Genomic DNA, 42,427 nt, shown 5'->3' with positions numbered 1-42,427 from the left:
TCGGTTGTCACTTCCGAAGTGCCCCGTAGCGAGTAGGCGCTGGAGCTAGACAACTTGCCCGAAGGTGCCAATACTTATAAATTCTTATCTTTTAAGAAAAGCGCAAGCGCCTTTGGTCACGAGCGTAGGGCAGTGCCTCTTCCTCTACAAGCATCGCTCTGAAGTTTATCCATCCATCGGGCAGAACTCCACGTCCTGTGGCATGCCCGATATTAGGACGTCCTGTCCGTCCATCGGCAGAACGCCACGTCCTGTGGCAGCCCGAAGATGCGAAAACTTATACATGCTTATCTTTTGAAAAAGGAAAATTCCACTGATGTGAAACTTTCCTTCATCCTTATTTATTCTATCCATAAATTTTTCCGTACTCTAATGAACCGATCTTCCACTGCCCTCCAATTCACAATATGCCACCAGTTATTAACATACATTTTCCTCTCATTTTCGTATTGTAGATAATAGGCATGCTCCCATACATCAAGGGGAAGGAGTGGGATGACATCCCATTGTGTTAAATTCTGATGTTTTTCTGCAGTAAGAATTTCTAACCTCCCTGCCCGTGGAACCCAAACAAGGATAGCCCATCCACTTCCTTCCACATTAGTTGCCGCTTCTGTAAAATGTTCTTTAAAAGATGTGAAACTCCCAAAATCTAAATCCATATGTTCAGCAAGTAACCCCTTTGGTTTCCCCCCACCATCTGGAGACATTACTTGCCAAAATAAAGTATGCAAATAATGACCTGCACCATGAAATGCCAATTCCCGTTGCCAATGCTTAATTAAGTGATAATTATTCATTTTCCGTTGCTTCTGTAATTCTTTTTCCGCTCTGTTTAAGCCATCCACATATGATTGATGGTGTTTTTTATGATGTAGTTCCATAATACGTTTTTGGATATACGGTTCTAAGGCATCATAAGAATAAGGAAGTGCAGGAAGTTTGTGTTCTCCCCTCGGAACGCTCGTATTAAAAATCGTGTTTCTACTTGAATTTGAACATAAATCTAGGTAACTTGTGTAAATAGCCTCCACCTCTTTTTCAACATCGCGAACAGACGAATAGTTATCTGGATCCACATTGTCTATTCTTTCGATTATTGATTTCACTTCTTGAGATAAAGTCCTGAATTCCCTATTCTCATTGTCCCAATGCTTAAGATCTTTTTCTAATTTCTGAAACCATTTTAAAAGATCTGTCAAGTACTGTTTATTTATCGACAAGCCTTTTCCCTCCCTTTCGTTTATTCATCCTATGCACGTAAGTAAAAATGGACTCAATCAAAAGGAAAAGCGAGAAAACGAGAAAAAAGAAAGTGCCCAATGACAGGAACACTTTCTAAATAATTGATGACATAATTTCCTAATTTTTAAAACGACTAATCATTATCCCTTTGTCGTACCTTCGTACGGTAATCTGTTTCGTAATACTCTAATTCTTCTCGCACTTCTTGTAGTGGACCTTCAATAGATTTAACAAGATCCTTTAAATCTTCTGGAACAGTAACCCGGAATTTGATTGCATTTCTACCAGTATAAGCAGCCCTGCTATCTTCATACCATACATCTAACTTAGGTTGGAAAAATTCTTCTACACATTGATGAAAAATCCAATATAATGTTTTTTCTGCAGCACCTTTACGGAAAGCTTCACTTCTTAGTAGGAGGTTTCCTGATTCTTGTCCCTCATCAAAATAAACAAGAATACGTCGAAATTGATCCAATATATCCACATAATCCCCTTTTGATTTTTGGTCTCCTTGACTCATTAAATCCTGCAATGTTGTTTCATTTAGGAACTTTCTGATCTCTGTGGATGCCTTTTCTAATTTTACCATTGTGAATGTTAATTGTTGCTGTACCAAATCGTTTCCCATGAATAACTTCCTTCCCTTCTCTTTCTACATGTTGATTACTTTATTCTACTTCATTTGTTGGAATCATCTGCTCTTGGAATTTTGAAAAAAACAAGTCCACCTCTTCCTCCACATCTTCTTCGGTTACTGCATCAGGAAGAGGCGGAAGTTCTTCTATTGACCGCAAACCAAATTGCTCTAAAAAATCTTTAGTTGTTCCATAAAGTATTGCCCGGCCTGTAGTATCTACCCGCCCCACTTCTTTAATGAGACCTTTTGCAGCTAAGGTACGGATTGGTCGTTCTGATTTAACCCCACGTATATCTTCTATTTCCAACCTAGAAATTGGTTGTCTATAGGCCACAATTGCCAATGCCTCTAAAGAAGCCTGGGAAAGAGTAGTGGATGATGGAGCCTGAACTAATCGTTTAAAAAAAGAAGCGTGCTCCGGTTTCGTTGTCAACTGATATCCACCAGCAACTTCCACTAACTGTATTCCCCTCGCATCGGAAGAATATGTTTCCATTAATTCAGCCATATAAAATTTGACTGATTTCCGATCTAATTGTAAAACGTCCATAACTTGTTTTATGTCCAATCCCTCTTCACCTGAAACAAAAAGTAATCCTTCTATAACGGCTTTAATCTCATGACTTTTCAACGGTCAATGCCCCCTTTTGATAAATCATGATCTCATCAAAATTACTATCCTGATAACAAAAAACAGCGTTCGCTTTCATTAATTCAAGGAGAGCAAGAAAAGCAATGACCATGTGATTTTTATCCTCTTCACGATCGAATAACTCAGAGAATTTTCTCTTACCATCATGAAGATCTAATTCATTCATAATTTGTGTCATTTTTTCATCTATCGGAATGTCTTCCCGTTGTATTTTTGAAAAAACTGTTTCCCGTTTCCGATTTCTTTTCGAGATATTCTGAAAAGCTTGAAGCATATCGTAAATCGTAACATTATAATTTGCCTTTTCTTCCTCCTCCAGCGGTTCCGAAAGAAGGTTTGATAAATCAGACATTGGTTTTGAAAACAAATCACTTCGTGCCCGTTCACGTTCTTTTAAATCCCCGGCGGCTTCTTTAAACTTTTTATACTCAATTAGTCTTTGCATTAATTCTTCCCTTGGATCTCCCTCTTCATATTCAAAATCTTCATCATCTAATTCATTTTCCTGTGCTGGTAACAGCATTTGGGATTTCATATGTAATAAGGTTGCAGCCATTACTAAATATTCGCTCGCTATATCTAGCTGAAGCACTTGCATTGTATGAATATAGATCATGTATTGATCCGTGATTTCCTTTACTGGTATATCATACAAGTCTAAATCATTCTTTTGAATTAGATGTAACAACAGATCGAGAGGACCTTCAAACGATTGAAGTTTTACACTATACTGCATCGTCTCACCATTTCCCTATGTTCTCAATCGAATTATATCATAATTCATTAGCTTTTTTCGTATAATATGTAGATTAATTTCAACCCATTTTTATATTTTTATGTTACGCTTACTATAACTATTAATATTTCATGGGGGAAAAAGATGAGCAGATATCCGGAAGCTTATATTAATTACCTGATTGAATTTCATGGGACAAGGGATTATTTCGAATGTCACGAAATGATGGAAGAATATTGGAAAAAGTATAAAGAAAAGCACTGGCATACGTTAATTCAATTAGCAGTTGCTGTTTATCATGAACGTCAACAGAATTTTGATGGAAGTTTACGTTTATATCGAAAGGTACTTGCTTCTCTCCGGACAAATCACGAAGAGTTACAACGCATTTCTATTGATGTTGAAAGATTAGAAAGTATTGTAAAAAACCAGATCCTAAATATCCTCAATGAAGGTCCATACACTCCATTTAACATACCAATAACCGACCATGACCTAGTATCAAACTGCGTGGAAATATGCCAAAGGAAGAATTTGATTTGGTGTAATATAGAAGATTTAAGTAATATGGATTTAATTCACCGACATAAGCGGAGAGACCGAACCGATGTCATTCAAGAAAGATTAGAATCAAAAAAACACAAACAAAGAAAAAGGAAGGGTTAACAACCTTCCTCTCTCTTACAATATTCTAAAAACTCTTTCGTATGCTTCGTTCCCAATAAGCTAACATTTAACCGATTTTCCACAGAGTTGATCATTTCCGTGGCAATCCCTTCATTGCGGTGGGATGGATTAACACACAAATTTCTTAAAACAACCCCTTCTTCCGTTTTTTCCACTCCAATGACACCAATAAAGTCATTAACTTTTTTCTTCCAAAGAAACAAATGAAAATTAGGGTCCTTTTCGTACTGATCCATTGTTTGCTTCAACCTTTTTATCGTTTTTTCACTTGGCATAAATGATAAAAGACCCATCGCAATTTTTTCATACTCATGCTTATACGGAACAAGCACTAGACATCCCCCATTAATTAAAACTCTTTGTTAAATTGGCCATCTCAATGGCAGCTGCCGCAGCTTCCCAACCTTTATTTCCAGCCTTCGTACCAGCTCTCTCAACTGCCTGTTCAATGGTGTCTGTTGTCAATACACCAAAGATGACAGGTTTACCACTGGATAGAGCTAATGATGCTACTCCCTTGGACACTTCACTACACACATAATCAAAATGAGGCGTAGAGCCTCTAATAACAGTTCCTAACGTAATGATAGCATCATATTTACCAGAATCAACCATTTTCTTCGCAATTAATGGAATTTCATAAGCTCCAGGTACCCATGCCACATCCACATCATCTGCCTCTACCCCATGACGTTTGAGGGCATCCTCTGCTCCTCCCAAAAGTTTGCTTGTTATAAATTCATTAAATCTTCCCACAACAATTCCTACTCTTAATCCTGTTCCAATTAGATTCCCTTCAAAAACTTTTCCCATTTATACCGCCCCCTAAAAATGAAGTAAATGACCGAGTTTTTCCTTTTTTGTCTTTAAGTAATTTTCGTTATCTTTGGAATAAGGCAATTGCAAAGGTACTCGATCTACGACCTCCAGCTCATAACCTTTTAATCCTGTAATTTTACGGGGATTGTTGGTTAATAGTTTCATTTGCCGCACCCCTAAGTCACGGAGTATCTGGGCTCCGATACCATAATCCCTCAAATCCGGTGCAAATCCTAGCTTCTCATTTGCTTCTACCGTATCGTAACCTTCCTCTTGTAGTTTATAAGCTCTCATCTTATTTAACAAGCCAATGCCTCTACCTTCCTGCCTCATATAAAGGAGAATCCCTTCTCCAGCTTCCTCAATTTGATTTAAGGCGGCGTGTAATTGCGGACCACAATCGCATCGATGAGAACCAAATACATCTCCAGTTAAACATTCGGAATGAACTCTGACTAAGGTAGGTTTATCACTTGAGATTTCCCCCTTAACTAGTGCCACATGCTCTTTTCCATCAACTATATTACTGTATCCAATGGCACGGAACCCTCCGAAATCAGTCGGTAAATCGATCTCCACTTCCCTTTGGATCAGTTTATCCTTACGATTTCGATATTGAATAAGGTCCTTTATTGTAATCATTTTTAAATCGTGTTCTTCTGCTATTTTCTTTAGATCTGGCACTCTGGCCATTGAGCCGTCCTCATTTATGATCTCACAGATGACTGCGGCAGGTTTTGCCCCACACATTCGTGCCAAATCCACCGCTGCTTCTGTATGGCCTGCACGCCGTAAAACACCACCATCTTTCGCCACTAACGGAAAAATATGACCTGGTTTCTTAAAATCCGATGCCTTTGAAGTTTCGTCAATCATTGCTAGTACTGTCATAGAACGTTCATGAGCGGAAATGCCAGTTGTGGTATTTTTATGGTCAATACTAACAGTAAACGCTGTCCCATGGGGATCTGTATTCACATCCACCATCGGCAGTAGTTCCAGTTTTGTAGCTAATTCTGTTGTAATTGGGGCGCAAACAAGTCCTCTCCCGTGTGTGATCATAAAATTGATTACTTCTGGTGTTGACTTTTCCGCTAAAGCAATATAATCTCCCTCGTTTTCCCTATCCTCATCATCACATACAATAACGACTTTTCCTTGCATTAATTCGTATATGGCTTCTTCAATCGGATCAAACATCCTTTTTCCCCCTTCAGTGGTTTACATAAACCCATTTTGCTCCAGAAAACTTTCCGTTATCTTTCCTGATGTCCTGGTTTTTTGATTCGTACGTTGTAAAATTAACTCTTCTATATATTTTGCTAGCATATCGCATTCTACATTCACAATATCTCCCGGTCCTTTATCTCCAATAATAGTTTCCTGTATAGTATGCGGAATAATAGAGATGGTAAAAGTGTCTTCTGTTAATCCAAAGATCGTTAAACTGGTTCCGTCTACAGACACACTTCCCTTCATAACCATATATTTACGGAGAGCAGGAGCGACTTCAATATCATAATAAACAGCATTTTGTTCTGGGCGCTTAGCAACAATTGTTCCAACGCCGTCAACATGACCTGAAACGAAATGACCCCCAAAACGCCCACCTGCAGCCATCGCCCTTTCTAAGTTAACTTTTGAACCAGTACTTAAATCACGGAGACTAGTAGCTTTTACAGTTTCTGGCATCACATCTACTGTAAAGGACTTTTTATCATGGGATGTAACTGTTAAACATACACCATTCACGGAAATACTATCTCCTAAATGAACATCGGACAAGATTTTTTCTCCACTGATGGTCATGACAATAGCTTCCCCAGTTTGTTTCATTTGTCTTATCGTTCCCTTTTCTTCAATAATTCCAGTGAACATATTAGTCCCCCTTTGATAAAATCATTTTTATATCTTTTCCAATTGTCGTTATTGATTCAATGTTTAATTTAGGTGTATTTTTCAATTTTGCAATCCCCAATCCGGAAAAAGAGGAGAGAGCTTCCTTTCCTCCAATAATGGTAGGTGCTAAATAAACGATTACTTGCTGAAAATCACCTGATCGAAGAAAGGCATCATTTACCGTACCTCCCCCTTCCACCAACAATGATGATATTTCCCGCTGACCTAACATTATTAATAATTCGGAAATGTGTATTTCGTCGCTATCCATTTCAATTATTTCAACGCCTAACTCTTCCAGCTTTAGTTTTTTACCCTTTTCTGTCTGTCTCTTTGTCACGATCCATGTTGGAGATTTTTTATCAATGACAATGTTGGCATCTAAAGGAGTTCTCAACTGATGATCAAGTACAATCCGAATAGGGTTACTTCCCCCTTCACCTATACGTGTAGTCAAAGAAGGATTATCTAATAATACAGTATTAACTCCAACTAAAATGGCATCATGAGTATGACGGAGATGCTGCACATCTAACCTGGCTTCTTCCCCTGTAATCCATTGACTTTCACCTGACACTGTGGCTATTTTTCCATCTAGACTTGTTGCTGTTTTTAATGTAACAAATGGTTTTTTAGTTTTAATATAATGGAAAAATACTCGATTTAACTTCACTGCCTCTTTCTCCATTACACCTGTCTCCACTGTAATACCAGCGTCCATTAATTTTTGGATACCTCTACCTGCAACTCTTGGATTCAAATCTAATGATGCTACTACAACTTTTTTTATACCCGCCTCAATAACTGCATCTGCACATGGTGAAGTTCTACCATAGTGAGAACAAGGTTCTAATGTTACATACATGGTTGCTCCCTTTGCCTTATCCCCTGCCATTTTCAAGGCATGCCTCTCTGCATGCTCTTCTCCTGCTTTTAAGTGTGCTCCCATACCTACGATTTGATTATTTTTAACAATGACTGAACCCACCACTGGATTTGGTGTTGTTTGCCCTTGTGTTACCCTTGCCAATTCAATTGCAATGTTCATATAATGTTTGTCCATCATTCTCCCCATTCCAATTTAATAATCACACGATATTCATGAAAAAAACCTGAAGGAATATATTTATCCTCCAGGTTGGTATCATACAAAAGTGAAATGTTAAAGTTACTCGAGTACAAACTCAAATAAAGGTGTGTTTTTTATACTTTTTTAAACACGCCCACTTCAGGGAATAAATGTCGATATGATAAGAACTTCCTAAAAAAGGAATGCTTTCTTAAAATAGACAGACTCCCCCGTTGAAAAGAAACTTATTTTTTCACCGTCGTATCCTTCTCCCATCCAGACTATACTGTCGGCCCTGGTCTCACACCAGATCCACCGTCACTTAAAAGTGCCGGGTCACGGGCTTAGGAGTATAAACTCCATCACCGCCGGTTGGGAATTTCACCCTACCCCGAAGGACTTCGGTCAATAATATTTAATTATGTTTATTATATCACACAATTAAATTCATTGGAAAAATTATGTTTCAATGTTGTGAATTCTATACGGATGAATGGTCTTGTTGTCCTTCTTTATTAACTAAACCTTTCATTACTCCTAACCCACCAATTAGAAAAATGACAAACCTCATTTCCAAAAAGTGTTCCATAAATGCTAGTGGGAGGATTTCGGTAAAATAACCTAACCAAAACGTAAACGGGACCCATGCCAATAGAAATACTATAATTCCCGTGGATAAGGCAACCCAGTTAATTGAAATATTCTTTGAGATTAGCTGTAGTGTTTTTTGTGGCATTAATAAAAGACCGATGGAGAAAACGAGTAAGTGAGGAATAATTTCATATCCATAGGCAGGAGAAGAAACAGATCTAATCTGTTGTGCTTCTTGTAAAACAAATGGAACTAAAAAGATTAAAAGAACCACAATGATGACTTGGAACATGGTGATTGTTTTTATCTGATCCATCACAACACTCCTTTCATATTTTCCGTGTCACCTCTACTATATTCCAGTTGTCATTAAAAAGAATGAAAACGATGTATTGTAAAAGAAGTGTTAAAAAAGATTGTCCCCACAGAAACTATCTGAAGGGACAATCGAAAAAAAACATTTTTTACTCTTCGTCGTAAACCCGCACCTCTTGCATAACATCCCCTTGCTTAATTCGAAGAACAGCTTCCATTCCTTCTATAACTTGTCCAAAAACAGTGTGAACACCATCTAAATGCGGTTGAGGTTCGTGAACTAGAAAGAATTGGGATGAACCAGTATCCTTACCAGCATGAGCCATGGATAAAGAACCTTGAACATGCTTATGTGGATTTCCAGCTGTTTCGCACTTAATATTTTTCCCACTGCCACCTGTCCCAGTTCCGTGAGGGCATCCCCCTTGTGCCACAAATCCTGGGATTACTCGATGAAATGATAGTCCATTATAAAAGCCTTCATTAGCTAACTTTTCGAAGTTTTCAACAGTACCTGGAGCTTCATTTGGGAAAAATTCAATGTTAATTTTATCTCCACTATCCATTACAATTGTACCTTTTTTCATAATAAAAATCCTCCTGTTATATCCTTAATATGTAGAACTTCTTTTCTATTGTACACTAATCAAAAACAGAATGAAAATATGACGAAAAGAAAGTTCTTTTCGTCATATTTATATCAGATCAGAAAGAAATTATTAAACTGTCTTCGCTAAACGACCTTGAGTTTTATTCGATTGATAGTTTCGTTCATGACGTACTAAGTCCTCAAAAGTTTCTCTTTCAATGACACACTGATCTTTACCGTCCTCCACAAAAACAACTGCTGGCCGTAAGATCCGATTATAATTATTAGCCATTGAGTATCCATAGGCACCTGTCGATGAGACTGCAAGAACATCACCGATGTCCACATTTGGAACTTCTAAGTCCCAAATGAGCATGTCACCACTCTCACAGCATTTACCAGCAATGGAAACTGTTTCTTCTAATTTGTCATTCATTTTATTTGCAATCGAAGCTTCGTATTTCGCTTGGTATAGGGCTGGTCTAATATTATCTGTCATTCCACCATCAACAGATACATAGGACCTAACTCCTGGAATATCTTTTCTGGAACCTATCGTATAGAGGGTCGTTCCAGCTTCTCCAACGAGGGCACGACCAGGTTCAATCCAGATCTCCGGTAATTCCATTCCCGCCTCCAAGGATTTCTCTTTCACTGCCTCAACCATGGATTCCACATATTTCTCTAACGGTAAAGGAGTATCTTCCTTTGTATAGCGAATACCGAAACCTCCACCAAGGTTAAGGACTTTCAAATCGTAATTTAATGTTTTCTTCCACACCACCAGCACTTTATAGATCTCTTCGATCGCTGATGTAAATCCATTCGTCTCAAAAATTTGGGAGCCGATATGTGAATGAACCCCTTCCAAAATCAGAAATTCATGTGCCTCAATGGTTTCTATCGCTTTCCCTGCTTGCCCGCTCTGAATATCAAATCCAAACTTTGAATCTTCTTGACCAGTAGAGATATATTCGTGTGTGTGAGCTTCCACTCCAGGTGTTATTCGAATCAGAACTTTCATCTGTTTCCCAAGGGACTGGGTAATTCCCATTAACCATGTTAGTTCTGTGAAATTATCCACTACAATACATCCAATTCCTTCTCTTACAGCCATTTCAATTTCTTCTGGAGATTTATTATTTCCATGAAAATGAATTCGCTCCACCGGAAAACCTGCCTGTAATGCTGTATAGAGTTCTCCACCGGAGACCACATCTAAACTGAGGCCTAATTCCTCCACAAGCTGGATCATGGCGATACAACTAAAGGCTTTACTTGCGTATGCCACCTGATACTTCATTTGTTGCTTATCAAATGCCATTTTAAATTCTTGAGCTCTATTACAAATATCTTTCACATCATAGACAAATAAAGGAGTTCCATACTTTTCTGAAAGGGAAGTCGTATCCACTCCTCCTATTTCCAAATGACCTTTATTATTTATTTTACTTGTACCGTATAAACCCATTTATCTCTCCCCGTTCATCTTTTCTCGATGTGTGATGACGACCTTATCTTAGTAAGAAAAGCGCAAAACTATTGTTTTCAAGAATAACATATCTTCCATATATCTTCAAGGGAGAATGATAAAACAAGGCTCCATTAGGAGGAGCCTTGTTTTATTGGGTTTTTCGTTTGAACAATACTAGGTCTCTTCCGTTTAGATGGAACAGCTTGCCTAAATAAGATATCCATAAAGGCAATTGGATAGAACGGAATAAACGGCCATAAATACGGGACATTTAAAGATTTCTTTGATGCTAAGAACAACAGCAGGAGCGTTGTACCAATAATAAAACCAGGGGCCTTAAAGAAAAAGACAATAAACAGCAGCAATAGGCGAAAGATCTTCAAAGCTAGTGCTAATTCATAACTTGGTGTAGCAAACATTCCAATAGCCCCTATTGCCACATACAAAATAACCTCTGGTACAAGTAAACCAACCTCAATTGCAATTTCACCAATTAACAGAGCAGCAACTAAACCTAATGCAGTTGCTAAAGGAGATGGGGTATGAATAGCTGCCATTCTTAATAGTTCTATACCTAATTCACCAAATAACATTTGTATGAAAATAGGAATGTTCGTTGTTTCGTTCGGACCTAAAAAATCCAATTGCTCAGGAATTAAGTTAGGATTCATAACAAGTAATAACCAGAGGGGCAAAATAAACATGGAGAACATCATCCCTGAAAAGCGGACCCATCTTAAGAAAGTCCCTACCATGGGGGCCTGCCGAAATTCCTCTGCATGTTGCACATGGTGAAAAAAGGTTGTAGGGAATATGATTACACTTGGGGATGAGTCAACATAAACAATGACATGTCCCTCCAAAAGGTGAGTTGCTGCCACATCTGGTCTTTCCGTATATCTGACGATTGGAAATGGATTAAAGCCTTGCTTCACAACAAACTCTTCCACGACTTTATCCGCCATTGTCAAACCATCAATATCAATAGACTGTAATTCCTTCCGGATAACTTCCACTAAGTTCGGATCCGCAACTCCATCAATATAAGAAAGACTTATGTCCGTCTTTGATCTTCTACCAACTTGTAAAATTTCATTTCTCAAATTTTCATCACGGATTCTTCTCCGTGTTAGAGCAGTGTTTTCAATAATGTTTTCTGTAAACCCGTCACGACTACCACGGACAACCCTTTCCGTATCAGGTTCTTCAGGTCCCCTGCCAGGGTAACTTCGAACATCAACTATTAATGCTTCCTCTTCCCCATCAATTAATATAAAAATTAGTCCTGAAAGCATTTTAGTGATGGATTCATCAATTGTTTTTACCTTTTCCACCTGGACGTGAGTGAGGTGGTTCTCTATTTGGTCTTTTATATGCAGTTTCTTTCGCTCATTTGAATCCAAATACATTAACTCTTTTAATAACTCAATGATATATTGAATATCACATAGACCATTTACAAAATAGAATTGAATTTCTTTATCCAATATGTATAGCTTCCGTACTCCCACATCAAAACTTTTACCGATTCCGATGCGCTCTGATATAATCTTTTCATTCTCGCGTATTTCTTTTGAAATGACCTGGTTTTTATCCGTATTACGTACTGGATCCATTACCTCCACTCCTTTCCATAATTACTTCAATTGCAAGTTTTGTAATTGGTGCGCCCATTTCCAAGGAGTCTCGGCCCCCCATTTTACCAATATCACCTATCCCAACAATCAAAGGTATAGGCAACCTGTCAAGTGCGGAAACAGTGTCACCACGTATTCTTCCGATTTCCAGATCTTTAATGCCATCTTTATCTACTCCATACTCAGTTAACAATCCATTACGGTCAATGGAAATATCCACTTTTGTCCACTCATGGGAAAAGGATTGGGATGCCACTGCGACAGCCCCAATAACATCTATATCAGGTGAATTAACGACAGAAATAAATGCCCTTTCACCAGGTCCTTCCTCTGGAAAACCACAGTCATCAAATAAGACGAGGACAGGATCACTCTCTGTCTTTAGTATCAGTTTTATTAGTTCGTCTCCTGAAATTTTTGTAGGGTTGCCACCGGATTCGCCAATGAACGGATAACCAAGTTTCTCTGCAACAAGCTTCACTGCCGCTTTCGCTGATGAATCACCATCAGTGATTAATATAACCCGCTTCTTGGAATTCATGTAATCACTCCCCAATTTCTATTCCAAGGAATTCCTTCTTTAGTATGACGAAAAGTAGTCTAACGTATTCTCTTAAAAGAACAGTCTCTCGAAGCAATGAGCGCAGCCGTCGCAATCATAAGAAAAGCGCAAGCGCCTATGAACACGAGCGTAGGGCAGTGGAGGAATGACAACTAGAAGTCCGCTCTTTGACTTCGGTTGTCACTTCCGAAGTGCCCCGTAGCGAGTAGGCGCTGGAGCTAGACAATTTGCCCGAAGGTGCCAATACTTATAAATTCTTATCTTTTAAGAAAAGCGCAAGCGCCTATGAACACGAGTGTAGGGCAGTGGAGGAATGACAACTAGAAGTCCGCGTGTTAGGGGCTTTCACCCATTAGTTTGATGCGCTACCAAGCGCACAAAGCCTGATAGGAGCGTTTTTCTCCTATCAGGCAAGCGACAGAAATCATTGTCATACAAATAAAAGGCACTGAAAAAGTTGTAAGATACTTTTTCAGTGCCATCCGAATTATCCGAGCTGTTCTTTTAATTGCTTTAATATTTTCTTTTCTAAACGGGATACTTGTACTTGAGATATGCCCAAACGTTCTGCCACTTGAGACTGAGTCTGATCTTTATAATACCTTAAATAGACAATCAACTTTTCCCTCTCATCCAATTTTTCTATTTCATCCTTTAAAGCTATCTTATCAAACCACTTTAGGTCACCATCATCAGAGATTTGATCCAATAATGTAATTGGATCCCCGTCGTTTTCATAGACTGTTTCATGTATAGAAGTCAATTGTCTGCTTGCTTCTTGAGCAAACACCACTTCTTCCGGTGAAAGATCCAATTTTTCTGCAATCTCCTTCACAGTAGGAATTCTTCCAAGTGTTTTAGAAAGTTCTTCCTTTGTCTTCCTGATTTTATTGGCACTTTCTTTAATAGACCTACTCACCTTCACTGTCCCATCATCGCGGAGAAATCTTTGTATCTCTCCAATGATCATCGGAACCGCATACGTAGAGAACTTTACATCATAACTTAAATCAAACTTATCCACGGATTTAATTAATCCGATACAACCAATTTGGAATAAGTCATCCGCCTCATAGCCTCTATTTAAAAAACGTTGGACTACCGACCAAACTAATCTAGTATTTACATTAACAATATGATCTCTGGCTTCTTGATTTCCATCCTGGGCTTCTTTGATCAACCTTTTCACTTCTTTGTCATTTAAATACGTCTTTTTGGATTGTTTTACTTCTACATCCATCGTGGACCGCCTCAATTACAAAGAGCGCGTTGCTTTGAGAGTCGTTTTGTTAAACTGACTGTCGTGCCAACCATTGGCTCAGATTGTATTTCCACTTCATCCATAAAGTTTTCCATGATGGTGAAGCCCATTCCACTTCTTTCTAATTCTGGTTTTGAAGTAAATAAAGGTTGTCTTGCCTCATCAAGATTGTGAATTCCAATCCCCTTATCCCGAATCATTAATCGGACAACATCTTCTTCGAGCTCCACTTCCAAATAAATCATACCTTTAGTATCTTCGTTATATCCATGTATAATCGCATTGGTTACCGCTTCACTGACAACTGTTTTAATTTCCGTGAGTTCATCCATTGTTGGATCTAACTGGGCAACAAAAGCCCCAACGGTTACTCGGGCAAAGGATTCGTTTTGACTTAATGCAGAAAACGTTAATTCCATTCGATTCTTCATGATGCCACCCCCAACGTCAGTAAGGCATCCGCTTCATTAGAGGTCAGTCTGATAATTTTAAACATACCAGACATTTCAAACAGACGTTTTACTTGAGGAGAAATGGAGCATACAACCATTTCACCACCAAGGGCTTGGACTGTTTTATAGCGGCCAAGTATGACACCTAAACCAGAACTATCCATAAATGTTAAGTTTTCTAAATTTAATAAGATGTGTGTCAATCGCTGTTCCTTTATGGCCGTGTCGACACTTTCACGGAGTTCCATTGCTGTGTGGTGATCTAACTCACCTTCTAGTCTTACGCAGAGAACATTGTCTCTTTTTTCAAGATCAATGAGTAAACTCATTTCGTCACCCCTTAAGTAATGTTGATTTCACCAGTTCCCTCTCCCAGAGGAAAAATGGTTCCTCAAAGTTTTCTTTATACCTATGATAGTTTCCTTCATCAAAACAAAACTAGTGTCGATTCGTCAAAACAAGAAAAAATCCGATGATTTAAAACCCGTTTTTCCCAACGAGAATTGACGTAGTTCGTTTCATTAATGTCCACAGTGATGCTTTAGCCACATCTGATTCTGCAACTACTTTAGATTGCATCAGAACTTCTCCGTCTTTCTCAACAAACAGTGTCCCCAATGGATCTCCTTTTTTCACTGGTGCGGAAATCGATTGGTTAAGTTCTAATCGTTCTGTTATTCCTTCCGGTGACTCTCCTTTTTTGAGAAGGAGAGAGATATTTTCTTCTGTTTCCACAGGAACAGTAACAGTGGATCCTTTACTAACCTTCGCTTCTCCTAAAACATCCCCACGTTGATATCTTGGCTGAAGTTCATATTGACTATAAGCATAATCTAGCATCTCCGTGACTTGTCTATTTCGGTCTTTAGGTGTCGGTGCACCCATAACTACAGCTATGATCCTCATGCCATCTTTATTGGCACTGGCTGTTAAACAATATTTTGCTTCATTTGTAAATCCTGTTTTTAATCCATCAACTCCAGGATAAAACTTCACTAGTTTATTCGTATTGACAAGCCAGAATTTATCTTCTGTATCTTCCCGCAAATAATCCTCATACAGACTTGTATATTTAGTAATCTCTTCGTATTTCAGTAGTTCCTTAGCCATCAATGCTAAGTCTTCTGCTGAAGAATAATGATTTTCCGCAGGAAGTCCGTTCGAATTTAAAAATTTCGTGTTTTTCAACCCTAACTCTTTGGCTTTTTCATTCATCAAATTAACAAATTGTTCTTCAGAACCTGCTAAGTGTTCTGCCATGGCAACGGATGCATCATTTCCTGATGCTATTGCAATTCCCTTCATCATTTCTTCAACGGTCATTTCCTCACCTGGTTCAAGGAATATTTGTGATCCTCCCATCGAAGCAGCTCGTTCACTGGTCCGTACTTTATCACTCCACTTAATTTTCCCAGTATCAATGGCCTCCATAATTAATAACATTGTCATCACTTTTGTCATGCTAGCAGGAGGCAATTGTTCTTTACTGTTCTTTTCAAACAGCACTTCTCCAGTATCCCTTTCGATAAGAATAGCTGAAGTTGCCTGACTTGCAAGGTCTATTCCCGGTTCCTCTCCGTATGTTGTAATTCCCCCTCCAAATAACAGATATAATCCTACTAAAAAAACAATGAATGATTTTTTCAATCCAATCCCTCCATTCTTTTTCTTTACCATTCTGCCCCATTGAAGTTGGAATATACCAAATATAAAAAAACCCAAAAGGCAATATTGCCTTTTGAGTATTCTATACAAGTACCTTGAAAAGAAAATTAGTTGATAATTTCATAAATTAACGTCGGAGGAGTTACTTTTTCTTCTGTAATGGTGTATGCACTTTTTATTTTTTCCGTAACTTCGTCCACCAGGTTATTGTTTGAATGAACAGTCACCAGCGAATCTCCTTTTTTTACAAAATCACCAATTTTCTTCCTTAATTCTAGCCCAACAGCCATATCAATTTCAGATGTTTTCGTAGCCCGTCCTGCTCCAAGCATCATTGCTGCGATGCCAAGTTGATCCGCAACGATATCGGCAATATATCCTTCTTTATCCGTTTTTACGTCTAATTTATACTTAGATTCGGGAAGTTTTTCCGGATTATCTATTATAGAAGGATCTCCGTTTTGTGCCTTTATGAATGTCTTAAAATGTTCTAGTGCTTTTCCGGAGTGAATCGATTCCATTAACAGTTCTCTTGCTTCTTCAAGGGTATTTGCCTGTCTCCCCAATACTACCATATGGCTGCCCAATTCTATACACAACTCCTGTAGATCTTTAGGCCCCTGTCCTTTTAAAGTCATGATGGCTTCTTTCACTTCCAGAGCATTTCCTATGGCAAAACCAAGTGGTTGACTCATATCCGATATAATCGCAGAAGTGTTTCTTCCTAAATTCCGTCCGATTCTCACCATTGCTTCTGCCAATTCTTTTGCTCCTGATAATTCTTTCATAAACGCCCCTGCTCCTGTTTTCACATCTAAAACAATAGCATCTGCACCAGAGGCAATTTTTTTGCTCATAATCGAACTGGCTATTAAGGGAATGGAATCCACCGTCGCAGTAACATCCCGTAAACCATACAATTTTTTGTCTGCAGGCGTTAAATTCTGAGTCTGACCAATTACAGCCACTTTATTTTGATTTACTAATTGAATAAACTTTTCATTGGTTATTTCAACACTAAATCCTTGAATGGATTCCAGTTTATCGATGGTTCCCCCAGTATGACCTAACCCTCTTCCACTCATTTTGGCAACGGGAACACCTACACTTGCAACAAGGGGTGCCAGTACTAAAGTTGTTGTATCCCCTACCCCACCTGTACTATGCTTATCCACTTTCACGCCATTGATTTCAGATAAATCGATCGTGTCTCCAGAATGAACCATTGCGTCTGTTAATGCTGCACGCTCCTTTTCATCCATCCCTTGAAAAAAAACAGCCATGGCCCATGCACTGAGTTGGTAATCAGGAATTTCATCGTTCGTATACCCTTGAATGATAAAATCCAGTTCCTCTTTTGTGTGAGTTTTTCCGTTTCTTTTCTTTTCAATCAGGTCAACCATTCTCATTTAACTATCCCTCCATCGTACTCCTTTAAAATGTTTCTTATGAGAGTAATAAATCGAGGTTTAGTTTTCGCCGCAACTTCCATTACTTCTTCGTGAGTGATCCCTTCGATGGTCTCCCCAATGGCCATATCCGTAATACACGATATTCCCAGTACAAACATATCCATATGGCGAGCAACAATCACTTCAGGTACAGTGGACATTCCTACAACGTCTCCCCCTAACTTCCTTAACATAATTAACTCCGCAGCAGACATGTACGTAGGACCACTCACTGCCGCATAAACTCCTTGCTGTAATTCTATGCCATTCTGTTCTGCTACTCTTAAGGCATGATCTCTCCATTTTGGAGTATAGGCGTGGCTCATGTCCGGGAATCGAGGGCCTAATTCATCCAAGTTAGAACCAATAAGGGGATTAGCTCCAGTGAAGTTAATATGATCCTCAATCAACATCAAGTCTCCTGGTTTAAACTTTTCATTCATTCCCCCGCAAGCATTGGTCACAATGATTGATTCACAGCCCAATAATTTCATAACCCTTACAGGAAAAGTGACTTCCTGCATGGAGTAGCCTTCATAAAAGTGGAATCTCCCTTGCATGGCAACAACCTGTTTCCCTTCTAGTTCACCGATCACCAATTGGCCTTTGTGCCCCTCCACTGTGGACGTTGGAAAATGTGGAATATCATTATAGGAGATAGCCACTGGACTGGAAATTTCTTCTGCAAGATCCCCGAGGCCTGAACCGAGAATTAGTCCAATGGTTGGCTCCTTCTCTATTTTACTTTGGATGAATGATACAGCTTCTTTCATGTAAGTTACACTCATTTTGAATCTCTCCCATCCATTTGATGGATAATATTTTTTACAAACAGCAAGAAATTTCCTTTTACTTTTTCCGTCGTTTCAATTACTTCATCATGTGTAAGCGGTTGATCTAAAATTCCTGCAGCCATATTAGATATGCACGTGATCCCTAACACTTCCATCTCGCTATGTCTTGCAACAATGACTTCTGGAACGGTTGACATTCCAACAGCATCTCCACCAAGTGTGCGAATCATTTTTACTTCTGCTGGTGTTTCATAGCAAGGGCCTGTATTACCAGCATAAATCCCTTCTTTTACCGTTAGTCCCAGTTTCTCTGCTATTCTTTTCGCTAATAGAATAAGTGATTTCGAATAGGCTTTTGACATATCTGGAAAACGGACGCCAAGATCATTATCATTCGGTCCAATAAGAGGATTGTCCCCAGTTAAATTAAGGTGGTCTTGAATCAACATTAAATCTCCAGGTTCAAAGGATTTATTCACTCCACCAGCAGCGTTAGTAACAATTAATTGTCTTACTCCAAGAGCCTTCATTACTCTCACTGGTAACGTCACTTGTTCCATACTGTATCCCTCATAATAATGGAATCTTCCTTGCATTGCGATAACCTGTTTTCCCTGTAATTCCCCAATTACAAACTGTCCCTCATGTCCTGCAACTGTGGATGTGGGGAATCCTGGAATATCACCATATGGTATCCGAATACTTTTCTCAATTTCCTCAGCTAATACCCCCAAACCAGATCCAAGAATTAATCCAATTTCTGGAGACAGATTCACTCTGCCATTAATCATTTCAACGATGCTGTTTATTTTTTCATTACCCATACTTATTCTCTCCTATTTATTCAATTCCGCTAAGAAACTCGTACCATGTTTAGGTAAAGTCACACCAAAATTCTCAGCGATGGTAGCCCCAACATCGGCAAAAGTTTTCCTTATTCCGATGGATTTCCCACCAACCATTTTTTTTGAGTAAACAAGAAGGGGAACATACTCCCTTGTGTGATCAGTACCTTTAAATGTAGGATCATTTCCATGATCGGCAGTGATAATTAGTAAGTCATTCTCCTGTAACCTTTCAAACACTTCCTCTAGTCGCACATCAAATTCTTCCAATGCTTTCCCATATCCTAAAGGATCTCTCCGGTGCCCAAAGACAGCATCGAAATCAACTAGATTTAAAAAACTAAGACCGGTAAAGTCCATCTCTAATGATTCATTTAACTTATCCATGCCATCCATATTGGAAGTTGTACGTAATGACTTAGTGATTCCTTCCCCATCATAAATATCCGATATCTTACCAATTGCGATGGAATCGAAACCAGAGTCTTTTAGTTCATTCATTACCGTCCTGCTGAATGGTTTTAAGGCATAATCATGACGATTTGTCGTCCGCTTCCATGCCCCTGAACTCCCAAGAAAAGGTCTAGCAATGACACGGCCAACCATATACTTTTCATCCAATGTTAATTCCCTAGCCACTTTACAAATATCGTAAAGTTCTTCAATTGGTACCACCTCTTCGTGAGCGGCAATTTGTAATACAGAATCGGCTGAAGTATAAACTATAATAGCCCCGGAATTCACATGTTCCTCACCAAGTTCATCTAAAATTTCTGTTCCAGAAGCGGGTTTATTGCCAATAATCTTGCGGCCTGTCCTTGTTTCCAATTCACGAAGAAGTTCTACAGGAAATCCGTTTGGAAACGTTCGAAAAGGCTGATCAATATGCAGCCCCATTATTTCCCAATGACCTGTCATTGTATCTTTCCCTACAGACGCTTCAGCCATTTTCCCATAAAAACCTAACGCTTTTTCCGGTTTGGAACCACCTCTATACTCTTTTATATGTGATAATCCTAACAAATCCAAATTAGGTAGTTTTAATCCATTCATCTCCTCCCCAATATGCCCTAATGTATCCGCTCCTTCATCATCAAACGCTTTCGCATCTGGGGCTTCCCCAATCCCAACAGAATCCATTACAACTAAGAAAACTCGATTAAAGGAATACTTATCCATTTTCCATTTACCTCCTGCCTGTTATTTAAATCCAAAGTTACCTATGTATTATAAAAACGCAAGTAAAATGTTTAGTCATCTTATCTTACCAAAAAAACACACATGTTACATTATGCACGTGGGTGATACTTGGAATACTCATCCTTCATTCGTGTTTTAGTAACATGTGTATATATTTGTGTGGTCGAGATATCTGCATGTCCAAGCATTTCCTGAACCGCTCTTATATCTGCCCCATTTTCCAGTAAGTGACTGGCGAATGAATGTCTTAATGTATGAGGTGTAAGCTCTGTTTTAATATCCGCTTCCTTTGCTAATTGTTTGATGACTTTCCAAAAGCCCTGTCTGGACATTTGATTTCCATGATGATTAACAAATAGGATTTGGTGCTGTTTTCCCTTTTTCATCAATACAGGTCTACCTTCCCGGAGGTATTTTCGAAGTGCATTTGAAGCGATTTCACCAACTGGAATATTCCGCTCTCTTTTTCCATTTCCAAGGCAGCGAATGTATCCCATATGGAGATGGAGGTCATCTATATTTAAGTTACATAGTTCACTCACTCGAATACCTGTGGCGTATAATAATTCAAGCATCGCTTTATTCCTGCTATCCAGATGAGGTTTTTTTACTGTAGCCTCCAGAAGAGCCTCCACTTCACTAAGTGTCAGGATACTTGGCAACCTTCGCTCGTCTTTTGGCCTTTCCATATGTACAGTAGGATCTTCATGATGGTAGGATTCCCTCAATAAAAATTGATGGTAGGATTTTAGGGCCGAATAATTCCTTGCCAATGTGGAACCTGCTTTCCCTTCTTTTTTTAGGTAATGAAAGTAGTGTAAAACTTTTAATCGGGTAATTTCCTTAATATTATTAATTCCTTCCACTTCTTTCATATAGAAAAGATACTTTGTTAAATCACGTTTATATGCTTCTACCGTATTTTGAGATACTCTCTTTTCTTCCATCAAATAATGAATAAAAGGTTTTATTTTCAGATCCAATCTCATCCCCACCTTTACTTATGAGGCTTATTCTCCATGATTTAAAAACAAATGTAAACGCCAAACTGGTAGATTAGCAAATTCCGCATCATTCAGTTGAAATACTTTGACTGATCTGCCCTTCGGTTCATCATAGCGATGATACTGGTTATACTCCTCACTTACCCATAGAATACCACAATAAAAAATGAGAGTGCACCCCATGAATAATAAAAATACCCATAACGCTTCAAAGAAGGTCTTTATACCATTCATCACAAACTTCCTTTCATCTATCCTGGTTATAGTACGTTATATGACGGACAGGACAAGTTCTATACCCATAACTAAGAAAAATAAAAGAAAAGTTTAGAGATATATTTCAGGCAAAGAAAAAAGCAGCACCTCTGCTACTTTCTTGAGTGTTGTATATTAAATTTAATTTGTGGAATCGGAAACTTGATCGTGGCACCGATGACAAATTCCATGAAACGTTAATCTGTGGTCCTTGATAAGAAAGTTCCAGTCCCTTTCCACCACTTTTTCCACATCTTCCAATAAATCCTCTTGAATTTCATCAACTGAACCACATTCAATACATACTAGATGATGATGGAAATGTGCTGCTCCCTCTTTCCGAAGGTCATATCGGGACACTCCATCACCAAAATTAATTTTATCAACCACTTTTAATTCTGTTAACAATTCTAATGTTCGATAGACAGTGGCTAAACCAATCTCAGGAGACTTTTCTTTCACAAGCATATATACATCTTCAGCACTTAAATGATCTTCTTCATTTTCTAATAGGACACGAACTGTTGCTTCCCTTTGTGGCGTCAGTTTATAACTTTGAGAATGTAATTGTTTCTTTATTCTCTCGATTCTCTGTTCCATGATATCCCCCCAAAAAGCCATCTACTGACATTATACTCTTTGAGAAAATTACGTGTCAAACAAGAATCGTTACAAACTAAAGATTATATTAATTGTTAAATAATAATTATTATAATAAGAATTACTTAGCTAATTAATTGAAGTACTGTTTTCATAATTGTTGGGGATACATAAGCCTCGTAAGCCGCTACAACAGCAATAAATGCCCCAATAAATAAGAGAAAAAGGGAATAGGACAAGAAATATTGAAAAATTGGTTCATGCCCCCGTCTTGTTACCTGCCTCCATATTTTCATCGAAAAAGATGTGGCTACAGTAGTAACAATAATAAAAATCGGAATAAGTAATACATTTTGCGGAAAAATTGACGCAAAGGATAGAACAAATCCATCCATCCCCATTTGACTAACTAAAAAGCCCACAGTAAAACCAATAACGAGTCCTTTTATAAAAAGAAGGACAAAGATGATTGGTAAGCCGATTACAGACAAACCTAAAAACCACATTAGTCCAATTAATTTACTGTAATGGGCAAAACTTTGGGTAAACATAGCGGACGAAGAAGCAAACTCTCCATCTTCCACTTGTCCAAAAAAGAGAGATAGATAGGCGTATAGATCATTTTTCTGAGAAAAGCTCAAACTATTTACAATTATAGCTCCAAATATAACTCCCATAGATAAGAGAACAATCGAAAATATATAGATTGGAAGATGCTCGTCCAAATGATCGATAATTGACCTTTTTACATAGCCCATACGCTTCATTGATAATTCGCCTCATTTCATAAATGATTCTCCTTCTATCAAAGCCTATGAAACTATGAGGAAAACTATGACAGAGTTCATAGATTTCCTTATTTTATTTTTCCGTAATGACCTGCTCCACCTTCGTGAATAGTTAGTCTTCCGTTTCTTCCTCTGATAATATACTCTGCAATTTTCTCTGGTATCACTTGTTTTAAAGTATTAAACGGTATTTCATGAATGACTTTCATCTCTGTTTGAAAATTATCCAATAATTTTTGGCGTGTTTTCGGACCACAACCAGGAATAAACTCGAGGGGAACTTGATGGATGTAGGCAGGTCTGTCCCGTTCTACTATTTCCAGTCCCTTTTTCATCCATTCTTCCTTTTGAAGTCTAACCAATTCCACAATCCTTTCTGACACTCCCCGAATAATCCCTTTATGCCCTATTGGGCACTTTCCATTTTCGCACGGAATCCCGCATACTTTACAGATGGAAAGATAGTATTTTCCTAACCGGGGATCTAATCCAATGTTTTTACTGATACTCCGTCCACCCTTTGCTTTAAGGGCTTTAGCAATTTCTCGAAAGGTTGGGACTTCCATATGTACTATTTGATGTTCCCTTGCAATTTTACCTGTGGAATGGGCATCAGAATTTGTGAGGAATGTGAATTGGTTTAATTCCATTAATTCCTTAGCCATTAAAGTATCAGAACTTAATCCCAATTCTACCCCGTCAATTAATTGTGGATCTAATATCTCCTCTAATGAAACCTTTACACCTTTTCCATATAAACTTTTAAACGGGGTAAAAATATGGGCAGGGATAAACAAACCGTCTAAGGAACGTATTTTTTTCTGAAGTTCCTTTCCATTAACATAGATTCGTTGGGAACTGAGATGAATATTCTTCATGCGTTCCTTACACCAATCAGAAAATACTTTCATTTGCTCTATAGTTGGCAGGAAACAAAGGACATGGACAGGTCCGTAAGAATTTTCATCGTAAATCTCTAGTTCACTCCCTAGGAGTAACGTTATTTTTTCTCTATATCTAACTCCACCTTCGGGAATCTCCGATGCATAGCCAGTGTCTATTAATTCGATCACTTCCCCTAAAACTTCTGGAGATTGGGCATCAATTACTCCAATAACATCCAAGCCTTTTCGAAATAGGGATTCTTCTAGAATACTTGTTAACGTTAACTGATTCGATGCTGTTATTTTTACTGGACGTCCTGTCTTAGTTCGCCCAATATGAATATGTAAATCCATGTAATATGGCTTTAATAAAGCTGATGACACGTGTTTCATCCTAACTTTTTCTGTAATTTACGTAACTGAAGATATTGTATTGCATATACCGTTTTTGCATCATGAATTTTTTGTGATTCAATCAATTTCACTGCGTCTTCCACAGTGACCTTATAACTTTCCACAAATTCATCTTCATCTAAATTCACATTGCCTCCAGATAAGTCTTCTGCAAGAAAAAGGTAAATCAGTTCATCAGCAAATCCGGGACTAGTGTAAAAGGAACCTAGAGCGGTCCAAGTCGCTGCTACTAAACCTGTTTCTTCTTCTAATTCTCTTTTTGCACACTCTAATGGGTCTTCTCCCTGTTCCAACTTACCTGCTGGTATTTCTGCAATCGTCTTTTCAAGGGGTTTACGATATTGATCAACCAGAACTATGTTTTCTTCTTCATCCATTGCAATGATTGCCACTGCTCCAGGGTGGGTAACAATTTCCCGCTTACTTTCTTTTCCATTAGGTAATTTTACATCATGTACCGCTAAGTCAATAATTTTCCCTTCAAATATAATTTCTTTTTTTATTGTTTTTTCTGTAAATGAATCCATTTATCATCATCCTATTCTGTTCTGTCCTTTATATCTTTTACATATCCTTTAGCATATCAAAGAAAAAGGGGAAAATAAATATGCTCATCTATCACCGAAAAAAGGGAATCATACTAGCTGGAAAAGCATGGGAAATTAGGGAATACCTTAAACAACAAAGAAAGAATTATGACACTGTAGAAGAATGGTCAGATACCGTTTTTAAAAAACAACATACTGCAGCGGCAATACCTAAAAAGTACAAAGGATCTTTATCTATTGTCCTTCCCATTGTTTTCAATGGAAATGGGGATAAGGATTGAACATCTTCCATCAGTGGAAGGAGGACGGACTCATCCAATCTCTTTACGGAAATATGAGAATACCCTTTTAAAGTATCTATTTGAGGAGTAATCCACCGATTACTATATTCACCTTCAGGTAAAGGTAATATACTAGGGACGAAGGTAAACTCCTTTAATGGTGTTAATGTATGGTGACTTATTCCTTGATGCCGTGTCCTGCTTTCAAACGATGACAGCCTGGGAATCCAAATGGGAATACCCCCAAGTGCTCCAATATAATTTGCCCAACTAGCCTGAGACAAGCCACTGAACCCATATTGTGTATTGGAACCGACTACACCTGGACCTAATGTTATTAGAATCGGTGTATCAGGATGACATTGATTAACGAAATGTTGTAAACCTGTTACCACATTGATTGATTCTCCTTTACCTCCAAATGCCTGGCCTGCTGTAATAGAGTGAAAATCTGGCTGTTGATGGAGATATTCCATGTGTCTGCTCATCATCAATGGCAACGATGCTTCATCACTTACCACTACTGCTAGAGGCTGAGGAGTATCTCCACTCAATCGTTGAAACAAAAACCACACGACAGGTAACATGCTGTGTAATTCCCCTAAAAAAATTAATCTATTGTTTAATTTCAGTTTTTTCTGAAAGGATTCATGGTGCTTACTTTCTGGAGCTTCCACTGCCAAAACACTGTGTTGTTCACTTAAATACCTAGCTTTCATAATATGTCCATCATTCACCTTAACTTGTGTCTGATTTCTTGACTGTTTATTTATAACCGTTCTTACAATATCCCATCCACCTGTTCCAAGGTTTAGCCTTCCCGCTGTAGTATTTACAATAACTGTATCTCCCACTTCCGTGTCAGGAGAAAGTCTTCTGTACAAAATTGCCCTTCCATGGCCACCTTTAGTTTTTATTCGAATGACTTCTTCCGTTTTATCGATAATTTCCATTACTTCCACTCTCTCCTCGGTGATCATCCAAACCCCTCCCATCTTTCCAATGTATTCTGAGGTTTTAAATTTAATAACATTCTTGTTCTTATGTTAAAAGCTTGTTACTATCAAACTACACACGAAAACGAGGTGGTTAAATGAAGAAAAACCAATTAGGAAACTCAGATCTTTTTGTGTCGGAAATAGGTTTTGGGTGTATGTCCTTAACCAAAGACCCATCAGAAACTGAAAAAATACTTCATCAGGCAATCGACGGGGGAATCAATTTCTTTGATACGGCAGACTTATATCAGCAAGGGATGAATGAAGAGGCTATTGGTAAAGCATTACATAAGCACCGGAATTCCATAATCTTAGCTTCAAAAGGGGGAAATGAATGGGGGGAAGGAATAGACGGTTGGCGTTGGAATCCATCAAAAAAATATATAAAAAGAGCTCTAAAGGCTTCCCTAAAACGGCTGAATACAGACTATCTTGATCTTTATCAGCTTCACGGTGGAACAATGGAAGATCCCATCGAGGAAACTATTGAAGCGTTTGAAGAACTGGTACAGGAGGGGACTGTCCGATATTATGGTATTTCATCCATCCGTCCAAATGTAATAAAAACGTTTTTAGAAAAATCAAGTATCGTCAGTATCATGATGCAGTATAGTCTCTTTGACCGCCGTCCGGAGGAATGGCTTTCACTTATAAAAGAACATAATGTTTCTGTAATTGCGAGGGGACCTGTTGCAAAAGGACTACTAACAGATGGGTTTGAGAGAAAATTATCTCCTGATGGGTACCTTACTTACTCCAAGCAAGAATTAGAGGATACTATTGGGAAACTGAACCTCCTTGCCAAACGGGAAAACCTATCATTACAACAACTGGCTTTACGGTATGTAATTGACCATCCTACTGTAGCAACCGCTATTCCAGGTGCGAGTACTATGGACCAACTCATGGATAACCTGACTGCTGCATCTCTTCCACCTCTGAAAAGTGAAATAACTGAAAAACTGAGAACTGATACAAAGACCACATACTACGAACAACATCGTTAAAATAGAAAAGCGCAAGCGCCTAAGAACACGAGCGTAGGGCAGTGCAAGAATGACAACAGAAGTCCGCCCTTTGACTTCGGTTGTCACTTCCGAAGTGCCCCGCAGCGAGTAGGCGCTGGAGCTAGACAACTTGCCCGAAGGTGCAAAAATAATAAACTCTTACCTTTCAAGAAAAGCGCAAGCGCCTATGGTCACGAGCGTAGGGCAGTGGAGGAATGACAACTAGAAGTCCGCTCTTTGACTTCGGTTGTCACTTCCGAAGTGCCCCGCAGTAATTAAGAAGCAACTGAAAAAGTTTAAAACCACTTTTTCAGTTCCTTTTATTTGTATGGCAATGGCTGCGCTCATCGCTCGCCTGATAGGAGAAAACCACTCCTATCAAGCTTTTTAAAGATTGCGACGGCTACGCTCATTGCTTAGTGGGACTGTAAAAGTGGAAAAGCACCACTTTTGCAGTTCCCATGCGAGTAGGCGCTGGAGCTAGACAACTTGCCCGAAGGTGCAAAAATAATAAACTCTTACCTTTCAAGAAAAGCGCAAGTGCCTATGGTCACGAGCGTAGGGCAGTGCCTCTTCCTCTACAAGCGTCACTCTGTTGTTTATCCGTCGATCGGACAAAACGCCACTTCCTGTGAGCTTTTAAAAAAAGGGATTCATTATGTTTTCATAATGAATCCCTTCCCATAATAGGGACTTTTATTTTATTGCTGATAACTAGTTTTATACCTTTCCACTGCTGTTTCATAATGATCCACTAATATTTCATAATTTACATATCCTCGTATAATATTGGCCACATTTCCATCTGGATCAATAATATAAGTTATCGGAATGTACATTACTTGATAATTATTATATACATCACCATTTACATCCATTAAAACTGGATATGGAATATTAAAATCTTCAATGAATCGTGAAATTGCCGTTTCATTTGTATCCACTGTAGTCATATTTATTCCAAGCAACTGAACGTTCTCTTCTTCGAATTCCTCATGAAATTTCAGGAAATGTGGCATCTCGTCTCGGCATGGGGGACACCAGGATGCCCACATATTTACCATAAGAAATTCCCCCTCAAACTGAGATAACCCCATCTGGCCTTCTTCGGAATATAGTGGTAGTGTAAAATCAATTGCTTTTACTCCAACTTCAATGGATTGTTCTGACGAAGGCAATGTTTCTATTCCTTCGTTCTCAAGATACTGCTCCAGTTGTGAATCATTTCCCCTTTGTGCTACATGGTCATCATAAATAACATAAATACCAATGGCAATGGCTGCTAGGAAAATGATAATAGTAGTTAATTGCTTTCCTTTCATTAGTTCAATCCCCCATTCATACACTTATAGTATAATGGTTACTTACTCATAAATAAAAGTTTTTCGTTTAATGTCACCATTTTCTCATCACCTTATCTTCATAAAGACTTAGTCCTATCATACAATTATACAATCATAGAATTGTTTCTAACTTTTCCATCAAAAATATATGTTATAGTTCATATATTTTTGTTAGAATGAAGCGAAATGAATTATCCTTAAGTTGAAAACTGTTGGCCATTCATTTGCCACAGAAACAGAAAGGAAGATACATGTGACATTATTTGAAGCAATAGTTTTTGGAATTGTTCAAGGGATTACTGAATTTTTGCCCATATCCAGTACTGCCCACATTGTAATTACTCAAATGGTATTTGGTTACACATTCCCTGGGCTTGCCTTTGAAATCTTTCTACACTTAGCCTCAGTACTTGCTGTAATAATTTATTTCTGGAAGGATCTATGGAGAGTTATCCAAGGGTTTTTCAGATTTATAACCAAAAGACAAAAGGAAGATAAAACAGAGTTTTACTTTGGTGTTTATATTTTAGTTGCTACATGCATCACAGGTGTTCTCGGGAAAATTCTATCAGATGTAACAGCCGATGTTATGAAAACACCACCATTTATTGCTGGTGCATTACTTTTTACCGGTTTTGCCCTTATTTTTATTGAAAGGTACCATAAAACGGGAAATAAAACAGAAGAGACAATGACATTTTGGGATTCGGTTTTGATTGGTTTAGGACAAACTTTAGCTGTTTTTCCTGGGATATCTAGATCCGGAGCAACTCTCGTTGTATCCCTTCTTGCCGGTCTAAACCGGGATACAGCCGTAAGGTATTCGTTCCTATTAGCCATTCCTGTAATACTAGGATCCACGGTTCTTGCAATTGATGACTTATCTGAATCGATGATAGCTTATATTGGACCATTAAACTTAATTGTTTCTTTTGTCGTAACATTTATTTTCTCCTTATTAGGAATTATTTGGTTAATTTCATTTTTGAAACAAAGCAAATTAATTTATTTCGCAGTGTATTGCTTTGTCGTAGCGATTCTCGTTTATGTATTTCTAGACGCATCCATGATCATGGAAGTTTAACATTTCCTTACTTGGTCACAAGAGGTAATCCCTTTGTGACTTTTTTTTCATTCCTGTAACATTTCCAATAGAATGATTTACCCGAGGTCGCTTATTTGTTAAAATGTGATAATGTAATTCAGATAGTGATGAATAGATTAATAGTTTAATGTCAAGACTAGTAGGAGACCAAAATGAATACATCTAATGGAAAAACCTTCGGTAAAGACCTTCTTGGTTTAGTACTATTATTTATATTTTTGATTCTTTTTCTAATGAGTGATCGTTTAAATGATAGTGAGATGATTTCTAATCTCCCTAACGCCTGGGTGAATGTTAATACGATTTTTTTAAGTATTGTCATTGAAGCTATACCATTCATCTTATTAGGAGTATTTGTCTCCTCTTTAATTCAAATCTATGTTTCTGAAGAAACTATCCAACGATTTTTGCCGAAAAGTGCTTTGATGGCCCTCGTACCGGCAGCGATGCTCGGAGCAATACTTCCACTATGTGAATGTGCCATTGTTCCGGTTGTTAGGCGATTAATCAAAAAGGGGATGCCTCTGCATGTCGGGGTTGTTTTCCTTGTTGCAGCACCAATCTTAAATCCAATTGTATTTGCTTCCACTTACTTTGCTTTTCGCAGTGAGCAAACAAATACGATTCTTTATTCCAGAATGGGACTGGCATTTGTTTTATCTATTATCATAGGTGCGATTCTTTATGGAATCTTTAAAAATTCCCATCAATTACGAGGGGAAAATATATCACTACATGTTCACGGGCATCATCACCATCATCCCGGTGACGGAAGTTCAACCTTCTTCTCTAAAATAAAGGACACAATGTACCATGCCGTTGATGAATTTTTCATGATGGGGAAGTATTTAATCATCGGGGCTTTTATTGCAGCTATGTTTCAAACGTTCCTTGATCGTGCCGTACTTACAGCCATCGGACAAAATGACTTTTCATCCACGATGGTTATGATGATCTTTGCATATCTCCTGTCCCTTTGTTCAGAGGCCGATGCCTTTGTTGCATCGTCGTTTGGTAGTCAATTTACAGATATGTCGTTAGTTGCTTTCTTAGTATATGGTCCCATGTTAGACTTAAAGAATACCTTTATGTTATTCGCTTTCTTTAAAGCCAGGTTTGTAATTGTATTTATGATTACGGTAACTATCATTGTGTTCGCCTCTGTTATGGTTTTATTCGGAGTTATTCTTTAGGAAAGGAAATTGGGTGATAAAATGAAAAAATATGATCATTCGTTCCATGCATACATTCAAGGAATTATTTTAATCGGCTTTGCTTTGTTAATTTTAGGATTAATCATGACAGGAAATATCGTCTATTATATTGCTCCATCCATGATGCCCTTCATTTATTTTGCTTTAGGAACATTCTTTCTTCTTGGGATTATGCAAGTTTTCCGCAGTACAAAAAAAGATTCCCACCAAGATAGTTGTTCATGTGAAGCCGATCATCAAATAAAGGGACCATTTCCTGTAAAGTTGTTAATATACAGCATTTTTATTTTGCCTATCTTATTTGGGTTTATATTACCAGACAGGGCTTTGGACAGTTCCGTAGCCGCAAACCGGGGGATTCAGTACGGATCTGGATTAGGAATAAATCAAGTGAGTGGGGAAGGAGAATCTAGTCTGTCAAGGGCGGAAGCGTATTTAGACGACCCTGAGGGATATATTAATAGTTTGTCTGAAAACAATGGAGAAACAGATGATATTGAGCACTTTCAATTGGAAGACTTCTATGATCAAGACTGGTATGATGACTACTACTCAGAGTTAGCTGATGAATTCGCAGTAGAAGACACCATTACCGTAACAGAGCAAAACTACCTTGATGTAATGACTGTTCTTGATATTTACTTGGATAGATTTATTGGAAAAGAAATTGAAATTCTTGGCTTTGCCTACCGAGAAGAAGATTTCGAAGATCATCAAATTGTTATAGCACGCTTTTCCATGACATGTTGTACTGCAGATGCAGGAGTTTATGGGACACTCGTAGAATCACAGGAAGCAAAAGATTTTGAAGAGGATACATGGCTCTTTGCAAGGGGAACCATTAAAAAAGGACAGTATAATGATTTCATTATCCCAATCATTGAAGATGCTTATTTGGTGGAAGTGGAACAACCAGCAACTCCTTATGTTTACCCTAACTTTAATAGATAAATTAATGTGCATTCGCCTAAGATCAGGAGACTCACCAGTGGCACGTGGAAAAATATAAATCCGAACGAATTAATGGTATCGACCATCAATTCGTTCGGATTTCTTGATAGATAAGAATGTATAAGTTTTTGCACCTTCGGGCATTGTCTATCCTCACCGCCCTACGCTCGTGAGCATAGGCGCTTGCGCTTTTCATTGTCTAGCTCCACCGCCTACTCGCTGCGGGGCACTTCGGAAGTGACAACTGAAGTCAAAGAGCGGACTTCTAGTTGTCATTCCTCCACTGCCCTACGCTCGTGAGCATAGGCGCTTGCGCTTTTCTTATTTAAAGCACTATTGTCACGCCTCTACTTCCATTACTGTTCTAATGTTCATAAATCATTTTCTTTGTCATCCCACCATCAACCACAATATTTTCCCCAGTTACAAAATCATTATCTTGATCCGCCAAGTAAAAACAGGCTCGGACAATATCCTCAGGTTTACCTACCCGCTTCGAAAAATGTTGTTCGTGATCTTTTTCTCTCAACGTTTCATAGTCACCCGTTTCAATCCATCCTGGACTAATGGAATTTACTCGTATGTTTCTGTTGCTTAAACTGGAAGCTAACGCATGTGTTAATGAAACCACTCCCCCTTTTGATGCTGCATATACTTCTGAATTCTCTTCCGACATCAAAGCACGTGTGGACGCTATATTAATAATTGATCCACCCTTTTTTATCATGTCAATTCCATACTTCGAGAACAAAAATACACTGCTTAAATTTGTATGTAAAACCCGTTCCCATTCAAGAAAAGTGAGTTCTTCCAAGGAAACAAATTTAGAGATTCCAGCATTATTGATTATACAATTAATACTTGCAGTATGTTTTTTAATTTCTTCAAATACTTGTAATACCTCTACCTCCTTCCCCACGTCCCCCCTAATAAAAATAACATGTCTCCCTCTTGAACGTAGGTCCTCCATAACTGCCTTTCCATTTGTTTCGTCATTATCCACCATAAATACAGTAGAACCTTTTTCAGAAAATCCTTCCGTTATTGCTTTTCCAATGCCGTTGGCAGCACCAGTGACAATGACATATTTTCCTAAGTAGTTGTTTTCCATCCCATAGCTCCTTCACAAAAATGTTATTTTATTGTACAAATATTGTACAAATAGTATAATACAGAAAATGGAGGGAATAAAATGTCACCAACAATTGATCAATTGATTTTCCGTTTTTTTCTATTTTGGTATGTATGTGGTACCGTACTATTAACATTCGATATACTTCCTCAGTGGCTGGAATGGGCCAATATTGTCTTTTTAGTTACCACTGGCCTCCTTGCCATACTTTATTTTACTCGTCAGAGCAATTATCCAACCAATATTATCATTATAGGCTCCGTTTTTTTCCTTACCATGTTCATGGAAGGGGTAGGTGTTAAAACTGGTTTGTTTTTTGGTGAATATGATTATAAATCAGATTTCGGTCCGAAACTATTTGGAGTTCCCATAACAATAGGTTTTGCTTGGATGATGGTAATTGCCACATCTCAAGTTTTGGCAAGTCCACTTCTTTCATTATTACATACATCAAAAATTAAAGGTCTATTATTCTCTTTGTACGGTGCATTTATTGCTACCAGTCTCGACTTAATCATTGATCCTGTTGCATTTCACGTCAAAGAATATTGGATTTGGCACGAATCAGGTTTTTATTATGATATCCCCCTATCTAATTTTAGTGGTTGGTTTATTCTCTCTTTTATACTACACTATTTTATTTACATCTTACTGCCAATGGATGCCTTGAGTAAACCGCCAGTAAAAAGAAGTTATTGGAGACAATACATGGTATATCTTTATGGAATGATTATGCTGATGTTTATTTTAATAGCAATGATGAACCAACTGTATATAGCATCTACTATAAGTAGCTTTGCTTTATTACTAGTTTACTATAGTTATTATTCCTTAGAAAAATGGACGGTGAAGAAAAATGATAACACCGAAAAAGCACCTTTTATTTGAACGTCTTTTTTTCTTTTATACAAAAAAATTATTACGAAGGCATTTTCATCGTATTGTTGTTACAAATTTATCCGTATTGCCTAAGAAGACAACTCCAGCCATTTAATTAATCAATCACAGTTCATGGTGGGATTCTATCATTTTATTTTACTTAAATAAGACGTTACTAAAAGTAGATGGAATAGGAATGATGTCATTGGAAGGCTTAACACGATTCCCCTTTTTTCGAAAAATCGGTGCCTTCTCCGTGGACCGCTCCTCCATACGTTCCATGATTCATTCTCTCCAATATGCATCAAAAGAACTGACAAATGGGAAACACCTATTCCTTTTTCCTCAAGGAGAAGAATTGCATATAGAAACAAGACCTCTTCGATTTTTGAGTGGTGCTTCCTATTTACATGAGAAAAATAAAAATATCCCAATAATTCCAATTACTTTTTATCACAGTTTAGTCCATCATCAACTTCCGGAATGGTATATACATATAGGTGATAAAATGTCCATTCCAACCACTACCCGAAAAGAAACAACTTCTCTTATGGAAAGCATCATGGAAAAAAATCTAGATTGGCTACGTGAAAAAGCGATTAACGAACATCCGGGAACTTTTAAGCTTCTGCTTAAAGGGAAAGAAAGTTTCGCAGACAAGCTAGATTTAAAAAGAAGATTGAGGAGAAAGTAGGTAAGGCTCGTGATATGGTATATTAACATACTGGTTTTGTTTAATTTATGGATAATTGTCAATCAAAAGTCGCTTCCAGCATTAAAAGGCAATGTAGATATCTCAAATAGGACGGACAGAGAAACGAGGGGACTTGTCTCTATTATTGTTCCCTTACGAAATGAAGTAAGGAACATCCCATCTTTAATCTCCAACTTAAAGGAGTTAACCTATCCATTCATAGAATTTATTTTGGTGGACGACCGTTCTGAGGACAACACCCTTGCAAAATTAAGGAAACAAGTTGGAGATGACAACCGATTTCAAATCATCTCTGGATTACCTTTACCAGATGGTTGGGTAGGAAAACCTTTCGCATGTCATCAAGGAGCAGTGATGGCAACGGGAGATTACTATTTGTTTATTGATGCAGATGTACGGCTTGCCCCTCATACTCTCGAAAAAACATTAACCCATTTTGATATGGATATGGGGCTTCTCACTGGGTTCCCACGATTTCCACTAACTAGTTTTTTTAGTCATTTATTAGTCCCGATGCAGCATTTTATTGTTCATTTTCACCTTCCTATTTGGGGAGCTAACAAAACTTTAAACCAAAGTTTTTCTGCTGCACACGGAGCTTTTATGATGTTTAAAGGGGAGGTCTATCATCAATCTGGAGGACATGAGACCGTGAAAAACTCGTTGGTAGAAGATATTCACCTTGCTAGAGAAGTTAAAAGGAAAAGAAGATTTGTAAAGTTAATGAATATTACAGATTTGGTTACTTGTCATATGTATGAAACCAATAGGGAAGTCTGGAATGGATTTTCTAAAAATATTTTCCCCGGTTTAGGAAAGCATGTATTATTAGCCATTTTCCTTGCGTTATTTTATGTCACATTTTTTATTTTTCCAATTATTTTAGTTGGTATCAGTATTAATCAATCATCCTTTCTATTTATTCTGCCTTATCTTTTAATCACAATGATGAAATGGAGTATTGATAGGAATACAAATCAAAAATGGTGGCTTTGTTTTTTATTTCCCTTTTCTGTTTTATTAACCTTAATTGTACTTGGATATTCAACCTACTTAGGCCTTTCAAATAAAGGGTTTAGCTGGAAGGGGCGAACTTATCAATGAAAAAAAGAAAACATGTCATTATTATTGGTGGAGGTCTCGGGGGTCTGTCTTCTGCCATCTTGTTACAATTAGCCGGATGGCAGTCAACGATTATTGAAAAGAATTCCCATCTCGGAGGAAAACTCCATCAAATTAAATTTCAAACACATCATTTTGATTTCGGACCAAACACAATTACAATGCCAGAGGTTTTTCAATCCATCCCTTTGAGTGCAGGAGAAAATCCAGATGATTACTTCCAGTTTCAAAAGCTCATCAAACATACAAAAAACAGCTTTTCAGATGGGGCTCACCTCTATTTTTCATCAGATCATAAGGAAATGAGAGAAGAACTGGGAAGATTACATGGACCTTCCGGGAAGAATTTCGACTCTTACTTAATGGAAGTTGAAAAACTAATTCTTTTAGCTCAAAATTACTTTTTGAACCGCACATTTTCATCATGGAGAGACTTTATTTCCCTTCCACTGATGAAAGCTATGATTTCTGCCAAACCCTTACAATCCCTTGATCAGTTTCATAAACAGTACTTTTCGGATCAACGTATACGTAACGCCTTTAACCGTTATGCTACTTACATTGGCTCTTCCCCTTATTCTGCCCCTGCCACTTTTGGATTGATCGGGCATTTAGAATTTAGTGATGGGGTTTATTTTACGAAAGGGGGTAATTATCAAATTGCACGCACAAGGGATGGAGCAACTGGCAAAAAAGATTGGTGTTACGATTCATATAAACGAAGAAGTTCAGAAGGCTTATGTGATGGATAGAAAAGTGACTGCTGTGGAAACGACTAAAAGACAATTAGAAGGGGATGTCTTCCTCTTTAACGGAGATTTATTAACGCAATATCCAAGACTAATTAAAGAAGAACACCGACCATCATTCTCAAATAAACATGTTTCAAAAATAAAACCCTCTGTTTCAGCTTTTGTTATTCTGGCAGCTTCAAATAAGAGACACGCCCTACATCATCATCATGTCTTTTTTGGAGAAAACTATGAGGAAGAGTTTCATCAACTTTTTTATCAGGGAAGATACGGAAAAGATCCAACTATTTATATTTGTACTTCATCGAAAACTGATCCAACCATTTCCCCAGATGGGGATAATTTATTTATCCTTGTGAATGCTCCCCCTTTGAAGGCAGATGGTTCTTCGGAGATTGATAAAGGGTTTATGAAAGATTTCATTTTTGAAAAACTTGAGAATCGGGGTCTACACTTGAGGGATGGATTAGTCGAGACAAAAATAGTTGACCCTTTGATGATTGCCCAGACCTTTCATGCTTTCCGAGGTTCCCTATATGGTATGGCATCAAACCGGAAAAAAGATACTTTTTTACGTCCATTTAATCGATCTGGAGATTTAGAAAATATTTATTTTGTAGGAGGAAGCACCCACCCAGGAGGCGGTTCTCCGATGGTAGTTCTGAGCGGCAGGAACGTAGCAGAACAAATAATAAAAGATTATAGGCTATGAATAAGAGAATCGCATGCGCCTAAGCTCACGAGGGTAGGGCAGTGCCTCTTCCTCTACAAGCATCGCTCTGAAGAGTATCCGTCCATCGGGCAGAACGTGGCAAAACGCCACGTCCTGTGGCATGCCCGATGGTGCAAAAACTTATAAATTCTTATCTATTAAAAGAATCACGGAACCGACTTAGAGTTACGTGACCTTTTTCCATTCACGAAGTCATTCCTTCCATTAGATGCTCAGTTCTTTACTAGTTTCAATAGTACTCATAATAAGCCTTTTTTGTTGAGGAGAAACAAATGCTCTCTTTGAAAACACATCATACTGATTATCACGAACGGACTGAAGTATACCTCTGTAAAACAGAGTAGCGGCTTTAACCGGGATTTGTGACCTTACAGGATATAAATAAACGGTTTCTAAACTGGTAGAGTAATAATAATCTGCAATTTCCGCCAGAATATTCCCACATCTTAATAAACTGATAATTAATTTCACGCTTTTGCATCATTTCATCCGTATAGCCAAATTTTTGACGATATTCTTTCGGAATGTAAATACGGTTCCTCTCGTAATCCTCCCCAATATCCCTTAATATATTTGTAATTTGCATCGCAATACCAAGGCGAATGGCACTTAACCGAAGTGTGGCCTGTTTTTTCGGAGCAAGTACAGGTAAAAGCATGAGACCAACCGTACTTGCAACATGATAGCAGTATTCCTGGAGTTCGGAATACGTATCGTAATGTGTTTTAACCAAGTCCGTTTTCTGTCCTTTTACCATGTCATAATAAGGCTTAGTAATACAGTTAAATTTCGCAAATGTATCTCTAAGGGCAATCCATAGGAACGTTTGTTCAGGAATACCCCCTTGAGAGAAAATATCTAGCTTTTCTTCAAACATTAGGATTTCTTTCTCAGGATTTTTTCCTTCATCAATGATATCATCGACAGTTCTGCAAAAAGCGTAAATAGCCCATACAGCCTGCTTTTTTTCCTTTGGTAAATACTGAAATGCCTTTGAGAATGTTTTTGAATGATGGTCAATAACTTCTTTACAACGTTCATACGCTTCTTCTCTGTTCATGTTCACTCTCCCCTTCCCTTTCTGATCGAATCACATTTGCGAGAATTTTTGCCCCTTGCATTACGATAGGAACCCCGCCACCAGGATGAACGGAAGCTCCAACTGCATAAACATTATCTAAAGGAAATGGCTTGACTTGCGGTCTAAAAACACCAGACTGAAACAATGTGGGGGCGATTCCAAAGCTTCCAACTCCGAACAATCCTTCCTGCTGGGCATCCAGTGGGGTTCTAAATTTTTTCCATATTATCTTTTTATCTAGGTCAAGATCTAGTTGTTTTGTTAATCTCACAAGCACCTTTTCTGCAAGAGATTCATAGTCCCTCTGAGATATGGTGGATGAGGATGGAACTGGAATCAATACATAGGCAACGCTTTTTCCAGCAGGGGCTAAACTTTCATCAATAAGAGACGGATGAAATACATAAAAGGAAGGGTCTAGTGGCAGGGATTTTTCTACAAATACTTCCTTCATCAACCCTTCCAAGTCATCGCCCATAAAAAATTGATGAACATGGTTTGTATTCAGGCGCCCATTTAAACCAAGGTATATTACAACTGTTCCAGAGGAGGGGATATACTTACGAGATTTTTTCTCTTTTGGATAAAGTAACTTTTCACTTAATGGAAAATCCCCATTTAAAATAAACCGTTCATATGGATGTATCTTTCCATTACACTCTAATGCTGTTGCGCGATCCTTTTCTTTATAGACTTTTGTAACAGAGCTATTATAGTTAATCACAATGTTTCGTTTCTCAAGTTCCTTTGTCAATATCTCTGCTAGACGAGCATATCCACCTTTTAAATACCACACTCCATGTTCATGCTCACTGTAGGGAACAAGGGAATATAAGGCAGGAGTGGTTGAGGGGGATCCACCTATGTATAGTGTTTGTAAGGAAAAAGCTTCTCTTAAACACTTTGATTGAAAATAACTCTCCACTTGCTTCTTCACCGTTTGATACGCCTTAAGTCTGTATAAAGTTAAGACATTTTCTTTCTTCCAAAAAGAGCGTTTTTGAATAAAACTATGATCCAAGAATGCTTTTTTTCCCTCCATAAACCTCTCTTCCATTTCGTTCATATATCTTTCAAACGCCACCTCTTCCCCAGGAAAACACCGATTTATTTCCTCCTTTTGCCGTTCCTTATCTCTCCACTTCAAAAACACCTTACCATCAGGAAAGTGAATGGGATAAAGTGGATCAATAGAAACCATCTCCAATTCTTTTAGTTCCACAGAAAGTTCCTTAAGGATACCTTTTATTATTTCTGGTAATAAAATAATGGTAGGACCTTCATCGATTTTAAAACCAGCTTCATTGACATACGCCAACCTGCCACCTAAACGGTCTTGCCGCTCATGAATAGTAACTTCTTCCCCTTCCAAGCTTAAATATAAAGCAGTAATCATTCCTCCTATCCCCCCACCAATAATGGCTGTCTTCATTATCTCTCCCCCATTCTAGAATACGATGAAACTAGTAAATTTGTTGTTATTCTTGCCGACTCAAAAATAGTTGGAAGTCCACTGCCCGGATGAGTTCCACCCCCCACTAGCCATAAACCGGCAATGTCCTTCATCCGGTTATGGGGACGGAAATACATCATTTGACCTAATCGGTGTGATAGATTAAAAGTTGCCCCCTGAAAGACAAATTTTTGTCTCTCCCAATCAAGAGGCGTTAGTATCGTTTCCTCTTCCAAGTGGCTCCTCAAGGAAATACCTGATCGACGTTCTAATTGGTCCCAAATTAAATCTCTAAAACTACTTTTTTCTCTCTCCCAATCCACTCCACTTAAATTATTTGGAACCGGTGCTAGAATATAAAGAGCAGATTTCCCGACAGGTGCTAGCGTAGGATCTGTTACAGAACCATTTTGAATGTAAATAGATGGGTCTTCGGATAGTTCAAAAGTTTTGGTTATCTGCTCCACATTTTTTTTATAGTCTTTAGAAAAATAGATTGTATGATGATCTAAATTTACCGTTTTCTTTACCCCTGCATAGATCATAAATGTGGAACAGGAATAATCTTTTTTTATAAGCTCCGCGTTTTTATATTTTTTCCTTTTCGTATCGTCAAGTAACGTGGTCATCCCATAAGCAAAGTCTGCATTCATCACAACATGGTCTGCTTCGATAATTTCCCCATCCTCTAATTCCACACCAATGACTTTATTTCCGTTTAAAACCAGCTTCCTGACCCCATTATTTTTATGAATTTGGCCACCGTGTTCTTCCACCACTTTCGCCAATGCTTTTGTTATTTGATTAACTCCACCAATGGGGTGGTATACTCCATATTCATGCTCCATAAACGACAGAATACTGAATGCACCGGGACACTCCCATGGAGACATTCCTAAATATTTTGATTGGAAAGTAAAAGATAGTTTAAGTCTGTCATCATCAAAGTATCGTGAAAGAACATCATATAAGCTCTTTCCAAACTCTAAAGACGGGAGCGCCTTAATACTCTTCCGCCTTAAATAATCAAACAGGGAATCGTATTTGCTTTGGAGAATAGGCAGGAGCATATTCATTTTAGCCCTAGTTTCTTTCATAAATAGATCATACTTTTGACCGTATCCTGGAAAATGATTTTCTATATGCTCCCTCATTTTTCTTTGATCACTAGTGGCCTGAAGCGAAAATTCATCAAAGGATAAGGTATACATTGGATCTAATTTCTTTAACGTCATATAATTTGCTAATTTTCGATCTGATTCCTCAAATATTTCTTCTAATATATACGGCATACTAAAGAAAGTTGGGCCTAGATCAAAGGTGTACTCACCACTTGAAAAGGAAGATGTTCTCCCTCCTATATATGACTGTTTTTCTAAAACCCTTACGTTAAATCCTTTGGCAGACAAGAGCATTGCTGCAGCTAATCCACCGGGTCCACTTCCGATGATCACCACTTTATCCTTTGTCATTTCCCCATCCCCACTAACTGTATTATAGTTATACAAATTTTATATTTTAGTTATACAAAATGCAATTGATATGCTTAAAATTTTGCAGTTTGTGTAAAGAGAAAGAGACTGGATCAAAAGTATTTAAATTCTTTTGTCCCAGCCTCGTAAAATTATTTACTTATGAACATTTGTGTCCAGTGATGACCATTCTGATCGTATCCGACTCCGAGATGAGTAAAATCACTACTAAGAATGTTCTTCCGATGACCTTCGCTATTCATCCAGGATTGCACGACTTGTTCCGGCGTCTGTTGTCCTTGAGCAATATTCTCCCCTGCCGTCTTATAAGAAACTCCAAAATCTCTCATCATATCAAATGGTGAACCATATGTTGGACTTGTGTGTGAAAAATAGTTATTTTCCTGCATATCTTTTGACTTTGCTCTAGCAACACTGCTTAACTGTGCATCTGCTTCAAAGTCTGGAAGACCATTGTTGCGTCTTTCCACGTTTGTCAATTCAATTACTTTTCTTTCGTAATCACTAATGCCTGCCTCCCCTTGAGGACTGGTTTGCTGATCCGTTTCCTGTTGTGGGGTGGTTTCGACTTGCTGCTCCTCTTGTGGTGGTGCTTCTTGTTCTGTAGGAGCTTGTTCTTGCTGTGAACCTTGTTCAGGAGAAGTTCCTTGTTGCTCTTTAGTACCTCCCCCCCATTTGTTCTTCAAATGTTGTTTCCAATTAGAATTTTGTTGTCCATCCACTACAAATTTATATTTTGCTTCCTGAATTTTTACTGCCTTTGTCTCTGGATATTGTTCACTTGGTATTGCAGTACTGTCACTGGAAATGGAATCATCATCATTATCCATCCCTACAGCGTTCCAATTACCTCCATCCTGGTCCCCTTCACCTAATGGGGGATGGTATAATTCCCTCCAGTTTTGTGCTTCTAAATTATCTGATCCCATATCAAAAGCATTTTCATTCTCATTACACCCAACTACGAATAGCAATAACATCAATAAAGTAATACAATTTTTTTTCATTTCATTACTCCTCTTTTATTTTCTATGATTTTATTTTTTTCATAAAAAATAAAAGTATTTATGGGAATTTCAGATAAAAATATCC

The 42,427-nt window shown here is 38.1% G+C and carries 46 protein-coding genes, 1 pseudogene and 1 riboswitch; of the genes and pseudogenes, 11 read left to right on the top strand and 36 right to left on the bottom strand.

The features are described 5' to 3' along the window. Nucleotides 1-165 precede the first annotated feature (165 nt). From KS419_RS23850 to KS419_RS23830, 5 genes are all read right to left on the bottom strand, one after another. Nucleotides 166-354, bottom strand: coding sequence for a hypothetical protein (locus KS419_RS23850; RefSeq protein ID WP_217069601.1), 189 nt, complete (start codon nucleotides 352-354; stop codon nucleotides 166-168). Beyond that, a complete protein-coding gene (locus KS419_RS23845) occupies nucleotides 342-1,223 on the bottom strand; it encodes a Fe-Mn family superoxide dismutase (RefSeq protein WP_217069600.1) in 882 nt (293 codons plus the stop codon). The genes KS419_RS23850 and KS419_RS23845 overlap by 13 nt, the downstream gene beginning before the upstream one ends. A gap of 155 nt (nucleotides 1,224-1,378) precedes the next feature. Further along, on the bottom strand, nucleotides 1,379-1,876 hold the full coding sequence (locus tag KS419_RS23840) for a YpuI family protein (protein ID WP_217069599.1): 498 nt from the start codon (nucleotides 1,874-1,876) through the stop codon (nucleotides 1,379-1,381). A 40-nt stretch (nucleotides 1,877-1,916) separates the two neighbouring features. Continuing rightward, nucleotides 1,917-2,516: an SMC-Scp complex subunit ScpB gene (scpB, locus tag KS419_RS23835; RefSeq protein WP_217069598.1), complete on the bottom strand. Its 600-nt coding sequence runs from the start codon at nucleotides 2,514-2,516 to the stop codon at nucleotides 1,917-1,919. Beyond that, complete coding sequence (locus KS419_RS23830; protein WP_217069597.1) at nucleotides 2,503-3,273, bottom strand: segregation/condensation protein A; 771 nt, start codon at nucleotides 3,271-3,273, stop codon at nucleotides 2,503-2,505. The genes scpB and KS419_RS23830 overlap by 14 nt, the downstream gene beginning before the upstream one ends. 144 nt (nucleotides 3,274-3,417) lie before the next feature. Between KS419_RS23830 and KS419_RS23825 the strand changes: the two genes are divergently transcribed. Then, the gene (locus KS419_RS23825) at nucleotides 3,418-3,939 is read left to right on the top strand and encodes a DUF309 domain-containing protein (RefSeq protein WP_217069596.1); all 522 of its coding nucleotides are present in this window, start codon (nucleotides 3,418-3,420) and stop codon (nucleotides 3,937-3,939) included. Here the strand turns inward: KS419_RS23825 and KS419_RS23820 are convergent. The 24 genes from KS419_RS23820 to KS419_RS23705 form a co-directional block, all read right to left on the bottom strand. Beyond that, on the bottom strand, nucleotides 3,936-4,292 hold the full coding sequence (locus tag KS419_RS23820; protein ID WP_217069595.1) for a GNAT family N-acetyltransferase: 357 nt from the start codon (nucleotides 4,290-4,292) through the stop codon (nucleotides 3,936-3,938). The two genes, KS419_RS23825 and KS419_RS23820, sit on opposite strands and share 4 nt — an antisense overlap. A 13-nt stretch (nucleotides 4,293-4,305) precedes the next feature. Beyond that, nucleotides 4,306-4,773 carry a 6,7-dimethyl-8-ribityllumazine synthase gene (gene ribH, locus KS419_RS23815; RefSeq protein WP_217069594.1) on the bottom strand — a complete coding sequence of 156 codons (468 nt, stop codon included), beginning with the start codon at nucleotides 4,771-4,773 and terminating at the stop codon, nucleotides 4,306-4,308. A 12-nt stretch (nucleotides 4,774-4,785) separates the two neighbouring features. After that, a complete protein-coding gene (locus KS419_RS23810) occupies nucleotides 4,786-5,979 on the bottom strand; it encodes a bifunctional 3,4-dihydroxy-2-butanone-4-phosphate synthase/GTP cyclohydrolase II (protein ID WP_217069593.1) in 1,194 nt (397 codons plus the stop codon). Between the two features lie 21 nt (nucleotides 5,980-6,000). Next, nucleotides 6,001-6,657: a riboflavin synthase gene (gene ribE, locus KS419_RS23805; protein ID WP_217069592.1), complete on the bottom strand. Its 657-nt coding sequence runs from the start codon at nucleotides 6,655-6,657 to the stop codon at nucleotides 6,001-6,003. A 1-nt stretch (nucleotide 6,658) separates the two neighbouring features. Further along, nucleotides 6,659-7,744, bottom strand: a complete 1,086-nt coding sequence (gene ribD, locus KS419_RS23800) for a bifunctional diaminohydroxyphosphoribosylaminopyrimidine deaminase/5-amino-6-(5-phosphoribosylamino)uracil reductase RibD (protein ID WP_217069591.1) — start codon at nucleotides 7,742-7,744, stop codon at nucleotides 6,659-6,661. Nucleotides 7,745-8,007: 263 nt separating this feature from the next. Beyond that, a riboswitch (FMN riboswitch) is annotated at nucleotides 8,008-8,150 on the bottom strand. A 78-nt stretch (nucleotides 8,151-8,228) separates the two neighbouring features. After that, nucleotides 8,229-8,654, bottom strand: coding sequence for a hypothetical protein (locus tag KS419_RS23795; RefSeq protein WP_217069590.1), 426 nt, complete (start codon nucleotides 8,652-8,654; stop codon nucleotides 8,229-8,231). Nucleotides 8,655-8,802: 148 nt separating this feature from the next. Next, nucleotides 8,803-9,240: a peptidylprolyl isomerase gene (locus KS419_RS23790; protein WP_217069589.1), complete on the bottom strand. Its 438-nt coding sequence runs from the start codon at nucleotides 9,238-9,240 to the stop codon at nucleotides 8,803-8,805. 132 nt (nucleotides 9,241-9,372) lie between these two features. Continuing rightward, entirely contained in the window at nucleotides 9,373-10,713 is a 1,341-nt protein-coding gene (lysA, locus tag KS419_RS23785; RefSeq protein WP_217069588.1) for a diaminopimelate decarboxylase, read from the bottom strand. Nucleotides 10,714-10,847: 134 nt separating this feature from the next. Further along, nucleotides 10,848-12,332, bottom strand: coding sequence for a spore germination protein (locus KS419_RS23780; protein ID WP_217069587.1), 1,485 nt, complete (start codon nucleotides 12,330-12,332; stop codon nucleotides 10,848-10,850). Further along, complete coding sequence (gene spoVAEA, locus KS419_RS23775; protein ID WP_217069586.1) at nucleotides 12,316-12,894, bottom strand: stage V sporulation protein SpoVABEA; 579 nt, start codon at nucleotides 12,892-12,894, stop codon at nucleotides 12,316-12,318. Before spoVAEA ends, KS419_RS23780 begins: the two co-directional genes overlap by 17 nt. A 508-nt stretch (nucleotides 12,895-13,402) precedes the next feature. Further along, a complete protein-coding gene (sigF, locus tag KS419_RS23770; protein ID WP_217069585.1) occupies nucleotides 13,403-14,155 on the bottom strand; it encodes an RNA polymerase sporulation sigma factor SigF in 753 nt (250 codons plus the stop codon). A gap of 11 nt (nucleotides 14,156-14,166) precedes the next feature. Next, nucleotides 14,167-14,607, bottom strand: a complete 441-nt coding sequence (gene spoIIAB / locus KS419_RS23765) for an anti-sigma F factor (RefSeq protein WP_217069584.1) — start codon at nucleotides 14,605-14,607, stop codon at nucleotides 14,167-14,169. Beyond that, a complete protein-coding gene (gene spoIIAA, locus KS419_RS23760) occupies nucleotides 14,604-14,957 on the bottom strand; it encodes an anti-sigma F factor antagonist (protein WP_217069583.1) in 354 nt (117 codons plus the stop codon). Before spoIIAA ends, spoIIAB begins: the two co-directional genes overlap by 4 nt. 148 nt (nucleotides 14,958-15,105) lie before the next feature. Beyond that, on the bottom strand, nucleotides 15,106-16,236 hold the full coding sequence (locus KS419_RS23755; protein WP_246594760.1) for a D-alanyl-D-alanine carboxypeptidase family protein: 1,131 nt from the start codon (nucleotides 16,234-16,236) through the stop codon (nucleotides 15,106-15,108). Nucleotides 16,237-16,400: 164 nt separating this feature from the next. Next, complete coding sequence (locus KS419_RS23750) at nucleotides 16,401-17,702, bottom strand: pyrimidine-nucleoside phosphorylase (RefSeq protein ID WP_217069581.1); 1,302 nt, start codon at nucleotides 17,700-17,702, stop codon at nucleotides 16,401-16,403. Beyond that, nucleotides 17,699-18,532, bottom strand: a complete 834-nt coding sequence (locus KS419_RS23745; RefSeq protein WP_217069580.1) for a purine-nucleoside phosphorylase — start codon at nucleotides 18,530-18,532, stop codon at nucleotides 17,699-17,701. Before KS419_RS23745 ends, KS419_RS23750 begins: the two co-directional genes overlap by 4 nt. Then, nucleotides 18,529-19,362 carry a purine-nucleoside phosphorylase gene (locus tag KS419_RS23740; protein WP_217069579.1) on the bottom strand — a complete coding sequence of 278 codons (834 nt, stop codon included), beginning with the start codon at nucleotides 19,360-19,362 and terminating at the stop codon, nucleotides 18,529-18,531. The genes KS419_RS23745 and KS419_RS23740 overlap by 4 nt, the downstream gene beginning before the upstream one ends. A gap of 12 nt (nucleotides 19,363-19,374) precedes the next feature. After that, the gene (gene deoB / locus KS419_RS23735) at nucleotides 19,375-20,562 is read right to left on the bottom strand and encodes a phosphopentomutase (protein WP_217069578.1); all 1,188 of its coding nucleotides are present in this window, start codon (nucleotides 20,560-20,562) and stop codon (nucleotides 19,375-19,377) included. 110 nt (nucleotides 20,563-20,672) lie between these two features. After that, nucleotides 20,673-21,566, bottom strand: coding sequence for a site-specific tyrosine recombinase XerD (gene xerD / locus KS419_RS23730; protein WP_246594747.1), 894 nt, complete (start codon nucleotides 21,564-21,566; stop codon nucleotides 20,673-20,675). 27 nt (nucleotides 21,567-21,593) lie between these two features. Further along, entirely contained in the window at nucleotides 21,594-21,821 is a 228-nt protein-coding gene (locus KS419_RS23725) for a YqzK family protein (RefSeq protein ID WP_217069576.1), read from the bottom strand. Nucleotides 21,822-21,983: 162 nt separating this feature from the next. After that, complete coding sequence (gene fur, locus KS419_RS23720; RefSeq protein ID WP_217069575.1) at nucleotides 21,984-22,442, bottom strand: ferric iron uptake transcriptional regulator; 459 nt, start codon at nucleotides 22,440-22,442, stop codon at nucleotides 21,984-21,986. A gap of 125 nt (nucleotides 22,443-22,567) precedes the next feature. Further along, on the bottom strand, nucleotides 22,568-23,209 hold the full coding sequence (gene spoIIM / locus KS419_RS23715) for a stage II sporulation protein M (protein WP_217069574.1): 642 nt from the start codon (nucleotides 23,207-23,209) through the stop codon (nucleotides 22,568-22,570). 89 nt (nucleotides 23,210-23,298) lie between these two features. Beyond that, nucleotides 23,299-24,498 carry an endonuclease Q family protein gene (locus tag KS419_RS23710; protein ID WP_343215116.1) on the bottom strand — a complete coding sequence of 400 codons (1,200 nt, stop codon included), beginning with the start codon at nucleotides 24,496-24,498 and terminating at the stop codon, nucleotides 23,299-23,301. Between the two features lie 5 nt (nucleotides 24,499-24,503). Continuing rightward, a complete protein-coding gene (locus KS419_RS23705) occupies nucleotides 24,504-25,055 on the bottom strand; it encodes an NUDIX domain-containing protein (RefSeq protein ID WP_217069572.1) in 552 nt (183 codons plus the stop codon). Between KS419_RS23705 and mciZ the strand changes: the two are divergent. Continuing rightward, a pseudogene (mciZ, locus tag KS419_RS25580) lies at nucleotides 25,046-25,192 on the top strand (Z-ring formation inhibitor MciZ); the annotation flags it as partial. The gene KS419_RS23705 and the pseudogene mciZ sit on opposite strands and share 10 nt — an antisense overlap. A gap of 29 nt (nucleotides 25,193-25,221) precedes the next feature. On the opposite strand, the gene KS419_RS25090 reads toward mciZ, so the two are convergent. Beyond that, complete coding sequence (locus KS419_RS25090; protein WP_246594745.1) at nucleotides 25,222-26,337, bottom strand: DUF3866 family protein; 1,116 nt, start codon at nucleotides 26,335-26,337, stop codon at nucleotides 25,222-25,224. A 113-nt stretch (nucleotides 26,338-26,450) separates the two neighbouring features. Here KS419_RS25090 and KS419_RS23695 point away from each other — a divergent pair, with 113 nt between their 5' ends. Continuing rightward, nucleotides 26,451-27,362 (top strand): aldo/keto reductase, encoded by a 912-nt coding sequence (locus KS419_RS23695; protein ID WP_217069571.1) that lies wholly within the window; start codon nucleotides 26,451-26,453, stop codon nucleotides 27,360-27,362. 701 nt (nucleotides 27,363-28,063) lie between these two features. Here the strand turns inward: KS419_RS23695 and KS419_RS23690 are convergent. Next, complete coding sequence (locus KS419_RS23690) at nucleotides 28,064-28,684, bottom strand: TlpA disulfide reductase family protein (RefSeq protein WP_217069570.1); 621 nt, start codon at nucleotides 28,682-28,684, stop codon at nucleotides 28,064-28,066. Nucleotides 28,685-28,958: 274 nt separating this feature from the next. Here KS419_RS23690 and uppP point away from each other — a divergent pair, with 274 nt between their 5' ends. The 3 genes from uppP (at nucleotide 28,959) to KS419_RS23675 (ending at nucleotide 31,975) form a co-directional block, all read left to right on the top strand. Further along, nucleotides 28,959-29,789 (top strand): undecaprenyl-diphosphatase UppP, encoded by an 831-nt coding sequence (uppP, locus tag KS419_RS23685; RefSeq protein ID WP_217069568.1) that lies wholly within the window; start codon nucleotides 28,959-28,961, stop codon nucleotides 29,787-29,789. 173 nt (nucleotides 29,790-29,962) lie between these two features. Beyond that, nucleotides 29,963-31,003 (top strand): permease, encoded by a 1,041-nt coding sequence (locus KS419_RS23680; protein ID WP_217069566.1) that lies wholly within the window; start codon nucleotides 29,963-29,965, stop codon nucleotides 31,001-31,003. A 21-nt stretch (nucleotides 31,004-31,024) separates the two neighbouring features. After that, nucleotides 31,025-31,975, top strand: a complete 951-nt coding sequence (locus KS419_RS23675; protein WP_217069564.1) for a TIGR03943 family putative permease subunit — start codon at nucleotides 31,025-31,027, stop codon at nucleotides 31,973-31,975. Between the two features lie 364 nt (nucleotides 31,976-32,339). Here the strand turns inward: KS419_RS23675 and KS419_RS23670 are convergent, their stop codons facing one another. Beyond that, a complete protein-coding gene (locus KS419_RS23670) occupies nucleotides 32,340-33,086 on the bottom strand; it encodes an SDR family oxidoreductase (RefSeq protein ID WP_217069563.1) in 747 nt (248 codons plus the stop codon). 81 nt (nucleotides 33,087-33,167) lie between these two features. On the opposite strand from KS419_RS23670, the gene KS419_RS23665 reads away from it, so the two are divergent. From KS419_RS23665 to KS419_RS25080, 5 genes are all read left to right on the top strand, one after another. Further along, nucleotides 33,168-33,995, top strand: a complete 828-nt coding sequence (locus tag KS419_RS23665; protein WP_217069561.1) for a carotenoid biosynthesis protein — start codon at nucleotides 33,168-33,170, stop codon at nucleotides 33,993-33,995. Nucleotides 33,996-34,104: 109 nt separating this feature from the next. Beyond that, a complete protein-coding gene (locus KS419_RS23660) occupies nucleotides 34,105-34,680 on the top strand; it encodes a lysophospholipid acyltransferase family protein (RefSeq protein WP_217069607.1) in 576 nt (191 codons plus the stop codon). 9 nt (nucleotides 34,681-34,689) lie between these two features. Next, complete coding sequence (locus tag KS419_RS23655) at nucleotides 34,690-35,805, top strand: glycosyltransferase family 2 protein (protein ID WP_217069559.1); 1,116 nt, start codon at nucleotides 34,690-34,692, stop codon at nucleotides 35,803-35,805. Next, nucleotides 35,802-36,575: a phytoene desaturase family protein gene (locus tag KS419_RS25085; protein WP_246594712.1), complete on the top strand. Its 774-nt coding sequence runs from the start codon at nucleotides 35,802-35,804 to the stop codon at nucleotides 36,573-36,575. The genes KS419_RS23655 and KS419_RS25085 overlap by 4 nt, the downstream gene beginning before the upstream one ends. After that, complete coding sequence (locus KS419_RS25080; RefSeq protein WP_246594697.1) at nucleotides 36,484-37,287, top strand: phytoene desaturase family protein; 804 nt, start codon at nucleotides 36,484-36,486, stop codon at nucleotides 37,285-37,287. The genes KS419_RS25085 and KS419_RS25080 overlap by 92 nt, the downstream gene beginning before the upstream one ends. A gap of 370 nt (nucleotides 37,288-37,657) precedes the next feature. Here KS419_RS25080 and KS419_RS23645 read toward each other — a convergent pair whose 3' ends face one another. The 4 genes from KS419_RS23645 to KS419_RS23630 form a co-directional block, all read right to left on the bottom strand. Further along, nucleotides 37,658-38,368 (bottom strand): phytoene/squalene synthase family protein, encoded by a 711-nt coding sequence (locus tag KS419_RS23645; RefSeq protein WP_343215115.1) that lies wholly within the window; start codon nucleotides 38,366-38,368, stop codon nucleotides 37,658-37,660. Beyond that, nucleotides 38,346-39,821, bottom strand: a complete 1,476-nt coding sequence (locus KS419_RS23640) for a phytoene desaturase family protein (protein WP_217069557.1) — start codon at nucleotides 39,819-39,821, stop codon at nucleotides 38,346-38,348. Before KS419_RS23640 ends, KS419_RS23645 begins: the two co-directional genes overlap by 23 nt. Next, nucleotides 39,821-41,314 (bottom strand): phytoene desaturase family protein, encoded by a 1,494-nt coding sequence (locus KS419_RS23635; protein ID WP_217069555.1) that lies wholly within the window; start codon nucleotides 41,312-41,314, stop codon nucleotides 39,821-39,823. Before KS419_RS23635 ends, KS419_RS23640 begins: the two co-directional genes overlap by 1 nt. A 152-nt stretch (nucleotides 41,315-41,466) precedes the next feature. Next, nucleotides 41,467-42,342 (bottom strand): CAP domain-containing protein, encoded by an 876-nt coding sequence (locus tag KS419_RS23630; RefSeq protein WP_343215114.1) that lies wholly within the window; start codon nucleotides 42,340-42,342, stop codon nucleotides 41,467-41,469. Between the last annotated feature and the right edge of the window lie 85 nt (nucleotides 42,343-42,427).

Origin of the sequence: Evansella tamaricis, assembly GCF_019042215.1 — a bacterium.
GTDB classification, from domain to species: domain Bacteria; phylum Bacillota; class Bacilli; order Bacillales; family Salisediminibacteriaceae; genus Evansella; species Evansella tamaricis.
Note: the sequence above shows the minus strand (reverse complement) of the source record. Positions and strands in the feature narration are given on the sequence as shown.

What these genes read in the sequence shown, in the direction of transcription:
- KS419_RS23850 (WP_217069601.1), bottom strand. Translation starts at nt 354, where the DNA reads ATGGATAGAATAAATAAGGATGAAGGAAAGTTTCACATCAGTGGAATT.
- KS419_RS23840 (WP_217069599.1), bottom strand. Translation starts at nt 1,876, where the DNA reads ATGGGAAACGATTTGGTACAGCAACAATTAACATTCACAATGGTAAAA.
- KS419_RS23830 (WP_217069597.1), bottom strand. Translation starts at nt 3,273, where the DNA reads ATGCAGTATAGTGTAAAACTTCAATCGTTTGAAGGTCCTCTCGATCTG.
- KS419_RS23825 (WP_217069596.1), top strand. Translation starts at nt 3,418, where the DNA reads ATGAGCAGATATCCGGAAGCTTATATTAATTACCTGATTGAATTTCAT.
- ribH (WP_217069594.1), bottom strand. Translation starts at nt 4,773, where the DNA reads ATGGGAAAAGTTTTTGAAGGGAATCTAATTGGAACAGGATTAAGAGTA.
- KS419_RS23810 (WP_217069593.1), bottom strand. Translation starts at nt 5,979, where the DNA reads ATGTTTGATCCGATTGAAGAAGCCATATACGAATTAATGCAAGGAAAA.
- ribE (WP_217069592.1), bottom strand. Translation starts at nt 6,657, where the DNA reads ATGTTCACTGGAATTATTGAAGAAAAGGGAACGATAAGACAAATGAAA.
- ribD (WP_217069591.1), bottom strand. Translation starts at nt 7,744, where the DNA reads ATGATGGACAAACATTATATGAACATTGCAATTGAATTGGCAAGGGTA.
- KS419_RS23795 (WP_217069590.1), bottom strand. Translation starts at nt 8,654, where the DNA reads ATGGATCAGATAAAAACAATCACCATGTTCCAAGTCATCATTGTGGTT.
- KS419_RS23790 (WP_217069589.1), bottom strand. Translation starts at nt 9,240, where the DNA reads ATGAAAAAAGGTACAATTGTAATGGATAGTGGAGATAAAATTAACATT.
- lysA (WP_217069588.1), bottom strand. Translation starts at nt 10,713, where the DNA reads ATGGGTTTATACGGTACAAGTAAAATAAATAATAAAGGTCATTTGGAA.
- KS419_RS23780 (WP_217069587.1), bottom strand. Translation starts at nt 12,332, where the DNA reads ATGGATCCAGTACGTAATACGGATAAAAACCAGGTCATTTCAAAAGAA.
- spoVAEA (WP_217069586.1), bottom strand. Translation starts at nt 12,894, where the DNA reads ATGAATTCCAAGAAGCGGGTTATATTAATCACTGATGGTGATTCATCA.
- sigF (WP_217069585.1), bottom strand. Translation starts at nt 14,155, where the DNA reads ATGGATGTAGAAGTAAAACAATCCAAAAAGACGTATTTAAATGACAAA.
- spoIIAB (WP_217069584.1), bottom strand. Translation starts at nt 14,607, where the DNA reads ATGAAGAATCGAATGGAATTAACGTTTTCTGCATTAAGTCAAAACGAA.
- spoIIAA (WP_217069583.1), bottom strand. Translation starts at nt 14,957, where the DNA reads ATGAGTTTACTCATTGATCTTGAAAAAAGAGACAATGTTCTCTGCGTA.
- KS419_RS23750 (WP_217069581.1), bottom strand. Translation starts at nt 17,702, where the DNA reads ATGAGAATGGTTGACCTGATTGAAAAGAAAAGAAACGGAAAAACTCAC.
- KS419_RS23745 (WP_217069580.1), bottom strand. Translation starts at nt 18,532, where the DNA reads ATGAGTGTAACTTACATGAAAGAAGCTGTATCATTCATCCAAAGTAAA.
- KS419_RS23740 (WP_217069579.1), bottom strand. Translation starts at nt 19,362, where the DNA reads ATGGGTAATGAAAAAATAAACAGCATCGTTGAAATGATTAATGGCAGA.
- deoB (WP_217069578.1), bottom strand. Translation starts at nt 20,562, where the DNA reads ATGGATAAGTATTCCTTTAATCGAGTTTTCTTAGTTGTAATGGATTCT.
- KS419_RS23725 (WP_217069576.1), bottom strand. Translation starts at nt 21,821, where the DNA reads ATGAATGGTATAAAGACCTTCTTTGAAGCGTTATGGGTATTTTTATTA.
- fur (WP_217069575.1), bottom strand. Translation starts at nt 22,442, where the DNA reads ATGGAACAGAGAATCGAGAGAATAAAGAAACAATTACATTCTCAAAGT.
- spoIIM (WP_217069574.1), bottom strand. Translation starts at nt 23,209, where the DNA reads ATGAAGCGTATGGGCTATGTAAAAAGGTCAATTATCGATCATTTGGAC.
- KS419_RS23705 (WP_217069572.1), bottom strand. Translation starts at nt 25,055, where the DNA reads ATGGATTCATTTACAGAAAAAACAATAAAAAAAGAAATTATATTTGAA.
- KS419_RS25090 (WP_246594745.1), bottom strand. Translation starts at nt 26,337, where the DNA reads ATGATCACCGAGGAGAGAGTGGAAGTAATGGAAATTATCGATAAAACG.
- KS419_RS23695 (WP_217069571.1), top strand. Translation starts at nt 26,451, where the DNA reads ATGAAGAAAAACCAATTAGGAAACTCAGATCTTTTTGTGTCGGAAATA.
- KS419_RS23690 (WP_217069570.1), bottom strand. Translation starts at nt 28,684, where the DNA reads ATGAAAGGAAAGCAATTAACTACTATTATCATTTTCCTAGCAGCCATT.
- KS419_RS23680 (WP_217069566.1), top strand. Translation starts at nt 29,963, where the DNA reads ATGAATACATCTAATGGAAAAACCTTCGGTAAAGACCTTCTTGGTTTA.
- KS419_RS23675 (WP_217069564.1), top strand. Translation starts at nt 31,025, where the DNA reads ATGAAAAAATATGATCATTCGTTCCATGCATACATTCAAGGAATTATT.
- KS419_RS23670 (WP_217069563.1), bottom strand. Translation starts at nt 33,086, where the DNA reads ATGGAAAACAACTACTTAGGAAAATATGTCATTGTCACTGGTGCTGCC.
- KS419_RS23665 (WP_217069561.1), top strand. Translation starts at nt 33,168, where the DNA reads ATGTCACCAACAATTGATCAATTGATTTTCCGTTTTTTTCTATTTTGG.
- KS419_RS25085 (WP_246594712.1), top strand. Translation starts at nt 35,802, where the DNA reads ATGAAAAAAAGAAAACATGTCATTATTATTGGTGGAGGTCTCGGGGGT.
- KS419_RS23645 (WP_343215115.1), bottom strand. Translation starts at nt 38,368, where the DNA reads ATGAACAGAGAAGAAGCGTATGAACGTTGTAAAGAAGTTATTGACCAT.
- KS419_RS23640 (WP_217069557.1), bottom strand. Translation starts at nt 39,821, where the DNA reads ATGAAGACAGCCATTATTGGTGGGGGGATAGGAGGAATGATTACTGCT.
- KS419_RS23635 (WP_217069555.1), bottom strand. Translation starts at nt 41,314, where the DNA reads ATGACAAAGGATAAAGTGGTGATCATCGGAAGTGGACCCGGTGGATTA.
- KS419_RS23630 (WP_343215114.1), bottom strand. Translation starts at nt 42,342, where the DNA reads ATGAAAAAAAATTGTATTACTTTATTGATGTTATTGCTATTCGTAGTT.